The sequence below is a fragment of the Desulfovibrio sp. TomC genome, assembly GCF_000801335.2.
Taxonomy (GTDB): Bacteria; Desulfobacterota; Desulfovibrionia; order Desulfovibrionales; family Desulfovibrionaceae; genus Solidesulfovibrio.
This window is the reverse complement of record NZ_JSEH01000020.1, coordinates 1-57671: the sequence shown is the minus strand read 5'-3', so window position 1 is coordinate 57671 and position 57671 is coordinate 1. Positions and strand designations below refer to the sequence as shown.

General features: G+C 63.3%; 47 protein-coding genes and 1 tRNA gene (1 of these 48 running past the window's edge). 31 read left to right on the top strand and 17 right to left on the bottom strand.

The features are described from left to right. The 3 genes from NY78_RS23220 to NY78_RS17185 form a co-directional block, all read left to right on the top strand. On the top strand, positions 1-50 hold the final stretch of the coding sequence (locus NY78_RS23220; RefSeq protein WP_053062256.1) for a hypothetical protein. Its footprint begins 406 nt before the window's first position; only the last 50 of its 456 coding nucleotides appear in the window; the start codon falls outside the window, past its left edge; the stop codon is at positions 48-50. 86 nt (positions 51-136) lie between these two features. Next, positions 137-844, top strand: coding sequence for a response regulator (locus tag NY78_RS17190; RefSeq protein ID WP_043638637.1), 708 nt, complete (start codon positions 137-139; stop codon positions 842-844). After that, a complete protein-coding gene (locus NY78_RS17185) occupies positions 837-2162 on the top strand; it encodes a HAMP domain-containing sensor histidine kinase (RefSeq protein ID WP_043638635.1) in 1326 nt (441 codons plus the stop codon). The genes NY78_RS17190 and NY78_RS17185 overlap by 8 nt, the downstream gene beginning before the upstream one ends. Before the next feature lie 32 nt (positions 2163-2194). On the opposite strand, the gene NY78_RS17180 is transcribed toward NY78_RS17185, so the two are convergent. Together NY78_RS17180 and NY78_RS17175 are read right to left on the bottom strand one after the other, a co-directional pair. Further along, on the bottom strand, positions 2195-2890 hold the full coding sequence (locus NY78_RS17180) for an N-acyl homoserine lactonase family protein (RefSeq protein WP_047960261.1): 696 nt from the start codon (positions 2888-2890) through the stop codon (positions 2195-2197). A 423-nt stretch (positions 2891-3313) separates the two neighbouring features. Next, positions 3314-5518 carry a toxin-antitoxin system YwqK family antitoxin gene (locus NY78_RS17175; protein WP_043638631.1) on the bottom strand — a complete coding sequence of 735 codons (2205 nt, stop codon included), beginning with the start codon at positions 5516-5518 and terminating at the stop codon, positions 3314-3316. A gap of 857 nt (positions 5519-6375) precedes the next feature. On the opposite strand from NY78_RS17175, the gene NY78_RS17170 reads away from it, so the two are divergent. Then, positions 6376-9129 (top strand): hypothetical protein, encoded by a 2754-nt coding sequence (locus NY78_RS17170; protein ID WP_043638629.1) that lies wholly within the window; start codon positions 6376-6378, stop codon positions 9127-9129. A gap of 142 nt (positions 9130-9271) precedes the next feature. Here the strand turns inward: NY78_RS17170 and NY78_RS17165 are convergent. Then, positions 9272-9365 (bottom strand) — tRNA-Ser (locus tag NY78_RS17165). A gap of 154 nt (positions 9366-9519) precedes the next feature. Here NY78_RS17165 and NY78_RS17160 point away from each other — a divergent pair. The 7 genes from NY78_RS17160 to NY78_RS17130 all read left to right on the top strand — a co-directional run bounded on the left by NY78_RS17160 (position 9520) and on the right by NY78_RS17130 (position 17776). Then, complete coding sequence (locus NY78_RS17160) at positions 9520-10692, top strand: aminotransferase class I/II-fold pyridoxal phosphate-dependent enzyme (protein ID WP_043638626.1); 1173 nt, start codon at positions 9520-9522, stop codon at positions 10690-10692. Further along, positions 10689-11990: a homoserine dehydrogenase gene (locus NY78_RS17155; RefSeq protein WP_043638624.1), complete on the top strand. Its 1302-nt coding sequence runs from the start codon at positions 10689-10691 to the stop codon at positions 11988-11990. Before NY78_RS17160 ends, NY78_RS17155 begins: the two co-directional genes overlap by 4 nt. A gap of 160 nt (positions 11991-12150) precedes the next feature. Then, positions 12151-12771: a DJ-1/PfpI family protein gene (locus NY78_RS17150; RefSeq protein WP_043638621.1), complete on the top strand. Its 621-nt coding sequence runs from the start codon at positions 12151-12153 to the stop codon at positions 12769-12771. A gap of 101 nt (positions 12772-12872) precedes the next feature. Then, positions 12873-14081, top strand: a complete 1209-nt coding sequence (locus tag NY78_RS17145) for a cofactor-independent phosphoglycerate mutase (RefSeq protein ID WP_043638618.1) — start codon at positions 12873-12875, stop codon at positions 14079-14081. A gap of 7 nt (positions 14082-14088) precedes the next feature. Next, complete coding sequence (locus NY78_RS17140) at positions 14089-14523, top strand: acyl-CoA thioesterase (RefSeq protein ID WP_043638616.1); 435 nt, start codon at positions 14089-14091, stop codon at positions 14521-14523. Positions 14524-14553: 30 nt separating this feature from the next. After that, positions 14554-15339: an amidohydrolase family protein gene (locus NY78_RS17135; protein WP_043638613.1), complete on the top strand. Its 786-nt coding sequence runs from the start codon at positions 14554-14556 to the stop codon at positions 15337-15339. Positions 15340-15442: 103 nt separating this feature from the next. Then, entirely contained in the window at positions 15443-17776 is a 2334-nt protein-coding gene (locus NY78_RS17130; protein ID WP_043638612.1) for a bacteriohemerythrin, read from the top strand. Positions 17777-17839: 63 nt separating this feature from the next. Here NY78_RS17130 and NY78_RS17125 read toward each other — a convergent pair whose 3' ends face one another. Then, positions 17840-19615, bottom strand: a complete 1776-nt coding sequence (locus tag NY78_RS17125; protein ID WP_043638610.1) for a methyl-accepting chemotaxis protein — start codon at positions 19613-19615, stop codon at positions 17840-17842. Between the two features lie 123 nt (positions 19616-19738). Between NY78_RS17125 and NY78_RS17120 the strand changes: the two genes are divergently transcribed. The 3 genes from NY78_RS17120 to NY78_RS17110 all read left to right on the top strand — a co-directional run bounded on the left by NY78_RS17120 (position 19739) and on the right by NY78_RS17110 (position 21866). Beyond that, positions 19739-20602, top strand: a complete 864-nt coding sequence (locus NY78_RS17120) for an alpha/beta fold hydrolase (protein ID WP_043638608.1) — start codon at positions 19739-19741, stop codon at positions 20600-20602. A gap of 80 nt (positions 20603-20682) precedes the next feature. After that, positions 20683-21234 carry an AmmeMemoRadiSam system protein A gene (gene amrA, locus NY78_RS17115; RefSeq protein WP_043638606.1) on the top strand — a complete coding sequence of 184 codons (552 nt, stop codon included), beginning with the start codon at positions 20683-20685 and terminating at the stop codon, positions 21232-21234. A gap of 389 nt (positions 21235-21623) precedes the next feature. After that, positions 21624-21866, top strand: coding sequence for a hypothetical protein (locus tag NY78_RS17110; RefSeq protein ID WP_043638603.1), 243 nt, complete (start codon positions 21624-21626; stop codon positions 21864-21866). Between the two features lie 68 nt (positions 21867-21934). Here NY78_RS17110 and NY78_RS17105 read toward each other — a convergent pair whose 3' ends face one another. From NY78_RS17105 to dksA, 9 genes are all read right to left on the bottom strand, one after another. Next, complete coding sequence (locus NY78_RS17105) at positions 21935-22729, bottom strand: tRNA1(Val) (adenine(37)-N6)-methyltransferase (protein WP_043638600.1); 795 nt, start codon at positions 22727-22729, stop codon at positions 21935-21937. Between the two features lie 107 nt (positions 22730-22836). Beyond that, positions 22837-23553, bottom strand: coding sequence for a TerC family protein (locus NY78_RS17100; RefSeq protein ID WP_043638597.1), 717 nt, complete (start codon positions 23551-23553; stop codon positions 22837-22839). Positions 23554-23762: 209 nt separating this feature from the next. Then, positions 23763-25043 (bottom strand): Y-family DNA polymerase, encoded by a 1281-nt coding sequence (locus tag NY78_RS17095; protein ID WP_043638594.1) that lies wholly within the window; start codon positions 25041-25043, stop codon positions 23763-23765. Positions 25044-25046: 3 nt separating this feature from the next. Next, complete coding sequence (locus NY78_RS17090) at positions 25047-25478, bottom strand: LexA family protein (RefSeq protein ID WP_043638591.1); 432 nt, start codon at positions 25476-25478, stop codon at positions 25047-25049. A 99-nt stretch (positions 25479-25577) separates the two neighbouring features. Then, positions 25578-26006, bottom strand: coding sequence for an rRNA maturation RNase YbeY (gene ybeY / locus NY78_RS17085; protein WP_043638588.1), 429 nt, complete (start codon positions 26004-26006; stop codon positions 25578-25580). Next, complete coding sequence (locus NY78_RS17080; RefSeq protein WP_043638587.1) at positions 26003-28309, bottom strand: HD family phosphohydrolase; 2307 nt, start codon at positions 28307-28309, stop codon at positions 26003-26005. The genes ybeY and NY78_RS17080 overlap by 4 nt, the downstream gene beginning before the upstream one ends. Continuing rightward, positions 28284-29258, bottom strand: coding sequence for a PhoH family protein (locus tag NY78_RS17075; protein WP_043638584.1), 975 nt, complete (start codon positions 29256-29258; stop codon positions 28284-28286). Before NY78_RS17075 ends, NY78_RS17080 begins: the two co-directional genes overlap by 26 nt. A 94-nt stretch (positions 29259-29352) precedes the next feature. Further along, positions 29353-30885 (bottom strand): NFACT RNA binding domain-containing protein, encoded by a 1533-nt coding sequence (locus NY78_RS17070; protein WP_043638582.1) that lies wholly within the window; start codon positions 30883-30885, stop codon positions 29353-29355. 174 nt (positions 30886-31059) lie between these two features. Beyond that, the gene (dksA, locus tag NY78_RS17065) at positions 31060-31422 is read right to left on the bottom strand and encodes an RNA polymerase-binding protein DksA (RefSeq protein ID WP_043638579.1); all 363 of its coding nucleotides are present in this window, start codon (positions 31420-31422) and stop codon (positions 31060-31062) included. Positions 31423-31673: 251 nt separating this feature from the next. Here dksA and NY78_RS17060 point away from each other — a divergent pair, with 251 nt between their 5' ends. The 6 genes from NY78_RS17060 to NY78_RS17035 all read left to right on the top strand — a co-directional run bounded on the left by NY78_RS17060 (position 31674) and on the right by NY78_RS17035 (position 39134). Further along, on the top strand, positions 31674-32741 hold the full coding sequence (locus tag NY78_RS17060) for a GGDEF domain-containing protein (protein ID WP_043638577.1): 1068 nt from the start codon (positions 31674-31676) through the stop codon (positions 32739-32741). 179 nt (positions 32742-32920) lie between these two features. Further along, the gene (locus NY78_RS17055; protein WP_043638574.1) at positions 32921-33481 is read left to right on the top strand and encodes a GAF domain-containing protein; all 561 of its coding nucleotides are present in this window, start codon (positions 32921-32923) and stop codon (positions 33479-33481) included. Between the two features lie 10 nt (positions 33482-33491). Next, on the top strand, positions 33492-34508 hold the full coding sequence (gene gap, locus NY78_RS17050) for a type I glyceraldehyde-3-phosphate dehydrogenase (RefSeq protein WP_043638571.1): 1017 nt from the start codon (positions 33492-33494) through the stop codon (positions 34506-34508). A 428-nt stretch (positions 34509-34936) separates the two neighbouring features. After that, positions 34937-36844 carry a heavy metal translocating P-type ATPase gene (locus NY78_RS17045; RefSeq protein ID WP_043638568.1) on the top strand — a complete coding sequence of 636 codons (1908 nt, stop codon included), beginning with the start codon at positions 34937-34939 and terminating at the stop codon, positions 36842-36844. A gap of 4 nt (positions 36845-36848) precedes the next feature. Next, complete coding sequence (locus NY78_RS17040) at positions 36849-37262, top strand: MarR family winged helix-turn-helix transcriptional regulator (protein WP_043638565.1); 414 nt, start codon at positions 36849-36851, stop codon at positions 37260-37262. 156 nt (positions 37263-37418) lie between these two features. Further along, positions 37419-39134 carry a sensor histidine kinase gene (locus tag NY78_RS17035; RefSeq protein WP_047960259.1) on the top strand — a complete coding sequence of 572 codons (1716 nt, stop codon included), beginning with the start codon at positions 37419-37421 and terminating at the stop codon, positions 39132-39134. A gap of 32 nt (positions 39135-39166) precedes the next feature. On the opposite strand, the gene NY78_RS17030 is transcribed toward NY78_RS17035, so the two are convergent. After that, positions 39167-40105 carry a hypothetical protein gene (locus NY78_RS17030; protein ID WP_043638559.1) on the bottom strand — a complete coding sequence of 313 codons (939 nt, stop codon included), beginning with the start codon at positions 40103-40105 and terminating at the stop codon, positions 39167-39169. 160 nt (positions 40106-40265) lie between these two features. Here NY78_RS17030 and NY78_RS17025 point away from each other — a divergent pair, with 160 nt between their 5' ends. The 10 genes from NY78_RS17025 to NY78_RS16980 all read left to right on the top strand — a co-directional run bounded on the left by NY78_RS17025 (position 40266) and on the right by NY78_RS16980 (position 51294). Beyond that, on the top strand, positions 40266-41738 hold the full coding sequence (locus NY78_RS17025; protein WP_082140077.1) for a circularly permuted type 2 ATP-grasp protein: 1473 nt from the start codon (positions 40266-40268) through the stop codon (positions 41736-41738). 39 nt (positions 41739-41777) lie between these two features. Continuing rightward, positions 41778-42752: an alpha-E domain-containing protein gene (locus NY78_RS17020; protein ID WP_043638556.1), complete on the top strand. Its 975-nt coding sequence runs from the start codon at positions 41778-41780 to the stop codon at positions 42750-42752. 12 nt (positions 42753-42764) lie between these two features. Further along, positions 42765-43529: a peptidase gene (locus NY78_RS17015; RefSeq protein ID WP_043638553.1), complete on the top strand. Its 765-nt coding sequence runs from the start codon at positions 42765-42767 to the stop codon at positions 43527-43529. Positions 43530-43532: 3 nt separating this feature from the next. Next, a complete protein-coding gene (locus NY78_RS17010; protein WP_053062255.1) occupies positions 43533-44390 on the top strand; it encodes a transglutaminase family protein in 858 nt (285 codons plus the stop codon). A gap of 68 nt (positions 44391-44458) precedes the next feature. Further along, entirely contained in the window at positions 44459-47671 is a 3213-nt protein-coding gene (locus tag NY78_RS17005) for a transporter substrate-binding domain-containing protein (protein ID WP_047960258.1), read from the top strand. After that, complete coding sequence (locus NY78_RS17000; protein WP_043638547.1) at positions 47668-48189, top strand: chemotaxis protein CheX; 522 nt, start codon at positions 47668-47670, stop codon at positions 48187-48189. The genes NY78_RS17005 and NY78_RS17000 overlap by 4 nt, the downstream gene beginning before the upstream one ends. A gap of 3 nt (positions 48190-48192) precedes the next feature. Next, entirely contained in the window at positions 48193-48567 is a 375-nt protein-coding gene (locus NY78_RS16995; protein ID WP_043638545.1) for a response regulator, read from the top strand. A gap of 14 nt (positions 48568-48581) precedes the next feature. Continuing rightward, positions 48582-49721, top strand: coding sequence for a PAS domain-containing sensor histidine kinase (locus NY78_RS16990; protein WP_231584029.1), 1140 nt, complete (start codon positions 48582-48584; stop codon positions 49719-49721). Further along, positions 49718-50617 (top strand): sensor domain-containing diguanylate cyclase, encoded by a 900-nt coding sequence (locus NY78_RS16985; RefSeq protein ID WP_043638540.1) that lies wholly within the window; start codon positions 49718-49720, stop codon positions 50615-50617. Before NY78_RS16990 ends, NY78_RS16985 begins: the two co-directional genes overlap by 4 nt. Positions 50618-50739: 122 nt before the next feature. Then, the gene (locus NY78_RS16980; RefSeq protein WP_043638537.1) at positions 50740-51294 is read left to right on the top strand and encodes an acetate uptake transporter; all 555 of its coding nucleotides are present in this window, start codon (positions 50740-50742) and stop codon (positions 51292-51294) included. Positions 51295-51388: 94 nt separating this feature from the next. Here NY78_RS16980 and NY78_RS16975 read toward each other — a convergent pair whose 3' ends face one another. Both NY78_RS16975 and NY78_RS16970 read right to left on the bottom strand, forming a co-directional pair. Further along, positions 51389-54766, bottom strand: a complete 3378-nt coding sequence (locus tag NY78_RS16975; RefSeq protein WP_043638534.1) for an ATP-binding protein — start codon at positions 54764-54766, stop codon at positions 51389-51391. Between the two features lie 103 nt (positions 54767-54869). Next, positions 54870-55883: a glycosyltransferase gene (locus NY78_RS16970; protein WP_043638530.1), complete on the bottom strand. Its 1014-nt coding sequence runs from the start codon at positions 55881-55883 to the stop codon at positions 54870-54872. Positions 55884-56041: 158 nt separating this feature from the next. Between NY78_RS16970 and NY78_RS16965 the strand changes: the two genes are divergently transcribed. Continuing rightward, positions 56042-57532 (top strand): hybrid sensor histidine kinase/response regulator, encoded by a 1491-nt coding sequence (locus NY78_RS16965; protein ID WP_043638527.1) that lies wholly within the window; start codon positions 56042-56044, stop codon positions 57530-57532. Here the strand turns inward: NY78_RS16965 and NY78_RS25585 are convergent. Further along, positions 57505-57609, bottom strand: a complete 105-nt coding sequence (locus tag NY78_RS25585; protein ID WP_231584030.1) for a hypothetical protein — start codon at positions 57607-57609, stop codon at positions 57505-57507. The genes NY78_RS16965 and NY78_RS25585 overlap by 28 nt on opposite strands. Between the last annotated feature and the right edge of the window lie 62 nt (positions 57610-57671).

Here is a 57671-nt window from a genome sequence, read left to right as displayed (position 1 = left end):
TACGCCAGGGCCGGGGCGCGGGACTGGTGCGTCAGGCGCCGTTGCCGTGACCGTTTTAGGGTTCACAACCATGTCTGGTGCTTTTACAGTCTGCCGCAAACCCGACCATCCACGGCCGGCCGGTTAGGGAGACGCCATGGGCGCAAAACGCATTTTGGTTATCGAGGACGACAGGCGGCTCCAGGATCTCCTGCGCGAGTATCTGGCCACCTTTGGCTTTGAGGTCAAAGCCGTGGGCCATGCCCGGGAGGGGCTGGACGTCCTGGAGACCTTTGCCCCGGCCCTGGTCATCCTCGACCTCATGCTACCCGACATCGACGGTTTTGAGGCCTGCCGGGAAATCCGCCGGCGCGGGGCAACGCCCATTATCATGCTGACCGCCCGCACCGACGTGGCCGACCGGGTGGCCGGGCTGGAAATCGGGGCCGACGATTACGTGCCCAAGCCCTTTGAGCCGCGCGAATTGGTGGCCCGCATCCAGGCGGTGCTGCGCCGGGGCGAGCCGGCCCAGGCGCAGTCGGTTGGCGAGAGTCTGTCCTTTGGCCGGCTGCGGGTGGACAGGGGGGCCAGGGAGGCCTTTCTCGACGAAGTTCCCCTGGGGCTGACCACCATGGAATTCGAGGCCCTATCCCTCTTGGCCGGCAATGCCGGGCGGGTACTCGACCGCGATGCGCTGTTGCGCGCCTTGCGGGGTCTGGAAAGCGACGTTTACAACCGCTCGATAGACATTGCCATGAGCCGGCTGCGCCAGAAGCTCGGCGACGACGCCAAGGCCCCCATCTTTATCAAAACCGTGCGCGGCGCGGGCTATGTCTTTATTGCCAAGGCGGATGAACATGCTTGATTTTCTGCGCCGCCACCTGCAGTCGATCTTTACCCGCCTGGGGCTGGTCATGCTGTGCATGGTGGTGGTCATCAACTGCGGCACCTGGCTGCTCTATATTCGTTTCCACAGCCGGGCCGACACCGCCGACAGCCGGCATATGGCCCGCTATGCCCGGTTTCTGGCCGAGGCTGTGGGGAGTCCGCCGGACAGGGCCAAGGCGCAGGCCCTGGTCGCCGACCTGCCCCTTCGGGTCACTGTTGGCGGGGAGCAGGGCTGGAGTGTTGGCCGGCCAGGGGATTTTCCCGAGGCCTACCTCACCTTGCGGCCTCTTGGCGACGGCGTTTCGGGCGGGGTGGTCCACGGCCACCGGCGCATGGTGGTGACCGCTGCCGACGGGAGCACGCTCACCTTTGACAGCTTTCCCACCGAGCCCGAATTGGCGTCCTTTCGTCTGTTTGCCGTCCTGTCCCTGGCCCTGACCTGGGTGGTGGTCCTGGCCGGCTACGGCGTCATGCGCTGGCTGCTGCGGCCGGTGCGCTGGTTGTCGGAGGGAGCGGCGGCGGTTCGCGACGGCGCTTACGACCATCAGGTGCCGGAGACCTGCGGCGGAGGGCTTTTGGAACTGAGCCGGACCTTCAATGAGATGACATCGGCCCTTCGGGCGACGCTTTGCGCCCAGAAACGGCTGCTCATCGACGTTGGCCATGAGCTGCGAACGCCGATCACCCGCCTCAAACTCGCCCTGGAACTGCTGCCGGACCGGGAGCGGGCCGAGGCCATGCGCGAGGATGTGGACGACATGGAAGTCATGGTGGTGTCCATCCTCGAATCGGCCCGGCTGCGCCACGAGGTCCGCTCAGTGCACGCGGCTCCGGTTGATCTGGTCGAACTGACCGGAGTCATTGCCGCCCGGTACGCCGATACACTGCCCGGGGTCACGGTCGATCTGCCCGGAGAGCCGGTCTGGGTCATGGCTGACGGTGAAAAACTGGCCATGGTGGTGCGCAATCTGCTGGACAACGCCTGCAAGTATTCGCGGGGAGGCGATGCCCCGATCGCTGTGGCCCTGGCTGGGGAGCGGGAATGGGTTGTGCTGACTGTGGCCGACCATGGTCCGGGTATCCCGGCCGAAGCCCTGCCCCATATTTTTGAGCCGTTTTACCGGGTGGATGCTTCGCGTACCCGGGATACCGGCGGCTTCGGCCTGGGACTGAGCCTGTGCCAAGCCATCGTGCGCGCCCACGGCGGCCGCATTGCGGCCACGAACGGCCGGGAGGCAGGCTTGACAGTGACAGTGGCCATTCCCCGTCAAGCGCCCGCGACGCCTCGGCAATAAGGCGGCGCGGGCAGGTTGGCGCACGACGCGGGTCAGTTGCGCCCGATGGGTGCGCCTGTGGCGAACGACGGTTCGTGCAGGAGAATGACGATGTCGGCTGCGGACTTGATGCGGCGCAGGATGTCGTAGGCGGCGTAGGGATTGACGCAGGTGCCGGGCGGGATAACCTCCATTTCCCGGGCCGTTACGGCCTTGGGCGGGAAGAGGTTTTCCCGGATGACGCAAAACCCGGTGATGACCGCCTGCCCGGCCGGGGTGTCCACGAAGACCGACATGCCGCCCTCGGTATGGGCCGGGGTATGGACCATCCGAAGACCGGGCAAAATTTCCGTGTCGCTGGTCAGGGGCTGCATCTGCCCGGCTTCGAGGACGTCTTCGACGTATTCCTCGTTGTAGCGGAAATCGAGCGGATGCGGGTCGCGTATGTGTTTAAGTTCCTGCTCGTGGGCGTAGAACACCGCGTTTTCGCACAAGGCGTCGTTTTCGCAGTGGTCGTTGTGCAAATGGGTGTGCACCACGATGTCGATGTCCGCCGGGGTCAGGCCAAACTGGGCCAGCCCGGAATCCAGGGTATGGATCTTCCCGCCAATGGCTGCCTCCCGGGCCGCCGACTGCACCGGCCGCATCTCGCCGGTATCGACCAGCACCCGCTTGCCGCCGCCTTCCAGATACCAGCCGTAAATGGGAATGGTGTAGGGCGTCCCGTAGTCAAATTGATAGGTCATCATGCCCTTGTCGAATTCCTTGGTGCCAAGGACAATGGGATGGATCACGAATGTGGCCACGCGAAACCTCCGGCGGACATGTCTGGGCGACGCCGTAGCCCGAACGATTGGGTTCAATGGCGAGACGGGCATTCTTTTTTATCCGCAATGGCTCAAGAGATAAGCAGGAAGCGAGGAAGGACAAGAGGATGCGTCCCGAGCTTTTCCCGGCGCCTGGGAAGAGAGTTGGGTGGCAGGAGAGGGGGCGGACTTTTGAACAGAGGCGATCTCATGAAGACCCGATTCTGCCCAGCTTGGTCGGCACCTTGATTGACAAGTGGGTCGACAACGAGCTTGGTCGGCGTCCATGTTGCGGCAAACAAATCCGATTTAAAGCGACCCGGGAAACGATTGGGAGTCGTTTGAGCGGAGGCCACACCGGTTGGTTCACGGGCAGGATTCAGTGTATTGGGGTGAACCATTCACCCATCTTTCTCGAGACAAACAAGCGCCACCCGCATCGTAGGTGGTCAGGTAGCCGCTCATGACACCATGGGTGTATCTGTCGTATCGGTATCGTATGTTTCCATTATCCCAATACCCAAGAAGCTGACCTTCCAGATAACCATGGTCGTACGGGTGTATCCACCAGGGGTAGCCATTTTGGTAGTAACCAATCTTCTGCCCGTTATATTTGCCTTCTTGGTCAAAATAACTTCGCATCATTAATGCTCCATCTTCGTAGTAATCGTATTGTGCCTGTTGGTAGCCATTCTCCCAATTGCATATAGCGCTTTGTATATGCTGTAATTGTTGGTCGTAATAGTAAGCGGTGGCCATAAAATATCCCGCTGTCGGGTGTGTCCATCGTATCAAGCTGAGATCTGGCTTTAAATCAACAATGGCATTGGCTGGTACGTCCGGGCACCAGACGCAGTCCGCATGGCTGCTTGACCCCACCAGCACCGTGGCCTGGGCCGGTGCCTGGTAGGGGGCTTGCGTGTCGGTGTTGGCGACGGCCACCAGATAGATGTCGCCATGGCTGGCCGTCACGGTCCGGGGAGAACCGGGAACCAGATCCGCCAGGAATTGGAAGGGACCGGCCTGGGCTTTGCCGTGATACAGGGAAAAGGAAATGACCGGACTCTGGGCCAATGCGCTGATTTGGAAGTCCTGGCTGACGTCATTTCTGAAAATAATGGAAATTTTTTGGGCCGAGAAGGGTTCCAACGAGGGCTGGGTCATGACTGCGGTCGAGCCGTCGGGGTACAAGGTGGCGTTGCTGGCCGGCTGGGGCCAGCCGGGATAGCCGGTGCTGCCTGAAATGAATTTGCCGACGTAGCAGCGCCAATCCTGAGCCACGCTGTCGGGGGAGGCGAGCGCTTCGAACACCGCGCGCAGGTCGCTGTAATCATTCGGAGTTGCCCCCTGGGCCCGCACCTTCCTCCAGATCAAGGGCACCAGCCCGCCGGTGTGCTGGCTGTTCAGGTAGCGCTGGAACCCCGACGCCCAGTAGCCCCGATTTTGCGCCCCGGTCCTGTCGTTGCCGTAGGTTTCCAGCCCGTTGCGCATGGTATCAATGTTCAGGGTGAACACGGGCGAAACGTAGTCGGAATTGTCCAGCATGCCGGCTTCGAACCATACGGAACTGGCCTCGGCCAGCCATAGAAAGAAAGGCGTGGCCGAGGGGTGGCGGATGGCGATGCTGAAGCGTGGATCATACGTGTTCTGGACAAGATGGAAGAATTCGTGCCCGACGGTGGCCCTGACGTTGTCCATGTTTCCAGGAATGCAGCGGTCAAGGTTGATGTTGAGGTATCCATAGGCCTTGCCGTACAGGGGGATGCCGCTCTCGCCGTCTCGCGCGCCCAGGCCATGGACAAGGTTGATCGTGACGGGGAAGTCGAGCGTATCCGCGAATTCGAAGCCCATTCCCGTGAGCTTCCTTGAGGCCTCCTGAGCGTAGCGTATGATGTCCTCGACGAGTGCCGAACCCAGCAGCGCTGTTGGGTGGTAGACAACGAATTGTCCGCGCGGCGTGGTCAGCCAGTCCGGAGCTAACTCGAGGCTGAAGGATTCCACGGCGGGGGAGGCGAGTTTCAGGCCGCGTGTGCTGGCCGCAGTTTCGCAGGTTTCGGTCGCAGGAATGGATACGCGCAGGATTCCGCCTTGCACGTTGCCGGAGACGAGCCTGGGAAGCGGGCGGCTTGCCACGCCCGATCCGTCATCCAGGACATCGCCGAGGGCCACGGCCATGCTCCGATCCCCCCCTGATACGCCTGTGATGGCCACTGCCACGGGCAGGCAATGCCCCCCGGTTCCCATTTCCAGGTTGTAGGCTCGGGAGCCGGATGCGCCATAATAGCCGGAAGGATCAACCTGTTGCAGAGTGACAGCGCGGTCCGAGCCGAGAGCCCCGGGCGGAACGGAGACGGATATCCCCGCGACGGCAAGTGTGCCGCCCTGGGGGCCGAGCACCTTGCTCGTCTTGGCTCTTCGGGGAGTGTGCGACGCCATGGTCAACAGGAGCATGTCCGAGTCGGTGTCTGCCCAAAGGGAGGCGGGCAAGATCAGGGGCAGGCAGAGGAAAACGACTGTTGCCAAGCCAGTGAAGACTTTTTCCCTGGGACAATGGAGAGGAGATATGCGCATAACGCACTCCTTAACATGGCAACGGCAGGGGGCGAGAGAGGTTCTACACGTGACTATTATATAATTGACCAAGGTATAGGCGTCAAGGGGACGATAAAACCGCCCCATCGGAGAAACCAAACGGTGACAAAGCGTTGCAGTGCCATCGAGTGCGTCCATTGCTCTGAATTTTTCCCTGTAAGTTCAAAGATGCACAGTGATATGTCTGACAGTGGCTGACGCGGAGGCGTTGTTCGGGGCGTGGGTTAGCGGGGGGGCAAAAATTTTCCGAATGGAGAGTTGGTCGACGATGCGGGAAATGCGGGAATAATTACGTGCGTCGCAGTCCTGCAAAAGCAGCCTGAAGGGTCGGGACGGTTCTCCGACAAAGTTGCTGATTTCCGCGAAGGCTTTCAATTCTGCGACTGCTCATCGCTTCTGGCGTATCAGCGTAGTCGTCGACAGGAGTGTCCCTCCCATTGCCGGGCATTCTGGGCCTGACCGGGGACGGGATTGCCGCCTATTGTTGCCGAAACCACTGGCTGTACGCGTCAAAATCGGACAAGAGAGACTAGAGAACCCGCTCTCAGTAATACAGATTTGCCATAAAATCCGGCTGTGAAATGAGGCGCAACATTGCCGTGAGAGAAAGTGAGACTCCTGGTCTGTCTTTTAAACAGTTTCATGGAAACTGTTTAAAGGACATATTATTTCATTTTGAAATGATACAACGCCAGACAGGAACTGCGAAACGCCTCTTGACGTTTCAGCTTGCACCGGCGTAACATTTTCAAATATAGTCCAGACGAGACAACAACCCTGTTGCCGCAGCCAGGCGGACCTCCTCCCGCGTCTGCGGTGGTGCCTGGAGGCATACCATGAACGGCCGCAACACGCTGTGCGACCTTCCGGCCTTCCTGCTCCTTCCCGCCCTGTCCGTCCTCCTGCTCCTGGTCTGGCCGGCAAGCGCCCTTCCCGACAGCATGACCGTACCCTTTGTCAACAACGACTGGAAACTGGTCATCACCATGGAGCCCGACGGCGACATGGCCATGAACGACGCCATCGCCTACAAGATGGAAAACGACCTGCCCTCGGTCCGTTTTCAGGCCCAGGGCAAGCAGAAATTCACCGTTACTGCCGTCTATACCGGTTCGGTCCAGGGCACGGCCTTTTTTGACGTGGCTCCGTATACTGTCGCCCCTACCCTCAATTACACGGCAAACCCGGGTCTCAAGGAGGGCGAGTTCACCTCCGAGAGCTGGTACACCGGCGGCCAGGACGGCTGGAACCATTGGCCATGGATCTGGGAGGTGCGCCTGGAACTGCGGGACTCCGGCGGCTTCGAGATACCGGGGACCTTTGCCGGGGGCTATCTGACGCTGAACATTATCCCGTTCCGCTATGCCTGGCTGGAGTACACCCGCTTGTGCGTCAGCGATGTCCGGGCTACGGCCCTGACCGCCGAACTGGTGTCCATCGGTCCGGAAAACTACACCCTCACCTCCGAGTCGCCGGTCGAAATCAACCCGAAAACCGTGGCTCCCGAAGCCTACTATTACGCCAGTTATGCCGGTTTTACGTTGTATTGTCCCCTGGCGGCCTTCGACACCGGTCCAATCAAGACCAAGGTCACGGCCGAAGGCGGCGGAGCGCCCCCGATATCCCAACAAGTTACCGTGCCTTTTGCCCGGGTGGAAGAATCAGATCGGGGTGTGTGGATCAAGAACCAGCTCAGCGGGGAATGGTCGGAGCTTTCAAACGGCGGGCCCCTGGCCAAGGGCGACCTGATCAAGATGGCCCCCGTGCCCTGGTATGATTCCGTCTGGCTGCCCCATATTGTGGTGCAATTTGCCGATGGCCAGATCCGGGAGGTGACCTTGGAACCGGGCTACGACCAGTCCCAGGCCGGCGAACTCATTATCGAGGTGGGGCAGGGGGCGCTCCTGACCCATAACGTCGCCTGGACCATCAAATTCACCAACTTCATCCAGGAACGCACCAATAATCCACGCGAATATGCCAAGGAATACGTCTGGGACACCCTGGGAGACGCGCTTTTCAATTTCTTTGCCCCTGGTTCGAGCTGGCCCATCAAGAAAATCGGCGGAGAAATTATCGAATACGGCCTGGAAAAAGTCTATGGGGCCACAGGCGGTGACGGCGCACAAAGGTTCGTTCCGCGCCCGAGCGTCGAGGACATTGTCGCCGAAACCCGGACCATGCGCGCCGGCAGCCGGGGCAATAGGCCAAGTTCGCGCCCCACGGCCCACGCGGCCATGGCCATCAACAGTAATGGCTCCATGACCGTGGAAAATCGCATCGGCACCCGCCGGGCCGTCAACGCCAGCCAGCAGACCCGACTTCTGCCCCCACGCACCCAGGTCAGCCACACTTCCTTCTTCGGGCAGGTGACCAACCTGCCCTATCCAGGCACCATCGACTATCCGTTCTTCACTGTCACACCCGCCGATGGCAGCTTTACCTCCTCCTGTACGCCGCTCGTGACCTTCAGCTACAAGGGCTACGATACGAAATTTATACCCGAAACCCTGGACGTGCGCATCAACGGCCGTCTGGTCAACGCCTTCATTTCTCGGGGGGAGGCAGCCGCCAGCCTGCGCATTCCCTACGACAGCGCCCTGAGTTACGGCTCAAACACCGTCGAGGCTTCCATCATGGACGCCATCAGCGGTCGTATATTTGTCACCACCACCTTCTTTGCCTCCGGCACGCCCCAGGCCCCAAGCCGCCTCGTGGCAACGCCCGCAGCGACTTCCATGCTGCTGCACTGGCAGCCAGGCCAGACCCGGGGCCTTTCTGGCTACCACGTCTACAAGGGCGACACCGCCGACACCATCACCACACGCCTGACCACGACACCCATCGCCGGCCAAGTCTACGCCCTCTATGCCGCGACCGAACCGGGACTGGCCAGCGGAGCCTATTTCGCGGTCAGTGCCGTGGTGGACGGCACGGAAACCGCTCTGTCAACGCCCGTGCAAGGCTCCCTGGCCGGGCCGGCTGCCGCCGCGCCCGCCCCCATCACCGATCTGGCTGCCGCCACAAGCTATGAGGCGATCACCCTCAACTGGACACCACCGGCCGGAGCCCGGGTCTACCGTATAAGCCGGGGCGGCATGGACGACCTCATCCTGCGCGACCCGCCCTTCGTGGATGCCACCGCCGGCCGGGGCATCAACCGGAGCTACACGGTCACCCCCCTTGGGCTCAATCTGGCCGCAGGGACCACCGCAACAGTCACGGCCACGGTACCGGCCACGACGCCGCCGCCGGCCCCGACCGGGTTTACGGCCTATGCCGCCGACGCCGAAAACAAGATCTGGAATCTGCGATGGGATCCGGCCCGGGCCGCCGGCATCGCCAGCTGGCGGGTCTATGAGTCCAGAAACGGAGAGGCCTATGCCCTGGTGGCCCAACAGGCCGCTGGGGAACTGACCTTGGCCCGGACGCTGACGACTCCGGGGCCGATATCCTGGCACATCGCGGCCGTGTCTGACGCCGGAATGGAAAGCGCTGCCGGCCCGGCCTGCGACGGCGGCTACGCCACGGCCGTCGTGCCGGCCACCATGGCGACCAGCGCGGGGACGTTGCTGTTGCTGCGGGAATAAGAAGAACGCCCTGGGTCGAGGGCTGTGTCTTGGACGGCGGTCGACAACTCGGTCGATGGCATCACCGTTTTTCGCATCACATGGTCATAAAAGCGAAAAGCCGCCCATTGCTGGACGGCTTTTCGCAAAAAAACAAAATATCTGGCGGAGAGGGAGGGATTCGAACCCTCGAACAGGATTTACTCCCGTTACCCGCTTAGCAGGCGAGCGCCTTCGGCCAGCTCGGCCACCTCTCCGCAAAAAGGCGAAGTAAAGGTTTGCTGGCCCGAGGTCAAGAAAAAAAGCTGGTCCAACATGCACCTCCTGCTGTTTCCGCTCTTTACAGGGGGCCGGCCCCGCGCATATGTTCACCTTTCGTCTTAACGAGCCCCCTCAAAAGGAGTCCAGGGCATGAAAAAGTTTGCGCGTATGGAGCGCCTTCCCCCATACGTTTTTGCCACCGTCAACGAGCTGAAAATGCAGATGCGGCGGCGAAACGAAGATGTCATCGACCTTGGTATGGGCAATCCGGATCTGCCCACGCCCCCCCATATCGTCGAAAAACTGGTCGAGGCCGCCCAAAAGGCCGCCAACCATCGGTATTCCGCATCCAAGGGCATCAAGGGGCTGCGCAACGCCATTTCCGGCTGGTACAAGCGCCGGTTCGACGTCGACATCGACCCCGAAACCGAAGCCGTGGTCACCATGGGAGCCAAGGAAGGCCTGGCCCACCTGGCCCTGGTCATGCTTTCCCCGGGCGATGTCGTCTTCGCCACCGACCCGGCCTATCCTATCCACCCGTACTCCTGCATCATTGCCGGTGCCGACGTGCGGCGCATCCCCATCAGCTCCGACCGGGATTTTTTCGAGGATCTGCTGGCCGCCACCAAACAGACCTGGCCCCAGCCCAAGCTGCTCATTATCTCCTATCCGCACAACCCGACCACGGTGACGGCGGATGTCCCGTTTTTTGAGCGCATCGTGGAGTTCTGCAAAGAACACGACATGATGGTCATCCACGATTTCGCCTACGCCGACTTCGGCTTCGACGGCTACCGGCCGCCGAGCTTTTTGCAGGCCAAGGGCGCCAAGGATGTGGGCGTGGAATTCTTCTCGCTCACCAAAAGCTATTCCATGGCCGGCTGGCGCGTCGGGTTTTGCTGCGGCAACCCCGAGATGGTCCACGCCCTGACCCGCATCAAGAGCTATCTGGATTACGGCATCTTCCAGCCCATCCAGATTGCCGCCACCGTGGCCTTAAACGGCCCGCAGGAGTGCGTGCGCGAGATCATGGACGTGCACCAGGAACGCCGCGACACGCTCATTGAGGGCTTGGCCCGGGCCGGCTGGGACGTGCCCGCGCCCAAGTCCACCATGTTCGTGTGGGCCAAAATCCCGGAGCCGTTTGAGCATCTCAAATCCGTGGAATTCTCCAAGCTCCTGTTGCGTGAGGGCGGCGTGGCCGTGTCGCCGGGACTTGGATTCGGGCACTTCGGCGACAACTACGTCCGCTTTGCCCTGGTGGAAAACCGTCACCGCATCAATCAGGCCGTTCGCGGCATAAAAAAGGCGTTGTCCGGATGAACGAAGCACTTGTCGCCCCCGTTCGTATTGGACTGGCCGGACTCGGGACTGTCGGGTCCGGCCTCGTGGCCGTGTTGCAGCAAAACGCCGAGTGGATCAGCGCCCGGCTCGGCCGTGGGGTCGCCGTCAAAACGGTGCTCGTGCGCGACCTGGCCAAGCCCCGGGCCGTGACCCTTGGTCCCGAGGTCGTCCTTACCACCGATGCCGAGGCCCTGGTCACCGACCCGGACATCGACATCGTGGTCGAACTCATGGGCGGCATTGATGCGGCCTTTGCGCTCATCCACAAAGCGCTCTCGGCCGGCAAGCATGTGGTCACGGCCAACAAGGCGCTGTTGGCCAAGCGTGGTCCCGAGCTTTTCGCCCTGGCCGCGGCCAAGGGCCTGGGGCTGTATTACGAAGCCAGTTGCGCCGGAGCCGTGCCCATTGTCGAGACGCTCAAGTCGTCTTTGGCCGGCAACCGCATCAAAAGCATCATCGGCATCCTAAACGGTACGGCCAACTACATTTTATCCAGCATGAGCGAGAAGGGCCTGCCCTTTGCCGCGGCGCTCAAAAAGGCCCAGGATCTGGGCTATGCCGAGGCTGATCCGACCCTGGACATTCAGGGCTACGACGCGGCGCATAAGCTCATTGTGCTCATTCGGCTGGCCTACGGCCGCAATTTGCCCCTGGACAAGCTGCCGGTCGAAGGCATCACCGCCGTTACGCCCGAAGACATCCGTTTTGCCCGTGAGTTCGGCTATGCCATAAAGCTCATCGGGCAGGTCCGTGACCTGGACGGCCGTCTGGCCGCAGGGGTGTGGCCCATGCTCGTCCACGAGGAATTCCTGCTGGCCAGCGTCAAGGGGGCCTTTAATGCCGTGCGCGTCGAGGGCGACGCCTCCGGCCCCATCATGCTCCACGGCAAGGGGGCCGGCGATCTGCCCACGGCCAGCGCCGTCCTGGCCGATGTCCTGGCCCTGGCCCGGGAAGGCATGATCCCCAACAACACCGGCTTTCGCACCGAACCGTTGCCCGAGGCCGAGCTGGTCGATCCCGATGATTTCATCAGCCCGCATTATATCCATTTCACGGTCAAGGATCAGCCCGGGGTCATGGCCGCCATCTCCAAGTCCATGGGCGAGCACGGCGTGTCCATCCGCCAGGCCGTGCAGAAGGGCGAGCCCGAGGACGGCTATGTGTCCATCGTGTTTTTGACCCACGAGGCCGCCAACCGGGCCATCACCGGCGTGTTGACCGACACCGGCGCCATGGCTTTTATCAAACCCGGCACCGTCCATTTCCGGGTGTTGTAGCGGCTCATGACATCCCGCGTCGGCCGGACCCGGTCCCAGCCGGCGCGGGCTTTTTCTCTTGATCCGGACGCCTCGCAAGCCATAGGGCGCAACAGGCCGGAGTGACGCTTACGGCTCGTCTGGTTTGGCGACAATTCCCAGATTCGGGGCAGGGGCCGACATGGTTCGAAAAAAAGTAGCGATCCTCATTTTCCCAGGCGTGGAACTGCTCGATTTCTGTGGTCCCTACGAAGTCCTGTCCGCTTGCCGTCTGGATGCAGCCCGTCGTCGGGAAGACCCGTCGCCCTTTGAGATCGTGCTGGCGGCCGAGACGCTGGAGCCGGTGGTCTGCGCCAACGGACCGCGTTTTTTGCCGGATACGCTTCTTGCCGATTGTCCGTTGCCCGACGTGCTCCTCGTCCCTGGCGGCCTGGGGGTGCGGACGCACATCAACAATGCGCCGCTCATTGATTGGCTGCGAACCGTCGGCAGCCGGGTGGAGACCCTGGCCGGGGTGTGCACCGGCTCCATGCTGCTGGGCAAGGCCGGACTGCTCGACGGAAAACGCGCCACCACCCACTTTGCCTCCCTGCAATGGATGCGCGACCTGTTCCCGGCCATTACGGTCGACGACGACTCCCATGTGGTCACGGACGGCCGCATCCTGACGTCGGCCGGCATTTCTGCCGGCATTGATCTGGCCTTTCGGATCGTTGCGCAGTATTACGGCCAGGCCGTCGCCCAGGCCACGGCCCGACACATGGAATATCCGTATCGTACTGACAATCGGCGGCGTTATTGACCTGTTTGCGCGGTCAAGCCCGTTAAAAGTTTTTGAAGAGAGTCCAGAGAGAAACTTTTTTTCAAAAAGGTTCTCTCTGGCCGCCGGAGGCACCTCCCCGCATGTCCATCTCCTCTACCTCCCCCAAGCTCGTCTTCCTCATCGCCGACGGCATGGGCGACCTGCCGATTTCCGCCTTGGGCGGGCGCACGCCCATGGAGGCCGCTCATACGCCGGCCATGGACCGGTTGGCCCGATCGGGGCGGGTCGGCCTTTGCCGCACCGTGCCAACCGGTATGGCTCCCGGGTCGGATGTGGCCAACATGTCGCTTTTGGGCTTTGATCCGGCCAGCCACCATACCGGGCGCGGTCCCATTGAGGCGGCGGCGTTGGGTTTGGCTCTGTCGGCCGACGATGTGGTCTTTCGGCTCAACACCGTGACGGTGAGCGAATTTGCCGAGTCTGGGCTCATGCGCGATTACAGTGCCGGGCATATTGACACGGCTGTTTCCACCGGGTTGGTCAACAAGCTTGCCGAGTCCTGCCTGCCGGCCGGGTACGAACTCCATCCCGGGGTGCAGTACCGCCATCTGCTGGTGGCCAAGGGTGCGGCGGGACGGGAGGAAGCCACGGTTTTTGTGCGCCCGCCCCATGATATCACTGACCAGGGGATTGCCCCGGATATCGCAGCGTTGCAAAACGTGCCGGCCTTGTGGGAATTCGTCACTTGCGCCGCACGTCTTCTGGCTGGGAACGGCAATGGCAGCAAGGCCAATGCCGTGTGGCCCTGGGGCCAGGGCCGGGCGCTCGCATTGCCGGATTTTGCCGCCGCCTTCGGGCTTCGCGGGGCCGTGGTCTCGGCGGTGGATCTGGTCAAGGGTCTGGGCCGGGCGGCCGGCATGGACGTCCTGGAGGTGCCCGGAGCCACGGGACTCCTTGATACCAACTACGAGGGCAAGGTCGCAGCCGCCTTGGCCTATCTGGAAAGAGGGGACTTCGTGTTCGTCCATGTCGAGGCCCCGGACGAGTGCGGCCATGGCGGCGACGCAGCGGCCAAGACCGAGGCCATTGCCCGGTTCGATGCCCGGGTGGTGGTCCCCATGCTCGAGGCCCTGGGGGATCAAGCCGCCTTTGTCATCGCCTGCGACCACCCGACGCCCATTGCCATTCGCACCCACACCAGCGACCCGGTGCCGTTTGTGTTCTGGAAGCAGGGCATCGCCGCCAACGGGGCTACGGCCTTTAGCGAACGGGAAGCCGCGAAAACGGGCCTGCTCGTCGAACCCGGGCATACGCTGTTGCCCCAGGCGACGGCCTGGGCCAGGGGCTGAGACCGCCGTGGCCGTCATCCTCAAACCCGAGGACTTTCCAACCCCCGACACAAGGCTTCGGCTCACCGTGTCCTACGGCGAGACCGACCGCATGGGCTATGCCTATTACGGCCATTATCCCCACTGGTTCGAACAGGCCAGGGGACGGTTTATCCGTGAACGCGGCATGAGCTACGCCGAGGTGGAAGCACGCGGCGTCTGGCTGCCGGTGCGCGACATGGCCGTTCGTTACGTGCGGCCGGCCCGCTACGACGAGGACATCACGGTCCGGGCGGCTGTTGCCGCCTGGGGCCGGGCTTCGGTTACCTTCGTTTATCAGGTCTTTGGCCCGCCGGAGGCAGCAACGCTCCTGGCGGCCGGCGAGACCGTGCATGCCTGCACGTCCACCGACGGACGGCCCATGGCCGTTCCGGATTGGCTGCGCGGCCTCTTCTCCGCCTAACCCTTCCTCCCTTTCCTTGCAGAATCTCCTATGTTCATAGATATCCATACGCACGCCTATCATCCGAAAATCGCGGACAAGGTCCTGGCCCAGCTTGAGAACCATTACGGCATTGCCCCGGTCGGCACCGGTCAGATTGACGATCTGCTGGCCCGGGCCAAGCGGGCCGGCCTGGACCGGGTGGTGGTCCACAACGCAGCCACAGCTCCGGCGCAAGTGGTGCCGGCCAACAACTGGGCCATTGGCATCAACCGGGAACACGCTGCAATATTGAGCTTTGGGACGCTGCATCCGGACTATCCCGATTTCGAGCGGGAACTCGACCGGTTGTGGCGAAACGGCATCAAGGGCATCAAGTTTCACGCCGATTTTCAGGGGTTTCGCCTGGATGACCGCAAGCTGTGGCCGATTTTCGATGCCCTGTCCGGTCGTTTCGTCGTCATGCTCCATGTCGGCGACCGCCTGCCGCCCGAGGAAAATAACTCCTGCCCGGCCAAGGTGGCGGCCATTGTGCGGGATTTTCCAGATCTCACCGTCATCGCGGCCCATATGGGCGGGTATCTCCACTGGCAGTATGCTGTGGAGCACCTTGTCGGAAAAAATGTCTATATTGATACCTCCAGTACTCTGGCTTTCATCGACGACGATACCTTGCAGCGCATTTTCGACGGCCATCCCCGGGACCGCATCCTTTTTGGCAGTGATTACCCGCTGTTCGATCCCGGCGATGAGATCGTGCGCCTGCGCAGGCGGCTATCCCTGCGCGATGCCGAACTGGAGCAGATTCTTTCGACCGGAACATCATTATTTCGGTAACTAAAATGACCATTGACTTGGCCGTGGCCTCGTGCTCGAAGAAAAGGACCCTGGCGAACGCCTGTTGTTTGCAGTGCCGCACCAGGGCCAAGGAGACATCCAGATGAGCATTCGTGCCCAGATACTCGGTTCGCTTGGTATCCTTTTTCTCGTTGTTCTCCTGATGTTCGGGGCCACCTGGTCCATTACCAGCCAGCAGAAAACGGACGGGCTGGTGATCAACCTGGCCGGCCGGCAGCGGATGCAGGTGCAAAAAATCGCCAAGAATGTCCTGGCCTATGCCCACCAGGCCAAGGGCGGGGCCGCTGCTGAAACCCTGGCGTCGGACATTCGCAAGACCCTTTCGGCATTTACCGCCACCCAGACGCTTTTGGCCAAAGGCGGCGCCTATACCAGCGGCAAGACGTTTACCATTGAGCCCCCCAGCCGGGAGGTTGGAACGCTGCTGGATGAGGCGGGCCGGTTGGCCAAGCCCTTTGAAACAGAGGTCGAAACCATTTTGGCCAAGGGCGACGGGAGTTCGGCGGATCGCCTCGTCGCCGCTTCCGAAGCCCTGGTGACGGCTCAGGACAAGGCCGTGGCCCGGTTGCAGGCCGAAACCGAAGACGCCGTGGCCACGCTCATGACCATCCAGGCTGGCGGGATGGTCCTTTGCGTTTTGGTCTTTTTTGGGGTGCTTTTCATGCTTGGCCGCACCTTGCGGCAGCCGTTGTCCCGGCTCCAGGCCTATGCCGACGCTGTGGCCGGCGGCAATCTCAAGGCCGTGGCTGCCGGCGCCTATCCGCCGGAACTGCTCGTCCTGCGCGAGGCCCTGGCCCGCATGGTGGCCTCGCTTGAGGCCAAAGTGGCCGAGGTGGGCGAAAAAAGTCTTGAGGCCGAACGCCATGCCGCCGATGCCGATCGTGCCCTGGCCGAGGCCAGGGAACAGGAGAACCGCACGGCCGAGCTGTTGGCCCGCCTCAATGAGGGGGCTGACAAGGCCCGGGCCATTTCCGACAGCGTCATGGAACAGTCGGCCGGTCTGCTGGGCCAGATCGAGCACGTGGGCCAGGGGGCGCAGCAGCAGCGCGACCGCATGATGGACACGGCGACCGCCATGGAAGAGATGAACGCCACGGTGCTCGAAGTGGCTCGAAACGCCTCCAGCGCCGCCTCCAGCGCCGTCGAGGCCAAAGACAAGGCCGTCATCGGCGCACGCGGGGTCCGCTCGGCCGTTGAGTCCATCGAATCCATCCGCCAGCGCATCCTGGAACTCAAGGAGTCCATGACCCGGCTTGGCCAGCAGGCCGACAGCATCGGGCATATCATGAACGTCATTTCCGACATTGCCGATCAGACCAACCTGCTGGCCTTAAATGCCGCCATCGAGGCGGCCCGGGCCGGGGATGCCGGCCGCGGGTTCGCCGTGGTGGCCGACGAGGTGCGCAAGCTGGCCGAAAAGACCATGACCGCCACCAAAGAGGTTGGCGATGCCGTTGTTTCCATCCAGGGACAGGCCCGGGAAAATATCGCCGCTGTCGAATCCGCCGCCACCGGCATCGAAGAGAGTACCCGGGCGGCTGCCGATTCCGGACGTTTCATGGATGAAATCGTCGGCATCGTTGAGGCCACGTCCACCCAGGTGGAGTCCATTGCCACGGCTTCCGAGGAACAGTCCGCCACTTCCGAGGAAATCAACCGGGCCGTGGAGGAGGTTAACGCCATCGCCGGGGAAACAGCCGAAGGCACAGGCGTCGCCGCTGAGGCCCTGGCCGCCATGACCGAACTGTCAAGCGAACTCGACGCCGTCATCCGCCAGATGACCGGCGATGCCTCGGCCCCGGTCCGGTCCCTGGCCGTCTCCCGGTCGCGTTCGACTGCCGTAGCCAAGGCGCTGCCCGCTGCCCGGCCGACCCCGGTCAAGGCCCTGGCAGCGTCCCGATCGACGACGGCCAAGGCCTTGCCGCCGGCACGTCCGCTTGCCGCTGCCCGTCCGGCTCCCTCGGCCAAATCGCGCGCCGCTTCGGCCGCCAAGCCCGCCGGCTCCGGCGTGGCGCTGCTCCAATGGGACGAGTCCCTGGCCACAGGCTTAAGTGAGGTCGACCGCCAGCATCAGGTCCTGGTGCGCATGATTTGCGATCTCCACGAGGCCATGCGCACGGGCAAGGGCAAAGCCCAGTTGCAGGCCATCATCGAGGAGCTGGGAAATTACACGGTGGAACACTTCGGCTACGAGGAAAAGCTCATGGAGAAGTACAAATATCCGGGGTATCTCAACCACCGCAAAGAGCACACGACCTTCGTGGACAAAGTCATTGCCTTTGGCAACGACTTCCGGGAAAACCGGGCGGCAGTCACCACCGAGATCATGAACTTTCTCAAGAACTGGCTGGTCGGCCATATCAAGGGCACGGACCAGAAATATGCGCCGTTCTTCCTCGAACGCGGCGTCAACTAGCTTCCCGTAAAACAAGAAAAGCCCGGATCGCCATGGCGGTCCGGGCTTTTTCATGCCTGACGATCAGCGGGGCAGAGCGGCGGATTCCTGGCGCAACCCGTCAATGAGCGCGGCCAGTTGCGAGGCCGACTCCGACAGGCGCTCCAGTTCCGTCCCGGCTTCGGTCATGCCCTGGGCGGTCTCCTCGGCGATGAGGCTGATGTCGGCCAGGGCGCGGTTGATCTCTTCCGAGGCCGTGGCCTGCTGCTGCGAGGCAGAGGCAATGGAACGCACCTCTTCGGTGGTTGTCTCGGCCATGGTCACAATGTGGCGCAGGGACTGGCCGGCATTTTCAGCCAGCCGGGTGGTGTCGGCCACGGCCGTTCCCGCCGCGTCCATGCCGGCCATGTTGTCGCGCACGCCGTTGTCAATGGCCGAAACCACCGAGGCCACCTCACTCGTGGCCTGCATGGTCTTTTCGGCCAGTTTGCGCACCTCGTCGGCCACCACGGCGAACCCGCGGCCGGCATCCCCGGCCCGGGCCGCCTCGATGGCGGCATTTAAGGCCAGCAGGTTGGTCTGGTCGGCAATATCGGAAATGACCCCAAGAATGCTGGAGATGCCTTTGGCCCGTTCGCCCAGGGCGTCGAGGCTGGTTTTCAGGCCGGCCGAGAGTTGGCGCACCCGGTCAATGGAACGGGCCACCTCGTCGGTTGCGGCCAGTCCTTCCCGCGCGCCTTCCCGGGCCGCCTGGGCGCTTTCGGAGGCGCGTTCGGCGTTTTGGGCCACTTCAGCCACGGTGGCGTTCATTTCCTCCATGGCCGTGGCCGTGTCGGTGGTGCGTTCATGCTGGCGGGTAGTGCCGCGGTTGACCTGGGCCACGCGGTCGGTCAGGGCATTGCCGGCCCGGGCCACGGCGTCGGCCAGGTCCTCCAGGCGGTCGGCCGCTTCGGCCATGCCGGCCAGACGGGCCTGCTCGGCCTGTCCCATGGCTTCTTCGGCCCGGCGGCGATGGCCCTCAGCCTCCTCGGTTTTGGCTTCGGCCGCTGCCTTCTGGGTTTCGACGGAGGCAAAGGACTCGCGCAACGTTTCCGACATGGCGGCCATGTCGGCCATCACGCCGGTGTCGCAGCCGATGGCTGCGCAAGTTTTTTGCACCGCATCAAAGCGTCCGGCCGCCACATCCTGGGCCACGGCCGCCACCTGCCAGGGCTCGGCCCCGAGTTGCCGACGGATGCTGCGGGAAACCAGCCAGGCCGAGAGGATGCAGATGGCCAGGGAAAGGCCCACCAGACCGTATTGCAGGCGGAGGTTCGAGGCCAGGGCGTCCACCACGGCTGTTACCTGGGTATCGGTTTCCTTGAACTGGGCGGCCTTGAGCGGCTCAATGCTGGCCGACAAGGCCTCGGTCCGGGCGTCAAAATCGGCCATTGCCGCATTGCCCGCTTCCCGGCCGTCCTTGACGTACACCCTGGCCATGAGCTTGCCGGCCTCGTACATGGCTTCAAAATCCCGAGCGACGGCCGCAAGTTGCTGATGCAAAGCCGCGTTGCCGCTACGGGCGGCCAGATCCTGGAATTTGGTCACGCCGGCGCGGAAGGCCTTGGCCTCCTTTTCGGCATCGGCGAAGCCGTCCTCATGGCCTGTAGCAGCGACGTCTGTGAACAATTGCTGCACGTTGACGGCTGTAAATTGCATATGGGCCGCTTCGTCGGCCAGGGGCAGGTTTTGGGTACGGAGAGTCAGGGCGCGATCCTTTACGGCATCCAGGGAAAAGGTCATGACTAACGCCCCGGTGGTCATGGCCGCGAGCACGAGGCCAAAGCCGAGAACAAGGCGCGCCGAAATGGAGAGCTTCATGGAAACCGCCTTTGTCGGTTAGGAGTTGCGGCAGATACGGCCCGCAGGCGGGGCGACAAAGAGTACAAATAGCTTAAATATTGTAATTTATCTGTCAGATCAAGTGAGGTTTGGGTTACGATCATGGCGAGAACGATCTCCTTTGGCCGGCGCGGCGGGCAGCCGCTCGATCTGCTTGTCCCGACCTTTGACGCATCGGTACATGTCACGGCCCGCGTTGCCGAGGGGCGTGCCCCGGCCGTGGTCTTCTTGCATGGCCTGGGCGATTCGCGTCTGGCCTTCGAGGACGCCTTTGCCACCCGGTATCTGGCCGATGTCAGCCTCATCGTTCCGGACATGGCCGGGCACGGCGGCTCTGCCGCTGCCCTGGACTATTCCATGGAGGCGGCAACCCGGCGCGTGCGCGACGTGCTGGCCCATCTGGGCGAGCAGCATGGCCTGCGCCCCAGCCGGCTGTATCTCGTCGGCCATTCCGTGGGCGGCATCCCGGCCATCTTTTTCTGCCGCGACGCGGCGCCCGGCGAAGTGGCCGGGCTGGTCCTGGCCGAAGCTTCGGTCACGCGCTTCGGGGCGTTTGTTTCCGCCCATGCCGAGGCGGCCCGCTTGTCCGGGCGTTTTGACGAGTGGTACGCCGAGTTTCGGGAACAGACCATTTTCCGCGACTACCTCGGCCGGTTCCCTTTTTGTCGGCATTACTATGCCTCGTTGCGCTTCTGTCGGGAAGAGGCTTTTTTGCAGACCGTGATGGCCGTTCGCCGCACGGCCCGGTCCCTGCCCGGCAAATGGAGCCACGCCGCCGGCGAGGCCCTGTGCGCCCTGACCATCCCCAAACTCTACGCCTATGGCCGGGACGTGGCCCCGGAAACCCTGGCCTTCCTTGGCGAACACGACATTCCCATGCGCCCCTTTCCCACGGACTGTCATTTTCTCATGCAGGCCATGCCCGGCGAGTTTTACAGCATGCTTGGGGAGTTTTGCGGTTCCTAAAGGACAAGCCCTTGCCTCTACGCCGCCCGGGAGGCACACTGGGGGCAAGTCAAACGGTTGTCCTACCCCCAGGAGACGCCATGGATGCCTTCCACTTCACCCTGACCCCGGATGAAAAGCACTACCTCAAGGAATTAGTCCGGCTCGTCATTGTCGCCCGTCTGGCCGGACGCGAGCCGCCCTTGCCGCCGCCGCCGACCGAGACGCTTCGTCGCCAGTTTGGCGCGTTCGTCACCCTGACCATTGACGGCCGCCTGCGGGGCTGCATCGGCCATATTGTGGGCGACCGGCCGCTTTACGAGACCATAGCCGGCATGGCCGAGGCGGCCGCCTTTGGCGATCCGCGCTTCCCGCCGTTGTCGCGTCGGGAGTTTGAAAATGTGGCCATTGAAATCTCCATTCTAAGCCCCCTGGCCCCTTGTCCGGACCCGGCGTTGGTGACGGTGGGCCGCCATGGCCTGCTGGTGCGCCAGGGGAGCCGTTCCGGCCTGCTCCTGCCCCAGGTGCCGGTGGAGTGGGGCTGGGACCGGGAGACGTTTCTGGACCAGACCTGCCACAAGGCCGGCTTGGCCCAGGGCTGCTGGAAGGACCCGAAGACGACGCTTTTCTGGTTCGAGGCGGAAGTTTTTTAACGGGCCGGCACCGGGGCGTGTCAGTGAAAAAGGGGAATGCCTCCGGCGGCCAAAGGGCAGTGCCCTTTGGAATCCCGCCTGGGGTTCGTTTGATTTGCCCGGGTACGCTGCCAAATCGGCGGGCGGTGTCGCCTCTGCGTCGCCCGTGGTTGCGTAGGACGGCAGGACGACGGGTTGGGCTGCCGGCGGAAAACCGAATTCTTGAAATATGGGCAATTTTCCTGCCGGATGCCTCCTATTTTTTGGTAAGCAGCGACACGGTCCGCCAAAGTGCAGATTTACCCCTTGTAATTGCTTGTCTTTTGCGTGTCTATGGTTGGCACGATACTGGCTCCTAGGAGGATATATCCTGGAACGCCGCTTGCGGTAGACAACTACGGGGGATGGACATGAAACGCCTGCTGCTCATCGCTGCCATCGCTTTTTTGGGGGCCGCCAGTTACCTGACTGATCCGCCGGCGCTGCCGGCCAGAGAGGCCAAGACGTCCGGGGAGACGCCGGCGGTGACGGCTGCAGCCCAAAGCGAGGTGGTCCGGTTGACCGAGGCGAGTCTGTCCCAGCGCCGCCTGGAGGTTCCCCAGGCTGCTGCCTACGCCGGTCCGCGTCCGGAGACGCTTTTCGGCAGAAAATAGTTTTGGGAGGGCAGGCGGCAACGGAGGACGCGTTGCAGCCTCGAGGGGATGCTTTGGCATCCCCTCTTTTATTTGGCAGCCTCGCCCGGGGCCGGGTTGCAAGCCAGGAAGGGGCAAAAGGCCAGGGCGGCGCCGGTCAGGCGGGTATCGCGGCCGGTCCCCTGATAGAGCAGCAGGGGTGGCTCAAGGACCAGTCCCTGGCCGCCGTTTTTGCTGGCGGCCAGGAGCACCTGCCGGGCCGGTACGCCGGCCCGCGGGCTTATGGGCAGGATGCGTTTGATCTCCAGGCGACAGGCGGCCAGGGCGGCGGTCACGTGGGTCAGGCGCTCGGCCAGATGGATGCAGGCGAACGTCCCCTTGTTGACCAGGAGATAGGCTGCGGCGGCGGCAAAATCCGGCAGGCTGCCGTCCACCTCGAACCGGGCAGCGTCCCGGGCCTGCCCGGCCGGCCGGCGTCCCGAAGCCGGGTCGCGGTAGGGCGGGTTGCACAAGATGAGATCGCAGGACTCCGGGCCGGGCTGGTCGGCCTCGCGGATGGCCCGGACATCGACGCAGCCGGCCGTAAAACGGTCGGCCAGCCCCAGGGCCGCAGCGTTTTGTCCGGCGGCCGCCGCCATGGCCGGGTCCTTGTCCAGGCCGAGCACTGTGCCCGCCGGGTCGGGGGCGGCCAAGAGCCAGCCCAGGCCGGCCGCTCCGCAACCGGTGCCCAGATCGGCGGCCCGTGTCCCGGGCAGCGTTGCGGCAAAGGCAGCCAGGAGCAGGGCGTCGCTGCCGAAGCGGAACCCGCCTTCGGGCTGGGTCAGCCCGCGCGGGAAGGCAGCCCGGGCCGTCCGGCTCGTATCATGTCCGTGCAGTTCGCGCATGGAACCCCTTGAAAAACTTCTCCCATTTGGGGGTCCGGGGGCCTGAGGCCCCCGGCCGCCGGAAGCCTCTTCCCCTGCCCTCTTTTTGCACCACCCTCATGGTGTGATCAGTGTCCGTCGGCATCGGCCTTGCGCGCCCGCAGGTTGAGCAGCTCGACAAGCAGGGAAAAGGCCATGGCGAAATAGATATAGCCCCGGTCGATATGTCGGCCCAGGCCCTCGGCCACCAGGAAGACGCCGATGAGGATCAGAAACGACAAGGCCAGCATCTGTATCGTCGGATGGCGCGACACAAAATGGCTGATGGCGTCGGCGAAAAGCATCATGACCAGGACCGCCGCCACCACTGCCGCCACCATGACCACGATTTCCCCGGACATGCCCACAGCCGTAATGACCGAATCCAGGGAAAAGACGATGTCCAGGATGGCGATTTGGGTCACGGCGGCGGCAAAGCCCCGGACCTTGCGGCCGACGTGTTCCGTCCCCTTGTCCGGTTCGATCTTTTCGTGAATCTCGAAGGTGGATTTGGCGATGAGAAAGAGGCCCCCGGCCAGAAGCACGATGTCGCGGCCGGTGACTACATGGCCAAGCACGGCAAAGATTGGCGCGGTCAGTCCCATGACCCAGGTGATGCCCAAAAGGAGCAGGATGCGGGTGCCCATGGCCAAAAGCAGACCGATCTTCCTGGCCCGGGACTGTATTTCGGCTGGCAGGGCATTGGAAATGATGGCGATAAAGACGATGTTGTCGATGCCAAGGACGATTTCCAGGGCCGACAACGTCAGAAAGGCGATCAGGTTTTCGACGGTGAAAAGGGCCATGCCGACTTCTCCTCGGACTTGCTGCGGTTACCGGGCGACGCCGCCCCGGATTGATTGCCGGACCATCGGATCGGGGACCGGTGGACACGGCCCTGAGGCGAGGCCAGGGAGCGGCCGCCCACCGTACGTCCAAGCCCGGAGCAAACCCGCCCAGGCCGGTGGGACATCCCGGCCGCCTCTCCGTGTGACCGGCCCGTGTCCAGTTCCTCTCAGCCGGCCCTGGCCACGGGCAGCTCGTCCCAGACCGTGGTGTAGCGCGGGGAGCGTTTCTCCTGGCGCATGGCCCAGAGCTTGCCAATGCCGCAGGCGGCCGGGGCCAGGGTGTCTTTCCCCCATTTGGCGTTGACGGCGTCCAGGGCGGCCATGAGGCGGGCGTTGCGGGCCGCTTCGGGAGCCGGCGCGTCCAGGAGGGAGAGCTGGCGGCCGGCCCGGGATTCCAGGCCAAGGAGGATCACCCCGGCCTTTTTGTAGCGCCAGCCCGGCCGAAAGATGTCGGCAAGCGCCCGGCCGGCCAGACTGATCAGCGTGGCGGTGTGATCGGTCGGGGACGGCGGCGCGGCACAGGCGGTATTGGCGTAGGGCGGGCGGCCCGAGGCATCGGCATAGGTCTGCACGAACACCTGCATTCCGGAAGCGACAAGCCCGCGTCGCCGCAGTTTGGCCGCCACCCGGGACACGTATTCGGCCAGGGCCTCGGCCAGTTCGTCCCTGACGGTCACTGCCCGGCCAAACGAGCGCGAGGACATGAGCGTTTTCGGAGCCGGCGGGGCCTTTTCCAGATCGAGGCAGGAAAAGCCGCGCAGTTCAAGCTGGGTGTGCACGCCCTGGACAGTCATGCGTTTTTGCACAAACTCCCGGGGCAGGTCCCGAAAGGCCCGGGCCGACAGGATGCCGTGCCCGGCCAGCATGGCCCCGTAGCGACGGCCGATGCCCCAGACGTCTTCTATCGGGACACTTTCCAGGAGCGCATCCGGGTCGGGATGGGTCGAAAAATCCAGGACGCCGTCGCAGGCCGGGTGCTTTTTGGCGGCCCGGTTGGCCAGTTTGGCCAGGGTCTTGGTCGGGCCGATACCCACGGACACCGGGATGCCGGTCCAGCGCGCCACCGTCTCCCGAATGCGCCGGGCCTGCCCCGCCGCCCCGCCGGGCAGTCCCGTCAGGTCGAGAAAGGCCTCGTCAATGGAATAGATTTCCATGGCCGGGGCGAACCGTGACAAGGTGACCATGACCCGGGCCGACATGTCGCCGTAGAGGGCGTAGTTGGAGGAAAAGACCGCGATGCCGTGCCGGGCGAACAGGTCCCGGCACTGAAAGGCCGGCTGGCCCATGGGGACGCCCAGGGCCTTGGCTTCGGCCGAGCGGGCGATGATGCAGCCATCGTTGTTGGACAACACCACCACCGGCCGGCCGGCCAGATGCGGGGCGAACACCCGTTCGCACGAGGCATAGAAATTGTTGCAGTCAACCAGGGCAAAGGTGGTCGTGGGCACGGATCAGGCCTTGTGGATGATGTAGGTGACCACGCCCCAGACCTCGAAGGAGGCTTCGGCGGAGACTTCCACGGCGGCGTAGTCGGGATTGTCCGGCACGAGGTAGAGCCGGCCGTCCTGGCGGCGCAGACGCTTGACCGTCAGCTCGCCGTCCAGGGCGGCGATGACGATATGGCCGTCCCTGGCCGTCACGGCCCGGTCCACCACCAGAATGTCGCCCGAGGCCACATTGGCGTCGCGCATGGAATCGCCGTCCACGCGCACGAAAAAGGTGGCGGCCGGATGGCGCACGAGGTGCTCGTTTAAGTCGAGCTTCTTGTCGATATAGTCCTCGGCCGGCGAGGGAAAACCAGCCGAGACCGTGGCCAGATAGAGCGGCAGTTCAAGTGGTGTGCGTTGCTCGAAGGCGAAGATTTCCAGTGGCGGGTGTCCCATCCGGCCACCGTAAAAGACTCCCGGTCCCCTGTCCAGGCTGGCGGTCCGGCCGGAGGCGGCCGGCCGCGCCAAAGCGCCAAAAGAGGGGGCGGGCCTTGGTCAGTCGGCTAGGCCCAGGCGGTCGGCCGCGGCTTCGGCGGCCGTTTCGGTCAGCGACTCCATGAGTGGCCCATGGTCCAGGCCGGCCAGATGGAGAAATCCGTGGGCGAGGAGCCTTGCCATGTGCAGGCCCGGCGGCTGGCCGTAGAGGAAGGCCTCGCGGGAAACGGCGTCGAGGCTCAGCGCCATTTCGCCCAGATAGTCCGGCCGATCCGGGTCTTCGGCCGGGAAGCTTAAGATGTTGGTGGGACCGGGCAGGCCCAGAAACTCCCGGTTAAGCGCTTCGATAGCGCCGTCGCCGGCCACATGCAAATCGAACTCCCGGCCCGTGAGGTCCAGGGCCTCCTGGATGGCCTGGCACAGGGCGGCCAGTTCGGGCCGGGAGGCCGGCAGATCAGGGGCGAACACGCCCCGGGCAAGGCCTATCATGCGGCGTGTTCCGCAGCCTTGGGGTCCAACGCGCAGGCAGGCTCTTCGCGGTGCTTGCCGTTTTTTTCGGTCGTCTTGGCGCTGGGGTATTCGATGCGCTGGTGGAAGATGCCGGTCAGGATACGGTGGAAGGTGTCGGTCAGAAGCGTCAGGTCCTTGAGCGTCAACTGCGACTCGTCCAGTTCGCCCTCGGTATAGATCTTGCGCACGATGTTTTGGATATGGCCCTTGATGCGGCTCGGCGTCGGATCGACCAGGGTGCGGCTGGAGGCCTCGATGGCGTCGGCCAGAAGAATCAGTCCCGCCTCCTTGGACTGGGGCTTGGGACCGGGGTAGCGGTAGTCAGCCTCGCGGATGGGATCATCGCCCTTGGCCTCGGCCAGTTCCTTGGCCTTGTGGTAGAAGTAGGCAATGAGCGTGGTGCCGTGGTGCTGGCCGATGAGATCGGTCAGCGCCTCGCCCAGACGATGTTCCCGGGCCAGCTCGATGCCTTTTTTGACGTGGGAAATGAGGATCAGCGCGCTCATGGACGGGGCGAGCTTGTTGTGGCGATTTTCCTTGCAGGAGATGTTTTCAATGAAATAGTGCGGGTTTTTGAGCTTGCCGATGTCGTGGTAGAGCGCCGCCACCTTGGCCAAAAGCGGGTTGGCCCCGATGTTGCGGGCCCCGGCCTCCACCATGTTGGAGACAATAAGCGAGTGGTGGTAGGTGCCCGGCGCCTTGACCATGAGCTCCTGGAGCAGTGGCTGCTCCAGGTTTAAAAGTTCCATCAGCCGGAAACGCGAGGTGTAGCCGAAAATAAGCTCCATGATCGGGGCGATGCCGACCACGGCCAGAAGCGACAGGAAGGCGGACAGGGTGACGAAGGCCAGTCCCGCCCCGACCACCGACGGGTCGTTTAAGTCCATCAGATTGACCGAAACCCACATGACATAGAGCGCGGCCAGCAGCGGCAGCACGGATTTGAAGAGCTGGGAGCGGGTTTCCGAACGCTTGATGAGATAGATGTAGATCATCGAACCGACAAAATAATAGCAAAAGACGCCAATGCCGGCGTACACCATGTTGGCGGCCAGAAAGGACAGGATGAGGCTTATGAAGATGCACAGGCGCTTGGAGAAAAAGAGCGCCAGGATGCCGGCCGCGCCGGCCATGGGCAGGCTGAAGGCAAAATAGATCGAGCGCGTTGCCTCCGGCAGTCCGCCGCCGCCGGGCAGCGTGACCACATCGGCCATCTTGGCCAGCATGCCGAAGATGAGCAGCACCACCCCGAGAAACACCCAGTCCGTACTGCGTATCCGCTTGATGCCGGCCCGTTCCAGGGAGACGTACAGCACGGCCAGGAACATAAGGCACATGCCAAACAGACCCGTGGCCCGCAGAAGGTTGTAGGGACCCTTGCGGTGGGAATACAGCGCCTGGAGCTTGAGTTGCTGGATCGGTCCCACCCGCTCGCCCTGGCGCACAATGATCTCACCCTTCTTAATGATATAATAGAGCGGTTCCACGGCCCGGGCGATCTCGGCCTTGCGGACCTGGGTGGTGTCCTGGTTCAGCGTCATGCTGGGGGCAATGAGCGGATAGACCAGGGTGTAAACGGCTTTTCGCAGACGGAAGGGCTTGTTGAGCGAGACCTTGAGCAGATGCTCCAGGTCGTCCTTGATCTGTTTGGTATCTTTGATGTCGTGGGTATCGACGCGCAACGTTTCCATCTTCGAGGGCAGGTCGCGCAGGAGGATGCCGCTTTTGTACGGCATAAAGACCGAGGAGTTGCTGACAACGCCCGGTTCGTAGTTCTCCTTGAGCCAGGGCAATACGTCTTTTTGCAGGAGATTTCGAAAATCGTCCTGCCGCCAGACCTCGATGATGTCGCCGCCGATCTCGGTATTGAGATTTTCAGCGATTTGCCAGCGCAGTTTCTCCAGGTCCTCGCCCGGAGCGGCTGCGCGGACCGAAGTGAGAATATCCTCGACGTTTTTGGCCAGGGCCTCATAGGGCAGGGGGCTGACGTCAAAGACCGGCGGCTGGGACTCGGTCACCTGCTCGCGGCGACGGGCCGTGGCTTCCATGTCCTCGATCTGCATGGTCTGATCGGCGGCCACGTCCTGGGTGGCGATCTCGCCGGCCGTGAAAAGGCGCACCGAGGTGTCAAGGCCCAGGCGGGCAACGAAACACAAGGTGAAGGTGACGGCCAGGAAAAACAGAAAACCCGGCGCCCAGTCGGGAACCGTGAACCCGTTTGCCGACTGGACCGGGGAGGGGCCTTTCATGGCCCGCTTAACCCTGTCGACTATCTCGCTCATAAGCCTGAATAATCCTTCCCACGAGGGGATGACGGACAACGTCGGCATCGCTGAAGGTCACGAAATCGATGCCGCGTACATTGTGCAATACCCGCCGGGCCTCGACCAGACCCGAGGCCGTATGAGCCGGCAGGTCGACCTGGGTCACATCGCCCGTGACCACGGCCTTGGAGGCCAGTCCCAGGCGGGTGAGGAACATCTTCATTTGTTCGGGGGTGGTGTTTTGGGCCTCATCCAAAATAATGAGGGCATCATTGAGGGTCCGGCCCCGCATAAAGGCCAGGGGAGCCACTTCGATGACTCCGGTATCGAGCATTTCCCGCACTTTGCGGAAATCGAGCATGTCATTTAAGGCGTCGTAGAGGGGGCGCAGGTAGGGATTTATTTTTTCCACCATGTCGCCGGGCAGGAAACCGAGTTTTTCGCCGGCTTCCACGGCCGGCCGGGTGAGGATAAGCCGCTTGACCCGGCGCTCCAGCAGAAAACTGACGCCCATGGCCACGGCCAGATAGGTCTTGCCGGTGCCGGCCGGGCCGATGCCGAAGACGAGGTCCTGGCGGCGGATGGAGGCAATGTACTCGCGCTGGACGGCCGTGCGCGGGGCAATGGTCTTTTTGGCGGAAACAATCAGGGATTCTTCGCGGTAGACCCGCTGCAGGCTGGCCTCGGGTTCCCGGGCCAGGACGCTTAGGGCCTGTTCCACATCGGCCGGATACACTGGTTTGCCCTGGCGCAGCAGGCCATACAGCTGCACCAGCACGTTGGCCACATGGGTGAGCGTTTCTTCGGAGTCGGCTCGCACGATGACGGCGTTGCCCCGGGTGTCGAGACGCGCCCCGGATTTACCGGCGATCAGCGCGATATTTTCATTGTGGGGCCCAAAGAGGTCCCTGGCCAGCTCCGAATCATCAAATTCGAGCCGGCGTTCCAAGCACAGTGTTTCCATCATAACGTCACAACGCCCGTTTGCGGTCCGAAACCTGCGCGCACTCCGGTCACGCAAATAATACAACGCATCCGCAAGAACAAGTAAAACCGTGCGATCATGTTGGTTCCCGCAGTGATTCCAGGGTCGGGTCCACAGCCGCCCGCACCGTTTCCAAAATCCGCGACACCGTCACCTGCCCCGGAGCCGCGCCCTTGACGCGCCGGACATCGCCCACCCGGGCCATCCACACGTCGGCCGCGCCCGAGCCGGCGGCGCAGCTGGCCAGGGCGGCCAGTCCTGCCGCCTCCAGAAGGCTTTGGCGCGGCACTTCGCGGCCGGGATGGTCACGGCGCAGGATCACATGCGCTCCCGGGCCGTCGGCTGCGTGGAACCACAGGTCAAAGGGGCTGGCAAGGCGCAGGAGCTGGTCGTTGGCCTTGGCGTTTTTGCCTCGCAGGGCCAAAAAGCCGTCTGAGGTGCGGTAGACATGCGCGGCGACACCCTTGAGGCTGCCTGACGGACTCGGACTGACGGCGGCGTGTTGCAGACGGTGTTCCCGACCTTGTAAGTCTTTTTTTGCGCCTTGCAAGTCCCTACGGCGGGTGGCGATGGCGGCCAACCCTCGTTCGCCTTTAGCCGCCAAATGATAGAGCTTTTGCATGTTGCCGAGGATGGTCAATGCCGGATCAAGCCGCAGCGTCTGTCGGCCGCCTTCCGGTGTAGGCAGGGAAAGTTCTGGAATTTTAGCGGTTTTATTCAAAGTGTGGAGGTTGGCGGCAATGGCGTCGGCGTCAACCTTGCGGGCAATAAAGGCCCGCATCCGGGTTTCGTCAGCGGCCAGGCGATCCATGGCCCGGGCCTGCCGTCGCCGGGAGGCGACCCCGGCTGCGACCTCGGGGGCGTCCCGGCGGCCTGAGACCTCGCCAAAAGCCAGGGGCAGGCCGAAGGCGGCAGCGGCTTCCAAGGCCGTGGCAAAGGCTTTGACGGTGTGCGTCCGCGGCAGCGTGCCGGGCCAGTCTACGGGCCACAGGGCCAGCGGTTCGCCGTTTTTTTGCTCCAGGAAAAAGCCGTCGGCCGCGCCTGCAGCCAGCCGGGAGTAGACGGTCGAGCGTTCCGTTGCCGGCAGGGCGATCAGACGGCGGCGGAGATTCGGGGAAAGCTGGGGATGGGCCTGCCAGATATCAGGGTCGCCGACGGCGGCCTCAAGGGATGGCCAGGCGGGTTCCGGCAGCGTCGGCTGCTCCGGGGCAGGGGCATCAATAAGGACCGGGAAGGAGCGGGGATCAAGGGCCAGGGCCGGACCTTCGCCGGTAAAGGCGAGGACGAGCCGACGGCGGGGCCAGTCGGCCACCACCTGCCGCACGCGCCGGCCGCGCAGATATTTGCGCAGGCGCATGGCCGCCGATGGCGCACGTTCCGGCTGGGCGGTCTTCTGGCCGGACAGGAAAAGAAAATACCGGCCTGTGCCGTAGCGGACGTGGAGATGGACGGTTTTTTTGGCCTCGCAGCCGGGGATCACCCGGCCGGCCGGCAGATAGAAGGTCAGGGTGGCCACATTGGGCACCGGCAGAAACACCTTTTCCACCCGGGCGCCAGGCAGGGCTTCCATCAGCTCACGAACCAGCGAACGAAAAAAAACGGCCTCCATGGGCTTTCGCCTCCCTCCGGCGGACAACGCAACGGGCTGCCGGCGGAGTCCGGTCGGAACACCGCGGGGCGGCGCGCCGGGGCGCAACAGACCGGCCTGACGCAGAAGCCGCATTGCCGTGCTCCCGCTTGGGAGTCGGCGTTGCTGCTGCGACCGCGTCAGACGGCGGGCCGACTAGTCCCCCCGAAGGTCCTCGTCGGCTTCCTGACGGCTTTTGCATTTGATGCAAAGCGTGGTGACCGGACGGGCTTTGAGCCGGGCGACACTGATGTCCTCGCCGCATTCAACGCACTCGCCGTACGTGCCGTCATCGATGCGCTCGATGGCTTCCTTGATTTTTTTGATCAACCGCCGTTCCCGATCGCGCAGGCGCAAGGTAAAGGCGCGGTCGGATTCGGCCGTGGCCCGGTCGGCCGGGTCGGCGTAGACCTCGACGGTATCAGTCATATCCTCAATGGTCTCTTCACCCTTTTTGAGGATATCCTGAAGCATACCGTTTAAAAGTTCGCGGAAAAAATCGACGTCCTTGGGATCCATGAAGTCCTCCTCGGCCGCCGGCTCAACAGCTCCGGCTTGAAAATCGACTCCACTAATCCAAAGTCTTGGAGAGGTAAAGGGGTATTGGCCGGTAGGCCAAAATGTCACAGGGACTTCCATCGGCAGCGGGAGGCCCGGCGGCGTCCCGGCCAAGAGCCGCTTGCCCCTGACGCGCCGGCAAGGTAGGGAGGCAAGGAAGAGGCGACGCCCGCGGAGCCAGGACGGAGCGAGTGCCGGCAAAGGAGACAGTTATGGGCACTGGGTGTCAGGAGACGCCATGCGAAATCCGCAACATCTGCGGCGAATTGCAAAAGATAGGCTGCGGCAACGACGCATCCTGGCTGGCCGTCTTATTGTTCGTCCGCAATCTGCTGCGACAATTCACCATTTTTGATGATTCCCGCAAAAAGAGCCTGCAGGAGTATGTTTTTTCCGAGCTGGCCCGGCGCGATCCTTCCGAGGCCCACCTGCAACGGCTGCTGCGCGGCGTGGAACTGTTTTTGACCGATCATCTGCCCATGGTCGCCATGCGGGAGCAACTGGCTTCGGAGCAGGCCGCTTCCGAATCCCTGGCCCGGTCCATTACGGATTTCCTGGAAGAAACCCTGTCCTCGGAGCAGGAACGCTCCAAGCTCGTGGGCCGTTTCGGCCGCGAAACCATGGATACCCTGGCCGGCGGCGAGGACCCGGCGGTGATGATCCCGCGCCTGCGCCAACTGATCACCTCCATGCTCGTCCACTACCGGGAAGAGGCCCAAGCCTGGGAGCGCAAGGCCCAACAACTCGAAAGGATCATCCAGGTGGATCCGCTTTTGGCCCCCCTGCACAACCGCCGTTCCCTGGAAGAGCACCTGCGCGCCTCCATCGCCAGGGCCAAGGCCACAGACGCGCCGCTCTCGGCCATGATGATCGACGTGGACAACTTCAAGACAGCCATCAACGACGTCTACGGCCATGTGGTCGGCGACGACGTCCTGCGCACCCTGGCCAAGATCATCGACGCCCATGCCGGCCGGCATGGCTGGTTTGCCGCCCGTTTTGGCGGCGACGAGCTGGTGCTCGTGTGCGACATCGACGGCAGCCAAGCTCAATTTCATGCCGACGCCATCCGGCTGGCCGTGCAGCATTATGAGTTTTTGCCGCGTATTGATGGCAGGTTGGCCGATGAGCCGATCCGGTTTACGGTCTCCATCGGCGTGGCTGAACTGACGCCCGGCATGGATGCCGAGGCCTTTCTCGGCGCTGCCGACGCGGCCATGTATCAGGTAAAACATTCCGGCCGCAACAATGTGGCCCAGTTTGAAGCTCCCCGGGCCTGAGCCGAAGCGCCGTTCGTCCCGACGCTTTTCGGGTATTACGAATATCTTTTCTTTTCATCCGAAATACGTATGCTGCCACCCAATTGCCATCCGGCCTTCGCAAAAGGCCGGCATGGGTATCTTCCCGGCTGGCGGATCGTCCACCGCCCGGGTGCAACAGACCCTTGCAGGAGGGAATCATGAGCGAACAGGAATGCGCCTACTATCGCAGCCTCTATGATGTGGCCATGTGCATCAATTCGAGTCTTGAACCGGCCACCGTGCTCCATGCCATTGCCGAACAGGCGACCAAGGCGCTCTCGGCCAAGGCCTGCTCCATCCGGCTGCTTGACCGCCAGGGCAAAACCCTGCTGTCCGGCACGTCGTACGGCTTAAGCAAAGGCTATCTGCGCAAGGGCACCGTGGAAGTGTCCAAGAGCAAAATCGACCAGGAAACCCTGACCGGCAAGGTCGTCCAGATCAAGGACGCCGGCAATGATCCTCGCTTCCAGTATCCTGATGCCGCCCGCGAGGAAGGCATCACCTCGGTCATGGCCCTGCCGCTGACCGTCGAGGGCCGCACCATCGGCGTCATGCGCCTGTACTGCGACAACATCCGCGAATTTGAAGCCAGCGAAATCCATTTTGCCACGGCCATTGCCAACTTAAGCGCCATGGCCATTGAAAACGCCCGGCTGCATCAGGCCCTGCGGACCGATTACGAACTATTGACCGCCTACGAATACACCATGCACGAGTAGGAGCAGGCCCATGCAAAAACTACGTATCGCCATCAACGGGTTCGGCCGCATCGGCCGGCAGGTACTCAAAGCCATTCTCGAACGCCACGTCGAAGCCATGGACGTTGTGGCCATAAACGACCTTTTCGACGTGGGCACCAATGCCCATTTGCTGTCCTATGACACCAACTACGGCAAGCTGCCCGTGGCCGCCTCGGTCGAAGGCGATGTGATGGTCGTCGGCGATTGGCGTATCCGCAATTACGCCGAGCGCGACCCCCGGGGCCTGCCCTGGAACGAGCTTGGCATCGACGTCGTCATCGAAGCCACCGGCATCTTTCGCACCGGTCCCAAATGCCAGGCCCACATCGATGCCGGAGCCAAGAAGGTCATCATCACCTCGCCGGCCAAGGAAGAGGATCTTACCATCGTGCTTGGCGTCAACCAGGATCGCTACGATCCCGCCGCCCATCACATCCTCTCCAATGCCTCCTGCACCACCAACTGCCTGGCCCCGGTGGCCAAGGTGGTCCACGAGCAGTTCGGCATCGTCAAGGGGGTCATGACCACGATCCATGCGTATACCAATGACCAGCGTATTCTCGATCTGCCGCACAAGGATCTGCGCCGGGCCCGGGCCGCCGCCTGCAACATGATCCCCACTTCCACCGGCGCGGCTCAGGCCGTGTCCCTGGTCATTCCGGAACTCAAGGGCAAATTTTCCGGGCTTTCGGTGCGCGTCCCGACACCCACCGTTTCCCTGGTCGATTTCGTGGTGCAGTTGGAGAAATCCACCACCACCGAAGATTTGCGCGCCGCCCTGAAGACTGCTGCCGCCGGACCGCTGGCCGGCATCATGGGCGTTTCCGAGCTGCCGCTGGTGTCCTCGGATTTCAAGGCCGATCCCCGCTCCTCCATCGTTGACGCCGAGTACACCTTTGTCCAGGGCGGCGACATGGCCAAGATCCTGGCCTGGTACGACAACGAATGGGGCTATTCCTGCCGGGTGGCCGATCTGGTGGCCTTCATGGCCGAAAAGGGTCTTTAGGGCTTCCGGATTTTTCAACCTCGTCTGCACGGCGGGAGGGCTTCGGCCCTCCCGCTTTTTTGTTTTTTCAAGCAATATCTTTGTTTATCAAATTATTTGACACTCAAGAAATACTGGTTTAAGGATTTTCGCAACTCGTGCGAATCAGGGGGGCGGGGGAGCATCCCTTCAGCCGCCGAAGCAGACGGAGGTTCCCTTGAGGCGTCTTGCTTCAGCCGTCCCGGTCCACAGTCGACCGGATGATCGGTCAGCGCCAAGAACCCCTTGAAAAATTTCTCCCGTTGAGGGGTCCGGGGGGATCATCCCCCCGGCCGCCGGAGGCGTCTTTTGGCTGCATCCCCGGCCGCCGGAGGCACTCCCTTGTTCGTTTTATTCGGTTGAGTTGCTGTAACGCCCCTTCATCTGTTTAACCAAGCTGAGGAGTCTCTATGATCGGTCGTTTCTCCAACCTCGGTGATTACCGGGGTTTGTTTTCCATGAAGGATTTTGCCGTCTGTCTGGCCGGCGGCGGACTGGCATTGGCGGCGTTTGTCGTCGGCCAGGCTGGCTGGCCGGTGTGGCTTGCGCTGGTGCTCGGGCTTGGCTCGGTGGCTGTTAACGGACTGCCCATTGTCATCGAAGCCGGGAAGGGAGTCCTTTCCCGCCGGGTCAATGTGGACGAATTGGTGAGCATCGCCATCGTGGCCTCGCTGCTCCAGGGCGAGGTCCTGACCGCCGCCGTCGTGAGCTTTATCATGACGCTTGGAGCCTTGGTGGAGGAGGCGGTCAGTGACGGGGCGCGGCGTTCCATCGAGGCCCTGGCCTCGCTGGCTCCGCAGGAAGCGGTGTTGGTCACGGACGACGGGGCCGAGCGCACTGTGCCGGTGGCGGACATCCGGGTGGGCGACCGGGTGCTGGTGCGCCCGGGCGAGCGCATACCGGTTGACGCCGTCATCGAATCGGGCGTGACCGCTGTGGATGAATCGGCCCTGACCGGCGAATCGCTCCCCAGGCAGCGCGCGCCCGGCGACACCATCCTGACCGGGACGCTCAACTATACCGGCCGGGTGGTGGCCCGGGCCAGCAAGATCGGCGAAGACTCCACCTTCGGCAAGGTCGTGCGGCTGGTGGTGGCGGCCGAGGCCGGCAAGCCGCGCGCCGCCCGGGTGGTCGACCGCTATGCCGCGTATTTCACGCCGCTGGTGCTGGCCTGCGCCGCCTTGGCCTGGCTGCTTGGCGGCGACGCCGACCGGGCCGTGGCCGTGTTGGTGGCCGGCTGTCCCTGCGCCCTGCTCATGGCCGCGCCGACCGCCACCGTGGCCGCCATCGGCCGGGCCGCCAAACGCGGCATTCTTGTCAAAGGCGGCCAGTACCTTGAGGAGGCCGCCCGGGCCGATACGGTCCTTTTTGACAAGACCGGCACGCTGACGCTGGGGCGACCCGTGGTGGACGCCGTCATCCCGGCAGCCGGGGAGACGGCCGACGGGGTTATCGGCTGCGCCGCCTGCCTGGAGTGCCATTGCAACCATCCGCTGGCCACGGCCGTCATGGACGCGGCCCGGACCGCCGGCCTTGCGGTGCGCCCGGCCGATGCCATGATCACCGAAATCGGCCTGGGCGTCCGCGGCGAGATGGACGGTCTGGCCGTGGAAGTGGGCAGTCCGGAAATGATGGGCGGCGTTTCCGCCTTGCCGCCCGAACTCACCGTTGGCCTCAGCGAAATTCGTGAGCGTGGGGCCACGGCCCTGGTAGTGCGCCGGAATGGCCGGATTTTGGGCCTGCTTGCCGTGTCCGACACGGTCCGGGACAACGCGGGCGCGGCCATTGCCGCCTTGCGCGGCCTTGGCATCACGACGATTGGCATCCTCTCGGGCGACCACGACAAGGCCGTCTCCTCCATGGCCGCCGGGATTGGCGTCACCGAGGTCTGGTCCGGGCTCAAACCTGAAAACAAGCTGGAGATCCTGGACGCATTGCAGGAGCAGGGCCGGCGGGTGTTCTTTGTCGGCGACGGCGTCAACGACGCCCCGGCCCTGGCCCGGGCCAATGTGGGCGTGGCCATGGGCCTGGCCGGCTCCGACGTGGCCCTGGAGACGGCCGACATCGCCCTGGCCAACGACGACCTTGGACGCCTGCCGTTTCTGGTGTACCTTGGCCGGCGCATGACCAGAATGATCAGCATCAATATCGGCCTGGGGCTGGTCTTTAATTCCGTGGCCATCCTCGGCGGCGGCTACGGCCTGCTTTCGCCCGTCATGGCCGCCCTCTTTCACAATATCGGCTCCATCGTGGTGGTGTTGTCCTCGGCCAGTCTGGCCCTGACCGCCGAACCCGACAGGCAGGCCGCCGAGGCATGACACAATGGAAAACGAACAGCTGACCCGACTGCTCATCGAGTTCTACGAGAAGTTTTCCTCCTGGGAACACGGCGTGGTCAAGGAGTCCGGCCTGTCGTTGCCCCAGATGCACACACTGGAAATCCTCGGGGCTGACGGCGACCTGCGCATGACCGAGCTGGCCGCCAAAATGGGCATCACCACCGGGTCGCTGACGGTGCTGGCGGACCGGCTGGAGCGGGGCGGGTTTGTGGTGCGAAAACCCCACGAAACCGACCGCCGCTCCATCCGGGTGAGCCTGACAAGCGAAGGGCGGCGACTTTTTGCCGAACACCACAAGCTTCACGACCAGCTCACCCAGGAGATTCTGTGCGCGCTGTCGCCCGACGAGGCTGGCCAGTTCGCGGCCATGCTCTCCAGGATCATGACCTGCTTTTAAAGGCAGCCTCCTGTGCGACGGCCGGCAGACGGGTCCCCTTTGGGCCGGCGCACAGGTGTGTGTGTCAAACATCCGCCCTGCGTGGGCGATGCCCCGTTGTTGCCAATACCGGCAAAGCACTTGTGATTGTTTGAGCCTTGGTGCTAGGGTCTATAAATGGTCGCAGCACCGGATACAGGCAGCACACATGTGGCGGATTTCGAGGACGGCGCAGCCTTGCTGGCGGCCGTACCCGACCGCGACGCCCTGTTGGCGGTGGTCATGGGCATTGTGCGTCGCGTTACCGGTTGCCAGGCCGTCGGCATCCGTCTGCGCCACGGCGACGACTATCCGTATTACACGGCTGACGGCTTTGCTGCGTCGTTTCTGGCAGAGGAGAATTCGCTGTGCCAACAGGCCGATGCGAAGCACGAGGACATTGATCCGGACCAAGTGCCAGTGCTGGAATGCCTGTGCGGGGCAGTGCTCGAAGGGCGCTATGATCCGAGATTGCCGTTTTTTACCGACCAGGGCAGTTTTTTTACCGGCTCCACCTCGCAGTTGCTGGCCCGTTCGGGCTTGGCCGGCTTGCCGGTAGGCACCCGCAACCGCTGCAACGCCGCCGGGTATGAAACCGTGGCCCTGGTTCCCTTGCGCGCCGCCGGCACGACTCTGGGCCTGCTCCAGGTCAATGACCGTCGGCCTGACCGCCTGGACCTGCCCCTGGTGAAACGGCTGGAACGGCTGGCCCAAGGCGTGGCCGTCATGCTGGCCAATCAGGAAATGGCCGAGGCCCTGGCCGCATCGGAAGCCCGTCACCGGGCTATGTTTTTTTCCAATATCGCCGTCAAACTCCTCATTGATCCGGCCTCCGGGCGCATCGTGGACGCCAATCCGGCGGCCTGCCAGTTTTACGGCTACCCGCTTGAGGACATCCAGCAGCTGTCGATCTGGGACATCAACACCCTGACCCGGGAGCAGGTGCGCCAGGAAATGGACCGGGCCAAGGACGAGCACCGGGGCTTTTTCCGGTTCCGGCACCGTCTGGCCAGCGGGGAGTTGCGGGAAGTGGAGGCCTATTCCGGACCGGTGGAGTATCTGGGCCGCAACCTGCTGTTTTCCATCATTCACGACGTGACCGACCGGGTGCGCGCCGAAGAGGCCCGGGACCGGGTGGAGCAGATGCTGCGCCACGACCTGCGCTCCCCTCTGGCCGGCATTGCCGGGCTGGCAGCCCATCTGGCCGAATCGGAGCTGTCGGAAAAGCAGCGGGAAATCGCTGCCGTGATCCGGGATACGGCCGCCGGACTCAATGAAATGGTCGGGCGCAACCTCGATTTGTGCAAGATCGAGCAGGGCCGCTACGAACTGGCGCCCAAGCCCGTGGCCCTTGTCCCCTTGCTGCGCCGTCAGGTCCAGGTGGCCGCGCCCCTGGCCAGGCGTCGGGATCTGGCCCTGGTCTGGGGCCAGGGGCTGGACGTCGCCAACGGCAGCCATACTGGCAGCAACGGCGGCAACGGCTCCAGCCACGGGCCGGTGGTGGCCGGCGAGGCCGGGCTCTTAAGTACGGTATTTTCCAATCTCCTCACCAACGCCCTGGAAGCCGCCCCGCCGGGCACGGCCGTCACCCTGTCCCTGACCGCCGGGGAGGGCGCCGCCGTAGTCACGCTGCACAACCACGGCGTCATCCCCGAGGCGATCCGCCGCCGCTTCGCCACCAAATACGCCACCAGCGGCAAGCCCGGCGGCACCGGGCTTGGGGCCTACATTGCCCGCACCATCGCCCGGCTTCACGGCGGCGACCTCGACTGGACCTCAAGCGAGGAGGCGGGTACCCATCTGTTCGTCCGCCTGCCGCTGCACAGCGGCGACCCTGCCCCGCATTCCGCCTAAGCGCCGGGGGGGGCCAGAGCCGCTTCTTCCGCTCAGAAGCCTCCGGATTCCCCGTCGTTCTTCTCTGTCTGACGGTCAAAGACCGAGAGCAGTTCCTCCAGGCCGGCAACAACGCCCAGGTTTTGGCAACTGGCCGTCCCATCCGGGGCCGGTCGGCCGGTCATGGCCACAATGACGGCGTCGGCCAGTCCCAGTTCCCGGGCGATGTCCGGGGCGTGGAGGTAGGGCAGGCGGTTGCCGCTTAAAATAAGTGTTTCGTAATTGCTTTTGGCCAGGGCCTCTTCCTGCTGCGCGGCCCGGCGCAACTGGGCGGCCAGCTGGTTGCGCCGGGCAAACAGGGCCGGCAGGGGCAGGCTGCCGGCCGGCTGGTCGGCCAGGAAGCGCAGGGCAAAGCGCACGGCTTCAACCGCCGGGGCCGGGTCGGACGTGGCCGGAGCCAATTTGTCGAGCAGGGTTTGGGTAAAGGCAGTGGCGGCCGGGGTCCAGTCCGGCCCGATCTGCCGGGCCACGACGGCCAGCTCCCGGGCCTGATCCGGCCAATGCGTCTCCAACCGGGCGCGCAGGTCGGCCGGAAGGCTGCGGTGCGGGGACAGACGGTCGATCAGGCGACGCACGCTCTCCGGGGCAAGCGGCAGCGGGATGCGGCTGCCGCTTGGCATGCGGGCAACAGCCCGGGACGCGCGGGCGGTCACAGCCTGGGCCAGGGCCGGAAGGTCGGCGGCGTCAAGGCGGGCCTGTCCCAGGACGTCTTCCAAAGCCAGGGCTGTGCCCGGACCGGGGAAAAGCAGCAATTCGAGCAGGGAGGCGGCTTGGGGATCGTCGCTGTCGGCTACCAGGGCGGCAAGCGCCTGGTCCGGGAGGTCGCCGTAGGTGGAGGCAATGAAGTGGACCACGGCGTCATCCTGGGGAAGGCCCCTTTCAAGGATGTCGACGATGGCTGTCGCTACGTCCGAAAATGTGGTGTCAGGCATGGTTGATCCAGGTTTTTTGCACTGTGCCGCCTGGCGGTGATTGACAGGCGGCTTGGAATATTATTAACAAAATCGGTAATCAGGTCGAAGTGGTCCAGGATGCGCGGACCCCAGGCCGGCACACGACTTACCCGCCGTCAGGCGGCAGCAAGGCCTCTTCATGCCCCCGAAAATGGACTTCGACAACTACGACGCCGGCCCTTTTTACGATGAGATGTTCACCACCGACGGCAAACCCCGCGACGGTTGCCGGATGCTCCATGAGAAAATCGAGTCTCTGCCGCCCGGTGAGATCCTGGCCCGGCAGACGGCGGCCGAACAGGCCTTCTACGATATGGGCATCACCTTTACCGTGTACGGGCACGAAGAGGGAACGGAAAAGATCTTTCCCTTCGACATCATCCCCCGGGTCATCGAGGCCGCCGAATGGGATGCCCTGGAGCGAGGGCTGATCCAGCGCATCAAGGCGCTCAATCTTTTCATTGACGACGTCTACCATAAAGGCCGCATCATGGCTGACGGCGTGGTGCCCCGGTCGGTGGTGGAATCCTCCACCGGCTATTTCAAGGAATGCCAGGGATTAAATCCACCGCGCGGGGTGTGGTGCCACATCACCGGTTCCGATCTCGTGCGCGACGAGACCGGGCGGTTCATGGTGCTCGAAGACAACCTGCGCTGTCCTTCGGGCGTATCCTACGTGCTGGCCAACCGTCGGATCTTGAAGCGCGCCTTTCCGCAGGTATTTGAAACCATCGACATCCGGTCGGTGGACGACTACGCGCCGCTGCTGCTCGACATGCTCCACTCCATCGCGCCCCAGGTCGGCGCCCGCCCGACTGCCGCGCTCCTGACTCCCGGCGTCTATAACTCCGCCTATTTCGAGCACACGTTCCTGGCCCAGCAGGCCGGCATCGAGCTGGTCGAGGGGCGCGATCTGGTCGTTGTCGACGGCTACGTCCACATGCGCACCACCAAGGGACTTGAGCGGGTGGACGTCCTCTATCGTCGGGTGGGCGAGGACTTTCTCGATCCCAAGGTGTTTCGGCCCGATTCGCTGCTTGGCGTGCCCGGCCTCATGGAGGTCTACAAGGCCGGCCGGGTGGCCATGGCCAACGCGCCCGGCACCGGCGTGGCCGACGACAAGGTGGTCTACGCCTACGTGCCCCAGATGATCCGCTACTACCTGGGCGAGCAGCCGCTGATCGACAACGTCGAGACGTTTTTGTGCTGGGAGGACAAACAGCGCCGCCATGTACTGGATAATCTTGACACGATGGTCGTCAAGGCGGCGGCGGAATCCGGCGGTTACGGCATGCTGGTCGGCCCGGCAGCCACACCCGAGGAACGTCTGGCCTTTGCCGCCAAGATCGAGGCCGATCCGCGCAACTATATAGCCCAGCCGACCATTAACCTGTCGCGGGCTCCGGTCATCGTGGACGATCACTTCGAGGGCCGCCACGTGGATCTTCGCCCCTACATCCTCTACGGCGAGGACATCCGGGTCATCCCCGGCGGACTGACCCGGGTGGCGCTCAAGCGCGACTCCCTGGTGGTCAATTCCTCCCAGGGCGGCGGCAGCAAGGACACCTGGGTGCTCGGTTCCGGCCAGCCGCATCCGGATGTCGCATCGTAAACCCGGGCGCGTTGCCATGATCGAATCCAAGGAGCCTGCATGCTAAGCCGCGTGGCCGAAGCCATCTACTGGATGAGCCGCTATCTGGAACGGGCCGAGAATATTGCCCGGTTCCTCGACGTCAACTGGCACCTGACCCTGGACACGCCCGGCGGCAGGGGCGAGCAGTGGATGCCGCTGGTCTCGGCCATGGGCGACCATGGGCTTTTCACCGACCGAGGCCTGGCCGAGAACCGCAAAACCGTCATCCGCTTTCTGGCCTTTGACCCGGAATACCCCAACTCCATCGTCAACTGCCTGGCCCGGGCCAGGGACAATGCCCGCACCATCCGCGAGATCATTCCCACCGAGATGTGGGAACAGATCAACACGTTTTACCATCTGGTGCGCGAAGCCGCCCGGAGCTACGAAACGGTGCTCAATAACCCCTACCACTTCTGCGACGAGGTCAAGCGTCGCGATCTGACCATCAGCGGCATTGCCGGTGACGCCATGAGCCATGACGAGGCCTGGGACTTTTTCCGCCTTGGCCGGCTTCTGGAACGGGCGGACAAAACCTCGCGCATCCTTGATGTGAAGTACTTCATCCTGCTGCCGCGTCCGTCTGACGTCGGCTCCAACCTTGACTACGTGCAGTGGGGGGCGCTTTTAAAGGCCATCAGCGCCCTGGAGGCCTACCGTCGCCGTCATGGCCGCATCCAGCCCGAGCGGATTGTGGAGTTTTTGCTGCTCGACCATGACTTCCCGCGTTCGCTCCTGTGCTGCCTCATACAGGCCCAGCAGTGTCTGCACGCCATTACCGGCACGCCCCTGGGCTATTTCGCCAATCCGGCGGAAAAGCGTATCGGGTTACTGTGCGGCGATCTGGCCTATAGCGGCGTGGAAGAGGTGTTTGCCATGGGATTGCATGAATTTACGGATAATCTGCAAACCCGGATGAACCTTGTGGACGAGGCCATATTCGCCACCTTTTTCGCCACGTTTCCGGCTATTGACGCCGCCAGTCAACAGTGACAAGAGAGCTCCATGACATTTTGCCTCGGTATTACGGTAGAGGACGGCCTTGTCGGCATCGCCGACACGCGCATCACCTCCGGCAACGAACTGACGAGCGCCCAGAAGGTCTCCATCTATCAGAATGGGCATGGGGCTTTTTTTCTCATGACCTCCGGGCTGCGTTCTGTGCGCGACAAGACCCTGACCTATTTTGAAGAGGCGCTGGAGACCTGCGACAAGCCTTTTGACAAGCTCTACAAGGTCGTCAATGCCTTTGCCGCCGAGTTGCGCCGGGTGGCCACCGAGGACAAGGCCTTTTTGGCCGAGTCAGGACTGGGCTTCAACCTTCACGTCCTCATCGGCGGCCAGATGACGGCGGACGCCAACCACAAACTGTTTCTGGTCTATCCCGAAGGCAACTGGGTGGAGATCAACCAGGGCACGCCCTACCACATCATTGGCGAAGGCGGCTACGGCAAGCCGGTGCTCGACCGGACGCTCAAATATTCCGATCCGCTGCGTATGGCGCTCAAAGTCGGTTGTCTGGCCTTTGACTCCACCCGCATCAGCTCCTCGGACGTGGATTTTCCCATCGACGTGGTGCTGTACAACCGGGGGGGGCTTGAGATGGTGCAGCACCGCTACGAGAAGGAAGACCTGGCCGACATCTCCTCCTGGTGGCAGGAACATCTGCGCGGGTTGGTCCACAATCTGCCTTCGGAGTGGATCGACAATGTGGCTTCCAAACTCACCAAGGTGTGCGCGAAAACCGGCTGCCTGTCCGAGTCAAAGTAGACCGTGATCTGCCGTATCATGCACCGCACCCGCTACGACTACGGGTGTCGCGTCTTTTTGGAACCGCATCAGGTTCGACTTGTGCCGCGCGGCGACGCCAGCCAGCGGCTCCTGCGCTTTCATGCCGCCATCACCCCCGAGCCGGCCGGCCGGACGCTTGTGACCGATGCCCTTGGCAACACGGTGCTGATGGTCTGGTTTGTCGACACCACCGACCATTTTGCCGTGACCACCGAGGCCGTGGTGGAGACGTTGCGGGGCAATCCCTTCGACTATCTGGTGGAGACGCCCCGGGCCGTGTTGCCCATCCCGCTCACCCGGGCCGAAGCTGCCGTGGCTGCATCCTGCCTGGAGCCGGTGGCCGGGGAGCAACGGCGCACCTTGGCCCTGGCCGAACGCTTGCGCCAGGACGGCGCGGACACACCCCAGGATTTTGCCCTGGCCCTGCTCTCCTGGATCAGCGCCAATCTGCGCACCGGCGTTCGCCTCGAACCGGGTATTCTTGATCCCGACGCCGTCCTGGCCGCCGGGGAAGCCTCCTGCCGTGACCTGACGGTCTTCTTTATGGCCGCCTGCCGCCATGTCGGCATTCCGGCCCGGTTTGCCAGCGGCTATCACGAGGGCGATCCTGACAGCGACGAGCAGGATCTGCACGCCTGGGCCGAGGTGTGCCTGCCCGGCGGCGGCTGGCGGGGCTTTGATCCTTCTCTCGGCTTGGCCGTGGCCGATCGCCATATTGTGTTGGCCGCCTCGCCGCATCCTGACGACGCCGCCCCGGTTTTCGGGGCTTTTCGAGGTGACGGGGGGACGGCCCGCCTGACCCACGAGATTCGGCTTCAACTGTCGCAGCCCAACGAATAGCCCGGTATTAGAGGTTGGGTTTCGTGGCGGCTTGGAGTATCGTTTCTTGGAAACGAAACGGGGGCTGCATGAGTTTTTGCTGTCGTGCGTCCATGTGGCGTCTGCTGTTGGCCGTCCTGATCCTCTGTCTGGCTTGGGGGGGGAGCGCCCCGGCGCGGGCCGCCACGTCGGTCCTTGAGTTCACGCCTGAAGAAAAAGCATTTCTCGAAGCGCATCCGGTCATCCGGTTCAGCGACACCGACTGGCGGCCCCTGTCCATCTATGAAGACGGCCGGTTGCAGGGGCTTTTTCACGACTATTACAATCTGATTTCCCAGAAGACCGGTCTGGCCTTCCAGTTTGTCCTGGTTGGCGACGGCCATGATTTCCAGCAGGTCCTGGACGCTTTGCGCGAGCGGCGCATCGACATGATCGACGGTACGGGCAAGACGCCGGATCGGGCCAATTACGCGCTTTTTGTGGGACCGTTTTTGCGATTTCCCCTGGCGATCATGAGCCGCGACGACGCAGCCGTTTATTCCCTGGAATCCCTTGCCGGCAAGCGGGTGGCGGCGGGCAACGGCGGTACGGCTTACGAATACATCCGGGAGCACGGCAAGGGCATTGATCTGCTGCCGGCCAATGACGCGGCCGAGGCGCTTGGCCTGGTGTCAGTCGGCAAGGCCGACGCCGCCGTAGAAAATCTGGCCGTGGCCGCGTATGCCATTCGCGGAGCGGGACTGGCCAACGTCAAGATTTCCGGCCAGCTTGACTACAATTTCGAGATATTTTCCCTGGTACGCAAGGACTGGCCGCTTTTGGCCACTATTTTGCAAAAAGCCCAGGCGGCAGTGGACGATGCAGAGAAGGCCGCGCTTTTCGCCAAGTGGCTGCCGATCTACAAAGGCGCGACCCCAGCCGGCGCAGGCGCGTCTGCGGTCATGGGCAAGCCGGACGACGGCCGCACCGGCGTGACCCTGACCGATCGGGAGCGCGACTACCTCGGTCGCAAGAAGGCTCTGGCGTATTGTGTGGACCCGGACTGGGCGCCGATCGAGCGCATCGACGAAAATGGCCGGCATGTGGGCATTTCCGCTGATTTCCTGACACTTATGAGTGAACGTCTGGGCGTGCCCATGGTGCTTGTGCCGACGAGTTCCTGGAGCCAGAGCCTGGCTGCCGTGCGCTCCCGGCGTTGCGATTTTCTGGCCACTGCCGGCGAAACCAAGGAACGCCGCGGCTATCTGCGTTTTTCCTCACCCTATCTGCGGTTTCCCATGGTCGTGGCCACCCGGGCCAAGACGCCGTTTATTGACGATCCGGCCGGGCTGGCCGGCAAGACGCTCGGGGTGGTCAACGGCTACGCCAGCCTGGACATCCTGCGGGCCAAATACCCGGACATGCACCTGATGGAAGTGCCAAGCGTGTCCGAGGGCCTGCGCCTGGTGGCCGACGGCAAACTCTATGGCTACATCGACACCGTGCCGGCCATCAGCCAGGCCATCGCCAAGGACCACTTCAGCGATTTGAAAATCGCCGGCCGTCTGGAAGCCCAACTTGACCTGTCCATCGCCAGTCGGGACGATGAGCCGGAACTGGCCTCGTTGTTCCAAAAGGCCGTCAACGCCATATCCAAGGAAGAGTCCGACGCCATCATCAAAAAATGGGTGGCCGTCACCTTCGAGGAAAGCTTCGACTATACGAAGTTCTGGAAGGCGTTGGCCGGGGCGGCCCTGGTCTTTGTCCTGATCGTCTGGTGGAACCGCAAGCTCTCCCGGCTCAACCGGGCCATCCGCCAGGCCCATGAAGCCCTGGACGACGCCAATCGCGACATGGCGGCGCTGCTCGACAATGCCGGCCAGGGGTTTTTATCCGTTGATCGCGACGGGATGATTGCTCCCCGATACAGCCAGGAATGCCAAGTGCTGTTTGGCGTTGCTATCGCAGGGAAAAACGTGGCCGAACTGCTGTTTTCACCGGATACGGCCGAATGCCAGGCCATGAGCGTCAACATCAGGCGTCTCATCGACGAACCGGATGTCTACCGCCGGGACCTCTATCTGTCGCTTATGCCCAAGCAGGTGACCCGGGGCGAGCAGTCCTTGCGCCTGGGCTACCGTCCCCTGGAAGGGGGGCAGCTTATGTTCGTCATCACCGATGTCACCGGCGAGGCCCGCCTCAAGGACGCCGTGGCCCGGGAGCGCAACCGGCTGGCCTGCGTGGTGGCGGCGGTGCGGGAGCAGAACGACTTTTTTGCGGTGATCGACAGTTTTGCCGATTTCCGGCAATCCGGGGCCGCGTTGGTGGCCGCCGCTGCCGACGGCCGAGGGGCTCTGGATCGCGTGTACCGCCAAGTGCACACCTTCAAGGGACTCTTTTTGCAGCTCGAATGCGCCTTTGTGGCCAAGGCCCTGGACGCCCTGGAGACGCAATTGACCGGGCTTGGCCGGGAGGCGGTTTTGGACCTCGTCGCCGTGCAGGCCCTGCTGGCTGACCGGGCTGTGGACGAAGCCCTGGAAAAGGACCTTGACGTGGTGCGCGAGTCCCTGGGACCGGAATTTTTTAACCGTCGCGGCGAAATATGTCTCGGCGAGGAGTTGGCCGCCGCCCTGGCCTCCCTGGCCGAACGGCTGCTGACCCGGCTGGACGAGCTCCCCCTTGGGGCCGACGATCAGGCGGTGCTGACCGCAGCCCGCGATCTGCGCCATGTACCCATTGGCAAACTGCTGTCGGCCTATCCCCGACTGGTCGCCCGACTGGCCGCCGGCCGGGGCAAGCTCGTGGCGCCCTTTGGCGTGGAAGGGGATGCTGTCCTGGTTGATCCAACCCGGTTTGGCCCTTTGGCGAAATCTCTGGTACATGCCTTTCGAAATGCCGTGGACCATGGTCTGGAGACTCCTGACGAGCGCACGGCGGCCGGCAAGCCCGAGACCGGATCCGTGACCTGCCGCGTGCGGGCCGGGGACGGAAGCGTGACCATTGAAGTGGCCGACGACGGCCCGGGTGTGGATGTGGAAGCCGTGCGCTCGCGGGCCTTCGAGCTGGAATTGGCCGGAGCCGAAGAACTGGCGGCCATGGACGACCGGGCCATTTGGGAACTGCTTTTTTGTGACGGGTTTACCTCGCGCCGCACCGTCGGAGACCTCTCCGGCCGGGGCGTGGGACTGGCCGCCGTACGGGCCGAGGCCGAGCGCCTTGGCGGCAATGCTTCTGTAATAAGCCAGCCGGGCCAGGGAATGCGTCTGATTGTCACCGTGCCCCTGCCTGGCGCTCAGCGTCAAATTGATCGGGAGATGGTATGACCGAACACCTGGACGTGAAAGCCTTTCTGGACGCGCTGACGGCACGGACCAGTACTTTTTTTCTCGAAGAACTCGGTCTTGCCACCACAGAGACCGCCTTTCATTTCGATGATGTGCAAAAGCTTGATCTGCGCCACCTGACCGCCATTTTGAGCGCCACCGGCCAGCTGAAGCTCTATCTCGCCTACAGTTTCGATGCCTCGCTCATTGAAGCGGCCTTTGCCGCCTATACCGCCGACCTCGACATTGCCGAGGAGGAGCGCGAGGACGCCATGCAGGAGACCGCCGGCGACATTATCAACATCATCGTGGGCAATGCCCTGGCCGACGTGGCCAACAACGGCCCCTCCATCGCCTTGTCCCCGCCCATCATCATCACCGAGGCCAAGTCGGTCATGCGCCACCGCGGGGCGAAATTCGCCTCGGCCGAGCTGACCGCCGATGCCGGCGCTCTGGCCATCCATCTGATCGGCCCGGGTGAACTGTTTGACGACGCACTTGAGTATGTGAAGGAGTAAGGCATGAAATCCCTACGCATTCTGGTGGTGGACGATTCAGGCCTCACCGTGAAAAAAATGACCAAGCTCCTGGAAGACCTCGGCCACGAGGTGGCCGGCGTGGCCACCACCGGCCAACAGGCTGTGGAGCGCTTCGCCGCGGTGGCCCCGGACGTCACCACCATGGACATCACCATGCCGGATATGAACGGCATTGAGGCCACCCGGCGCATCCTGGCCGACCACCCCGGGGCCTGCATTATCATCGTCACTTCCCACGGCCAGGAACAAATGGTCATGGACGCCATCGAGGCCGGGGCCAAAGGCTATATCCTCAAACCCGTCAAACAGGAAAAACTGGCTGAAACCCTCGATACCGTTGTGGCCAAATACCTGTGATGCAAAGCGGCTCCATGCTCGAAAGCGCCCTGTTGCAAACGCACTTCGACGTCATCCCTTTCGGAATCTACGTCGTGGACGTGGCCACGTACGAGTTGGTCTTCATCAACCGCCACTACCGGGAGAGCCTTGGTCCAGTGGAAGGGGGGGCGTGTTACAAGGTCCTTTACGACAATGACGCCCCGTGTCTGCATTGCCGCATCCCGCAGGTGTTGACTGCCGAAGGGATGCCAAACGGCCAGACCGCCATCTACGATTACTATAACGAACGCGACGAGAAGTGGGCCCAGATCCAGGAAAAAGCCATGGGCTGGCCCGACGGCCGGGTGGTCAAATACGCCATTGCCGTGGACATCTCGCAACTCAAGGATACGCAGAACCGGCTGGCCGAGGCCCATGCCGAATTGGCCATACGCAACCGGGAATTGGCCAGACAGAATACGGCCCTGATGGCGAACATGGATTTGCGTGAGCATGTGGAGCGCATCGCCCGCCATGATCTCAAGGCCCCGCTGTCCGCGCTTATCGGCCTGCCCCAGGTGCTCCAGGAAAATTACGATCTGCCGCCTGAGGCGGCCCATATTGTGGGGCTCATTGAGCAGGCCGCCCATTCCATGTTGGATATGCTCAACCAGTCCTTGGTGCTCTACCGCCTGGAAACCGGCGCCTTCGTCCTCACCCCCCATCCTCTGGATATCCTGGATCTGGCCAGCCGCACCTGCGCCCGGCTTTGCGCCATGGCCATTTCCCGGGGACGCACCCTGGAGACGACTCTGTCCGGGGGCGCAGTGCCGGCCGGAGCCCGGGTGGAATACGCCGGCGACGATCTGCTCCTTGGCCCCATGCTGCAAAACCTCCTTGTCAATGCCCTGGAGGCTTCGCCGGACGGCGGTCGCGTGGCCGTGGATGTCCAGCCCGGACCGCAGGCCATCCGCCTTGTCGTCACGAATGTCGGCGAAGTGCCGCCGGAGATACGCTCCAGGATGTTTGACAAGTATGTCACTGTGGGCAAGCGGGGAGGGACCGGCCTTGGAGCCTATTCCGCCGCCCTGGCCGCCAAAGCCCACGGAGGGGACATCGCGCTTGACGCCGGCGTCCCCGGGCACACCACCATCATCGTCACCCTGCCTCGGGTCGGAGTCGCTGTCGCATGATGGAGAATGCCCTGTTTGAAAGCCATTTCGACCTGATCCCGTTTGGCATCTATGTGGTGGACGCGGCCACGAACTGCATCATCTACTGCAACAAGGCCTTTCACGAGCATTTTGGCAACCATATCGGCCGCTGTTGCCACCTGGCCCTCTATGAGCGCGAGTCGCCCTGTCCCTGGTGCCATCTGCCGGAGCTGATGACCGCCCAGGGGCGGCCCAACGGGCAAACCCGGGTGTTTGAGCATTTCAATGAATCCGATGACCGCTGGTACCAGATGCAGGTGCGGGCCATGACCTGGCCTGACGGGCGGGTGGTGCGCTATGCCATTGCCGTGGACATCTCCCAGCTCAAGGCCACCCAGAACCAGTTGGCCGAAGCCCATGCCACCCTTGCCCTGACCAATCTCGAACTGGTGCGCCTCTCCACCACCGACATGCTCACCGGACTGGCCAACCGCCAACATGTCGAGACCTTGCTGCTGGCCGGATTGGCTGGGAGGGCCGAGGAGGGGACCCCCTACAGCCTGATCATGCTTGATATCGACCATTTCAAGGCCATAAACGACCGTTATGGCCATCTGCGCGGCGACGCCGTGCTCCGGGCTTTGCCCGGGATGTTGCGACAAGGCGTGCCAACAGGGGCGACCGTTGGACGCTGGGGCGGAGAGGAATTCTTGGTCAGCTGCCCGGGGATGCGTCTGGCCGAGGCCTATGTCCTGGCCGAGAAGTTGCGTCTGGCCATAGCGGGGATTGATCTGGCGGAGGTGGGCGCCATCACCTGCAGTTTCGGCGTGGTCGAGGCCCGGACCGGCGACGATCTGGAAACCCTGCTGACGCGCGTCGATCATGCCCTGTATGCGGCCAAGGATCTCGGGCGCAACCGGGTCGAGACGGGCTGACCGGTTCATGCCTATTGCCGGCTTTACAGGCCGGGAAAAAGTCTTTACCGCCTGTCTTTCCGGTCGAAGCGTCCTGCGGCGGGTACGCCCGGCTCCACCTCCCACATGAAGGACGGCACATCATGGATGCCAGACTGGCCAATCCTGCACCGCTTGGCCTCATGGGCTTCGGCATGACCACCATTTTACTCAACATCCACAACGCCGGATGGTTTCCCATCGGCTCCATGGTCCTGGCCATGGGCATTTTTTACGGCGGCATGGCGCAAGTCATTGCCGGCATCCTGGAATTTCGAAAGGGGAACACCTTTGGCCTGACGGCCTTTGCCAGCTATGGATTCTTCTGGCTCACGCTGTGCGGTCTTATCATGCTGCCCAAGCTTGGCCTGGCCGAGCCCACCCCGGAGGCCTTTATGGGCTGGTTTCTCTTTCTCTGGGGCATATTCACCCTGTTTATGTTTCTGGGGACCCTGGGCGGCAACTTCGTGTTGAAATTCGTCTTCGGTTCCCTGACCGTGCTTTTTTTCCTGCTGGCTGCCCGGGACTGGCTGGAATCGGCAGCGATTGGCCGCTTGGCCGGCTACGAGGGTATCCTGTGCGGGGCCAGCGCTTGCTATCTGGCCATGGCTGAGGTGCTAAACGAAAAATACGGTCGCACGGTGCTGCCTGTGGGTTGAGCGAGGCCCCTGGCCGCTGCCGCCCGTGGATGCGCCCCTAGGCGGACATGTGCGTCGCCAAGCCGACACCCGTGGAAACGGGCGGTCGGCTTTCTTATTTTGTGGTGCGAACAGGATCTGCCGGCAGCGGGAGCTTGGCCTTGATGGCTTGCGCGGCGGCCTCCAGATGCTGTTTGAGGGCGAGAAACACCTCGTGGGCAGCGGAAGCATCATTTTCGCGCAGCATGATTTCCAGACGTCCGGCCAGACGACGGGACGATTCCGCTCCTACGGCGCCGGCGATGTTTTTGAGCGAATGGGCGGCCAGGGCTGCCTCGCTCCAGTTTTCCTTGTCGCTACAGAGACTGACCAGCCGCAGCTTGCGGGGATACTGGCGCAGGAAATCGTCTTCGATCTCCCGCAGCAGGTCCGTGTCGTCGCCCAGACGGCGCAACGCGGCCTGCGAATCCAATGCCGTCTCCGACTCGGCAACCGGGGGCGGGGAAACGCCTTGGCTGTCGATGCCGCCGGCAATGCGGCCCAGAAGTTTGTCCAGCGTCTTAAAATCCAGTGGCTTGGGAAGAAAATCGGTCATCCCAGAGTCCAAGCAACGCTCCATGAATCCGGAAAAGGCGTGGGCGGTCATGGCCACCACGGGCACGTGGCGGTTTTTCGGACCGGCCTGGCCGCTGCGCAGCCGCCTTGTGGCCTCCATGCCGTCAAGTTCCGGCATTTCAATATCCATGAGCACCAGATCAAACGTATCGTCTGCCAGATGGCGCAAGGCCTGCCGGCCGTCGGGAGCCACGGTTGTCCGGTGGCCGCGTCGGGATAAAAAGGTCGTGGCCACCTTGACGTTGACCGGGTTGTCTTCGGCCAGAAGAATGTGAAGAACTCTGGTGACCGGCCGTTCGGGCTCGGCCTGGGGTGCTGACTGGGGAGGGATGGCCAGGGCCGGGGTCAGAGGCAGGCGAACCCGAAACAGGCTCCCCAAGCCAGGGGTGCTCTGGGCTTCGATGACGCCGCCCATAAGCCGGCAGAGTTCCCGGCAGATGGCCAGCCCCAGGCCGGTGCCGCCGAAGTGGCGGGTTACGCTGGAATCGGCCTGGGTGAACATGTCAAACACTCGCTCCAGGCGGTCGGGGGGAATGCCGACGCCGGTATCGGCGACGATCAGTTCCAGGCGGTCCGGCTCGGCCAGGATACAGGCGCGCAGGCTGACGCTGCCGTGTTCGGTGAATTTAACGGCATTGCCGAGGAGGTTAATGAGAATCTGGCGCAGCCTGCCCTGGTCGCCCCGAATGTAGCGCGGCACGTCCGGGGCGATAACCAGGGACAGGATGAGTCCCTTGTGCAGCGCCTGGGGGCGCAGCGTGCGGGCCACGCCGGCCAGGGTGCGGCGCAGGTCGTAGTCCTCGGTGACCAGTTCCAGCCTTTTGGCCTCAATGCGTGAGAGATCGAGAATGTCGTTTATGATGGCGAGCAGGTTGCCGCCGGCTTCACGGACTGTTTCCAGGGCATCGCGTTGTTGCAGGGACAGCTCTGTGCCAAGGGTCAGCTCGGTCATGCCGATGACGGCGTGCAGGGGGGTGCGGATTTCGTGGCTCATCTTGGCCAGGAAATCGCTTTTGGCCCGGTTGGCGGTTTCGGCCGCTTCTTTGGCCTGGCGGAGTTCGGACTCGATGACCTTGACGTCGGTAATGTCGCGCACCACGGCAAAGTAGCGGCGCTCGTCTCCAAGGCCGGCCGGGTGGCGGTGTAGTCGCAGGGCAACGGGGAAAATGTGGCCGTCCTTATGGCGGTATTCCTTTTCAAAGACCTCGGAGAAGCCTCCGGCGTCGACTTCGGCCAGGATTTGTGCCTCGATGGGGTGCCAGGCTTCGGGGGTGATGTCCCGGTAGGTCATGGCCGAAAGTTCGTCTGCATCGTAGCCGAGCATGGCCCGAAAGGCCGGGTTGGACTCAACCAGCCGATAGTCGCTGGAGACCACGACGAACCCATCGTGCATGGAGTCCAACAGCAGTTGGTAGCGGGTCTGGGAGGCGATCAGTTTTTGTTCCGAACGCTTGCGGGCGGAAATGTCCAGCAGGACGCCGATAATGCCGGCTGGCGCGCCCGAGACGTCGCGGAACAACGACTTGAAGACAATGAGGTCGCGCACGGACCCGTCGCTATATTCCAAGGATGTTTCATATCCAACGGTGCGGTGTGGACTGGTTAAGGCCGCCTGATCCATTTCCGCGCACAGTCTGGCCCGGTCCGGATTTTCCATGGCATGCACGGTCTGGCCGATGATGACCTCGCGGGGCCGGATGTCGCGCGTATAGGGCGTATTGCAGCCCAGGTAACGGCCGTCGAGGTCTTTGTAAAAAAGCGGCAGGGGGATGGCGTCGATGAGCTCTTGGGTGAATTGGATCCGCTGACGCAATTTGTCGGCCATTGCGTCCAACGCCCGGCCAAGGTCGGCCATTTCCCCCTGACCGGCGGCGAGGCCGGAGCGGCGGTCAAGATCGCCGGCGGCCATGCCCTTGGCCATGGAGGCAAGCTGTTCGCCCGGGCGCAAGAGGAAAATCTGGTTGAACAGGTAGGCTGCCCCCAGGGCCAGGGCCACGGACAGGCCGAAAAAGAACATGTCGCGTTGCCAGGTCGTGGCCAGGACGGCGGCATGGATCGCCTCCGGCTGGCTCAGGCGGATATACAGGCGGTTCTCGCCGAGGGGGCCAACCGGGGAAAAAATGGCATGATGCTCTACGCCGTCCAGGCCAGGCCCGGTCCAGTCGATGGCTCGCGCTTCGCTCTTTAAGCGGGGCAGCAGGGCTTCGGTTCCGGGCACAGGGCGGCCGAGGGCGGCAGGGGTGCTCGGCCAGGCGGCCAGCATCAAACCCTTGTCGTCAAACAGGCAGGCCTGGGCCGCTTCCGGCATCCGGATACCGTTAAAAATGGCGGCGAACCAGTCCGGGCGCAGCACGACGGCGCAAACGCCTCCGAGTGTTCCCGCGCTGTCTTTCACGGCGTGGGCCAGGAGCAGGCCGGCCGGAACAGCCCCCTGGCCGGTCTGGTACCCGTCTATGGTCCGGTCGGGATTGTCCAGGGCCTGGGCCAGCCAGGAATGTGCGACAGGGGAGGGCGTTGCGTCGGAAGCGGGTGCTGCAGCCACCAGACTGCCATCGGGCGCTATGAGGAATAATTGGACAAAATTGGGGAAAATGTTTTTGGCGTCGGCGAATACCTTGGCGCTGGCGTCAGGCTCTCGCTGCGTGACCGGCTGGAGATGCGTCAGGCCGTTGAGCACTTCACTGGCGCTGGACAGCAGGGCCTGGGCATTGCCGGCGGCCAGATCGGCAATGCTGTGCATCCCGCTTTCGACCGCTTCGCGGGCCATACGGCGTTTTTCCAGGGAAGAGGCCACATGGAGCGCAATGATCGGGGCCAGCGTCAGCACAACAAGCCATAGCAATCGGGTGCGCAGGCTTCGAAGCCGTCGCCACGCCATGCCAAGTTCTCCCGGAAAAAATGAGCCGAAGTGCCAAAGGGCGAACACCGTCAGGGAATTGCCTAAAAGACTTCGGCGGGCAAAGCAAGGGCGGCAGCGCGATTCAGGCGGCCGGCAGGCAGTTTTGTCCGAGAACAAAGCCCCGGGACTGCAAGCGGTCGAGGATCTCTTCAGTCGCTCCCCGGCAGGCCACATAGGGCAGCACGAAACAGGCCTCCGGGCCGGGCACGGCATCCCAAGGCAGGACCGGCCGGCCGGCCACGCGTTTGCCCACCTTGTCGGGATCAATATCGAGCCAGGCCTCGATGACGATGCCGTGGTCCAGGAGTCGTTCGGCCCGGCGGCGGGTGATGCGTCCGGCCCCGGCCACGATGACCCGGGGATGGCAGGGATTGATCCGAGCCAGGAAGCGGGCCAAATAGCCGGCCTTGATCCGGAAGAAGGCCTCGGTATGGTAGCGGGAGTCAACCCGGGAAAGTCGTCCGGGCGGGTCGTTCCAGGTCAAGAGCGTCTGCGGCAGTTTATCCATGACCACGCCGGCCTCCAGCCAGCGTAGCCACAACTCGTAATCCTCGGGGAAATCGCCAGCCCGGTAGCCGCCGTGGCGATCAATCAGTTCCCGGCGAAACAGCACCGAAGGGTGGGGCAGGGGGGATTCCCGGAAAATGCCCAACCGGATCGCCTGATACGATGTCAGGCTGTTGCACCAGTCAATATGGGTCTGGTAGCCCTGGGCGGCCCGGGCATCCCCGCCAAAGGCCACCTGGCACGACACCAGCCCCACAGCCGGATTGGCGTCGAGGTGCCGGGCCTGACGCAACAGGCGATCGGGATGGCAGAGGTCGTCGGCGTCCATGCGGGCGATGGCCCAGCCTCGAGCTGCCGCAATGCCGGCTTCGAGGGCGGCGACGATGCCGCGGTGGGGGCGGGACAGCAGACGAAAGCGACTGTCGCGGCCGGAAAAGGCGGCGGCAACGGCGCGGGTGGCCCCGCCGTCGTCGGAACCGTCGTCCACGATGACGACCTCAAAGTCGTCCAGGGTCTGGCCGGCCAGACTGTCCAGGGCGGCGGGCAGGGTGGCGGCGGCATTGCGGGCCGGCAGGACAACGGAAATCATTCTGGGAGTGTAGCGAGATGGGAAATGGTGGGCAAGAAGCGGCAACTACCTAGTTTATCGAGGTATTCAATTTGTTTGTTTTGAGGCAAGCTGCATTGCTCTGGAGCATGGCATTTGATAGGATTATATATCGCCACCGGGGAGACGTATTACCTGCCATGTCCGACCCGAGAATCCTCCTTGTCTCCGATAATCCAAGTTTGGCTGCCGCTGTTGAGCGGCATTGCGGCATGTTGTCCGGGCTTGGGGCCGTGCAGATCCGTGATCCCGACGCCGCCGTGGCCTTGCTGGCCGCCGGGGATCGAGGCCTCGTGCTCCTGTGCGTCGTGGATCTGGCTCTGTCTGAAACGGCGGTGCGGGCATTGGCGGCAGCAGCGGCCAGCGGCGCGATTCCCTGGCTGGCCGTGGCCGAACGCTACCGGCCGCAGTTCCGCGATCTGGCCCAGGAACTGGACGCCATCGACTTTGTCGTGGCCGAGGCCGAGGACCCGCAGTCCGTGGCGCGGTTTGTGGACCGGCTGCTTAAAAACCGTTCGGCCCGCATCCTGGTGGTGGAAGATTCCGCTTTCATGCGGCTTTTTTTGCGTCGTCAACTGCGCCGTTACCAGTTTCGCGTCCACATGGTCGCCTCGGCGGCCATGGCCCTGGCTGTCCTCGAACAGCGCCCGGATATCACTGCCGTCATTATCGATTACGACATGCCGGAACAAAACGGCGTGGAGCTGACCCGCACCATCAGGCGGCGTTTCCGCCAGCGCGAAATCTGTCTCATCGGTATTTCGGGCAAGGCTCCCCGGTCCATTTCAGCGGAATTTCTCAAAAGCGGCGGCGACGACTACCTGCATAAGCCCTTTGAGCGCGAGGAGCTGTATTGCCGGGTGCTGCACGGCGTCGAGGCCGTGGAAAGGATGCTTGAAATCAAGCGTCTGGAGCGCCTGCGCCGGATGTTTCTGTCCATGCTGGCCCATGATCTGAAAAGCCCGGCCGGCGGGATCGTCGGCGCGGCCAATCTGATCCTCGACGGCGTATGCGGCGATATCGGGGGCGAAGTCCGGGAGATGGCGGCGGTGATCAGCCAGGCCGGACGCCGGCTGTGTACCCTGGCCGCCAACATGCAGGACCTCACCCGCCTGGAAACAGGCCACCTGGAGCCGGCGCTGGCGGCCTCGCATCTCGACGCCCTGATCATGGAACGGGTCAGGCTGGCCGAAGCCACGGCTGCCGGCAAGGGGATCCGGGTCGAGGCCCGGGTGCCGGATCTGCCGGTCATGCTGTTTGATCCCGACCTCATGGCCCGGTTGCTCGACAACCTGCTTTCCAATGCCATCAAGTTTTCGCCGGCGAAAAGTCTGGTGCGTCTCACGTTGTTCTTGGCCCAAAACGAGGTGGTGGTGCGGGTCAGCGATCAGGGGCCGGGCATCCTCATTGAGGAGCGGCATCGACTGTTCAAGCCCTTTGAACGCCTGTCGGCCCGGCCCACAGCCGGGGAAAAAAGCCTCGGTCTGGGGTTGGCCATTGCCGAAGGCATTGCCGTGGCCCACGGCGGACGCATTTGGGTGGAATCCGACCCGGGGCAGGGTGCGGCCTTCTGCTTTACCCTGCCCCTGATGCCGGCGCTGGATCAGTTCGACGCCTGCTCCTGCTCGTAGACGTATTCCCGTACAGTCACTCCCCAGGCCCGGGGCGTGCGGCCGATGGCCGCCGCCAGCTTGCTGTTGTCGAGCACCGAGTAGGGCGGGCGTTTGGCCTTTTGCGGATAGGCCGACGAGGGGATGGGCGTCACCCGGC

What these genes read in the sequence shown, in the direction of transcription:
- NY78_RS17190 (WP_043638637.1), top strand. Translation starts at nt 137, where the DNA reads ATGGGCGCAAAACGCATTTTGGTTATCGAGGACGACAGGCGGCTCCAG.
- NY78_RS17185 (WP_043638635.1), top strand. Translation starts at nt 837, where the DNA reads ATGCTTGATTTTCTGCGCCGCCACCTGCAGTCGATCTTTACCCGCCTG.
- NY78_RS17180 (WP_047960261.1), bottom strand. Translation starts at nt 2,890, where the DNA reads ATGATGACCTATCAATTTGACTACGGGACGCCCTACACCATTCCCATT.
- NY78_RS17175 (WP_043638631.1), bottom strand. Translation starts at nt 5,518, where the DNA reads ATGCGCATATCTCCTCTCCATTGTCCCAGGGAAAAAGTCTTCACTGGC.
- NY78_RS17170 (WP_043638629.1), top strand. Translation starts at nt 6,376, where the DNA reads ATGAACGGCCGCAACACGCTGTGCGACCTTCCGGCCTTCCTGCTCCTT.
- NY78_RS17160 (WP_043638626.1), top strand. Translation starts at nt 9,520, where the DNA reads ATGAAAAAGTTTGCGCGTATGGAGCGCCTTCCCCCATACGTTTTTGCC.
- NY78_RS17155 (WP_043638624.1), top strand. Translation starts at nt 10,689, where the DNA reads ATGAACGAAGCACTTGTCGCCCCCGTTCGTATTGGACTGGCCGGACTC.
- NY78_RS17150 (WP_043638621.1), top strand. Translation starts at nt 12,151, where the DNA reads ATGGTTCGAAAAAAAGTAGCGATCCTCATTTTCCCAGGCGTGGAACTG.
- NY78_RS17145 (WP_043638618.1), top strand. Translation starts at nt 12,873, where the DNA reads ATGTCCATCTCCTCTACCTCCCCCAAGCTCGTCTTCCTCATCGCCGAC.
- NY78_RS17135 (WP_043638613.1), top strand. Translation starts at nt 14,554, where the DNA reads ATGTTCATAGATATCCATACGCACGCCTATCATCCGAAAATCGCGGAC.
- NY78_RS17130 (WP_043638612.1), top strand. Translation starts at nt 15,443, where the DNA reads ATGAGCATTCGTGCCCAGATACTCGGTTCGCTTGGTATCCTTTTTCTC.
- NY78_RS17125 (WP_043638610.1), bottom strand. Translation starts at nt 19,615, where the DNA reads ATGAAGCTCTCCATTTCGGCGCGCCTTGTTCTCGGCTTTGGCCTCGTG.
- NY78_RS17120 (WP_043638608.1), top strand. Translation starts at nt 19,739, where the DNA reads ATGGCGAGAACGATCTCCTTTGGCCGGCGCGGCGGGCAGCCGCTCGAT.
- amrA (WP_043638606.1), top strand. Translation starts at nt 20,683, where the DNA reads ATGGATGCCTTCCACTTCACCCTGACCCCGGATGAAAAGCACTACCTC.
- NY78_RS17110 (WP_043638603.1), top strand. Translation starts at nt 21,624, where the DNA reads ATGAAACGCCTGCTGCTCATCGCTGCCATCGCTTTTTTGGGGGCCGCC.
- NY78_RS17105 (WP_043638600.1), bottom strand. Translation starts at nt 22,729, where the DNA reads ATGCGCGAACTGCACGGACATGATACGAGCCGGACGGCCCGGGCTGCC.
- NY78_RS17100 (WP_043638597.1), bottom strand. Translation starts at nt 23,553, where the DNA reads ATGGCCCTTTTCACCGTCGAAAACCTGATCGCCTTTCTGACGTTGTCG.
- NY78_RS17090 (WP_043638591.1), bottom strand. Translation starts at nt 25,478, where the DNA reads ATGGGACACCCGCCACTGGAAATCTTCGCCTTCGAGCAACGCACACCA.
- ybeY (WP_043638588.1), bottom strand. Translation starts at nt 26,006, where the DNA reads ATGATAGGCCTTGCCCGGGGCGTGTTCGCCCCTGATCTGCCGGCCTCC.
- NY78_RS17080 (WP_043638587.1), bottom strand. Translation starts at nt 28,309, where the DNA reads ATGAGCGAGATAGTCGACAGGGTTAAGCGGGCCATGAAAGGCCCCTCC.
- NY78_RS17075 (WP_043638584.1), bottom strand. Translation starts at nt 29,258, where the DNA reads ATGATGGAAACACTGTGCTTGGAACGCCGGCTCGAATTTGATGATTCG.
- NY78_RS17070 (WP_043638582.1), bottom strand. Translation starts at nt 30,885, where the DNA reads ATGGAGGCCGTTTTTTTTCGTTCGCTGGTTCGTGAGCTGATGGAAGCC.
- dksA (WP_043638579.1), bottom strand. Translation starts at nt 31,422, where the DNA reads ATGGATCCCAAGGACGTCGATTTTTTCCGCGAACTTTTAAACGGTATG.
- NY78_RS17060 (WP_043638577.1), top strand. Translation starts at nt 31,674, where the DNA reads ATGGGCACTGGGTGTCAGGAGACGCCATGCGAAATCCGCAACATCTGC.
- NY78_RS17055 (WP_043638574.1), top strand. Translation starts at nt 32,921, where the DNA reads ATGAGCGAACAGGAATGCGCCTACTATCGCAGCCTCTATGATGTGGCC.
- gap (WP_043638571.1), top strand. Translation starts at nt 33,492, where the DNA reads ATGCAAAAACTACGTATCGCCATCAACGGGTTCGGCCGCATCGGCCGG.
- NY78_RS17045 (WP_043638568.1), top strand. Translation starts at nt 34,937, where the DNA reads ATGATCGGTCGTTTCTCCAACCTCGGTGATTACCGGGGTTTGTTTTCC.
- NY78_RS17040 (WP_043638565.1), top strand. Translation starts at nt 36,849, where the DNA reads ATGGAAAACGAACAGCTGACCCGACTGCTCATCGAGTTCTACGAGAAG.
- NY78_RS17035 (WP_047960259.1), top strand. Translation starts at nt 37,419, where the DNA reads ATGGTCGCAGCACCGGATACAGGCAGCACACATGTGGCGGATTTCGAG.
- NY78_RS17030 (WP_043638559.1), bottom strand. Translation starts at nt 40,105, where the DNA reads ATGCCTGACACCACATTTTCGGACGTAGCGACAGCCATCGTCGACATC.
- NY78_RS17025 (WP_082140077.1), top strand. Translation starts at nt 40,266, where the DNA reads ATGCCCCCGAAAATGGACTTCGACAACTACGACGCCGGCCCTTTTTAC.
- NY78_RS17020 (WP_043638556.1), top strand. Translation starts at nt 41,778, where the DNA reads ATGCTAAGCCGCGTGGCCGAAGCCATCTACTGGATGAGCCGCTATCTG.
- NY78_RS17015 (WP_043638553.1), top strand. Translation starts at nt 42,765, where the DNA reads ATGACATTTTGCCTCGGTATTACGGTAGAGGACGGCCTTGTCGGCATC.
- NY78_RS17005 (WP_047960258.1), top strand. Translation starts at nt 44,459, where the DNA reads ATGAGTTTTTGCTGTCGTGCGTCCATGTGGCGTCTGCTGTTGGCCGTC.
- NY78_RS17000 (WP_043638547.1), top strand. Translation starts at nt 47,668, where the DNA reads ATGACCGAACACCTGGACGTGAAAGCCTTTCTGGACGCGCTGACGGCA.
- NY78_RS16995 (WP_043638545.1), top strand. Translation starts at nt 48,193, where the DNA reads ATGAAATCCCTACGCATTCTGGTGGTGGACGATTCAGGCCTCACCGTG.
- NY78_RS16990 (WP_231584029.1), top strand. Translation starts at nt 48,582, where the DNA reads ATGCTCGAAAGCGCCCTGTTGCAAACGCACTTCGACGTCATCCCTTTC.
- NY78_RS16985 (WP_043638540.1), top strand. Translation starts at nt 49,718, where the DNA reads ATGATGGAGAATGCCCTGTTTGAAAGCCATTTCGACCTGATCCCGTTT.
- NY78_RS16980 (WP_043638537.1), top strand. Translation starts at nt 50,740, where the DNA reads ATGGATGCCAGACTGGCCAATCCTGCACCGCTTGGCCTCATGGGCTTC.
- NY78_RS16975 (WP_043638534.1), bottom strand. Translation starts at nt 54,766, where the DNA reads ATGGCGTGGCGACGGCTTCGAAGCCTGCGCACCCGATTGCTATGGCTT.
- NY78_RS16970 (WP_043638530.1), bottom strand. Translation starts at nt 55,883, where the DNA reads ATGATTTCCGTTGTCCTGCCGGCCCGCAATGCCGCCGCCACCCTGCCC.
- NY78_RS16965 (WP_043638527.1), top strand. Translation starts at nt 56,042, where the DNA reads ATGTCCGACCCGAGAATCCTCCTTGTCTCCGATAATCCAAGTTTGGCT.